This is a genomic window from Mesorhizobium sp. BE184 (assembly GCF_031457045.1).
Lineage (GTDB): Bacteria > Pseudomonadota > Alphaproteobacteria > Rhizobiales > Rhizobiaceae > Mesorhizobium.
Genome location: NZ_JAVDVU010000003.1, coordinates 508514 through 565209, shown reverse-complemented (window position 1 = coordinate 565209; position 56696 = coordinate 508514). Strand labels below are relative to the sequence as shown.

The following is a 56696-nucleotide window of genomic DNA, read 5'->3' as shown; positions in this document are numbered from 1 at the left end:
ACCTCGCCGCTCCAGGCCTCGCCATTGATCGTGCAGCTGATCTCAACCACGGCGCATCCTTTCCAGCAACCGCGGCAGCACGGCTGACAGATAGTCGGCGTGGGAGCCCGAAAGGGCAGGAATTTCGGCCTTGTCGCCGACCGCGACCAGCGGATTGCGGCCGAGACCGCCGAGCGCGACGATGACGCGCCCGTCGGCGAAGTCGCCGCGCACGACCAGTGCATAATCCCGCAACGACCGGTAGATGCTGAGCCGGATTTTTCCGGGCTCCGCTATGGCCACATGCAGCAGGAGACCGCTGGTATCGACCGCCTTCCCTGCGGGCACCGGGCGCGCGCCGCCATCGACATCGCCAAACACGGCCTCAGCCCCACAGGCCGCCAGAATGGTCGCCGCCTCATAGGCTGGCATGGCCGCCATCAGATTGCCGCCCACCGTGCCGCGCGCCCTGATCCGCACATTGCCGATCCCGCTCCATATCCGCGCCAGGTCGGGGAAGACCGCGTTCACCTGCGTATCCGAGGATACGCAGCGATGCGTGGCGCCAGCGCCGATCCTGAGTGTCTGTCCGTCGAAAGACACAGCCTTCAGCGCCTCGACCCGCGACAGGCTCGCAATGCAGCGAGGCGAAAGTCCGGCCTTCATGCGGTCGACCAGATCGAGGCCGCCGCCCATCACGGTTGCGCCTTCGCGCATCAGCGCCAGCGTCTCGTCCACCGTGGAAGGCCGCGCCAGTTCGAAGTGCGCGATGCGGAAGCCGGAATGGCTGCCGACCAGCTCCGCAGGCGATGATGGCCCTGCTGTGGTCACTTCTGAACCCCATTCGCCGACCGGGAACCCTGCAGCGCCTTGAACAGATCCGCCGCCGTCATCGGCAACGCCGTCAGCCGCGCGCCGACCGCATCGTCGATAGCGTTGGCGATTGCCGCCGCGATCGGCAGGATGCCGGCCTCGCCGATGCCCTTGGCGCCGAACGGCCCCGGCCCGCCGCCGGTCTCCAGCACGATGGCCTGCACCTCGTCCGGCAGATCGACGGTTCGCGGCACCCGATAGCGCTGGCCGGTGGCGTTGACGGCATCCGCGCCCTCGAAGCGCAGACATTCGAACAGCGCCTGTCCGTAGCCCTGGATCGCCGCGCCGATGATCTGCCCCTTGCACTTCGCCAGATCGATAGCCCGGCCCGCATCGGCCGCCACGACCAGCTTGCAAACCTTGATCGCGGCGGTGATCTCGTCGATCTCCACTTCCGCCGCCGCCCAGGCCGGCTGCCAGTAGAGCGGGTTCGACCCGAATTTGATGCCCGCCTTGCGGGCATGCGCCTGTTCGCCGCTGCCGACCACGATCGGCGCGTTACTGCCGGCCTTGAGTTGCTCCAGCACGTGTCGCGCCGCCCGCTCGACCGCACCGGCGCCGAGCACGACGCCGGTGCAGGCATTGGTGCCGTCGTCATAGGGCGTCACGTCGGTATCGGTGCCGGTGATCCGCACCTGTTCCGGCGCGATGCCCAGCACCTCGCCGACCACCCTTGCGGCAACGGCGCGCGCGCCCTGCCCCATTTCGGCGGTGCCGAATTCGACGACCGTCTCGCCATGCGGATCGTGGCTGATGCGCGCCTCGGAACGCCGTCCGTGCGCGCCGGCGCTCTTGAACCCGACCGCCAGCCCGACGCCCCTGTTGGCCGGACGTGGCGCTTTGAAAGCGATCGCCTCGGCGACGCTTTCCAGCCCGCCGATGAAATCGCAATCGATGGGCGTGTCCTCCGGCAGGTAGTCCTTGCTGCGGGCCACCAGGTTCCTGCGGCGTATAGCCAGCGGATCGAGCGCCAGCCGCCGCGCGATCATGTCGACCTGTGACTCGGAAGCCCATGTCGCCTGCGGCCTGCCATAGCCGCGGAACGAGCCGGATGGGATGGTGGTCGTGCGCAGCACCGAAACCTCGATGCGCGCGGCCTCCCATTTGTAGGGACCGGGAAAGCAATAGCCGAGCTGCGAGGCGACAAGCACGCTGGCGTCGGCATAGGCGCCGCCGTTCAACCAGGCCTTGCAATCACGCGCGATCAGCCGGCCGTCGGCCGAGACGCCGGTTCGAAGCCGCATGGTCGCCGGATGCTGGCTGAGGCTGAGCATCGCCTCGTCCATGCCGGGCGCAAGCCGGACCGGGCATCCCGCCTTGCGCGCCAGAAGCACGGCGAGAGGCTCGATCTTGCAATGGCTCTTGGCGCCGAAGCCGCCGCCGATCAGTCCGGAATAAACCCGGATCGCCTCTTCGGCCATGCCGAAGACTCGGGCGATCTCGCGCTTGATCTCGAACGGCTCCTGCGTGTTGCTCCACAGCTCGACGCTCGCGGCATCAGCCCGCGCAATCGCAACCAGCGGCTCAAGATGATAATGCGCCATGCGGGAGAATTCGAACGCGTCTTCATAGACGTGGTCGCACGCGGCAAACGCCGCCTCCAGATCGCCGAAGCTGTGTTCGAAGCGGTAGAGGACGTTGCCCTCCGGCTCCATGAAGCCGCCGACGCCCGGATTGTAGGTCTGCGTCCCCGAACGCTGTGGAAACAACAGTGGCGCATCCGCCGCCATCGCATCCTCGACGGTAGGCACCGGCTTCAACGCCTCGTACTCCACCTCGATGTTTGCCAGCGCGGCATAGGCGGTCGCTTCGTCCACGGCGATCACCGCCGCCACCGGGTCGCCGATGTGCCGGACCCTGTCGATGGCAATCAGCGGCTGGTCGCGCACGAACATGCCGTAATATGGATCAAGCCCTTCGAGGTCGCGGGCCGTGACGACCGCGATCACGCCAGGCATAGCCTCCGCGGCATCGCTGTTCAGCCTGACGATGCGCGCATGGGCGAGAGGACTGCGGAGCAGCTTGGCGTGCGCCATGCCCGGCAGCACAAGGTCCGACACGTAGTCGGCGCGGCCGGTGACCTTGCGCACCTCATGTTCAAGATAGGAAGCCGCCGCTGAAGCCAAACTGCCTCTCCGCTTCGAAAACGCGGCGCGACACCGCCGCGGACCGCAAGGCATAGTCAAATCACCCGAATGCCTGCTCGGCAACAGCCGCGCCTCAGCCTTTCGGCACGCCCAATTGCGCGGCCACCGCATTGAGCGCGCCGACCCTGCCTTCAACATTGGCGCCGGCAAAGCCGTTTTCCAGCTTGCCTACCAACGCGCGGAATTGCTCGAACTCCTCGGCTGCCGCCTTCGCCGTCAGGGGCTGATCGTCATAGGCATCGACGAAGCGCTGCGCGGCATAGGAAATCAGGAACAAAGCAGCCGCGTTTTCAGGCTCGGAGACGATCCGGGCGCGGGCGGCGCGCGCGCATGCATCATAGGCACGTACGCTGCCACCTTGCTCATCCAATGTCTTCACCAGCGTATCGAACATGATGTCCTTTCACCAACCGCCGTTGATATCGCTCCGCGTGGAAAAAAGAAGTTGCTTCTGGAAACCACACTTTCGCGCCGCTCCAGCTTTCTTCTATTGTTCTGCTGACAGGCTAGGAGGTTCCAGCCACGACATTCCAATGGAGTGGCATCATCGGGTCGAAAACCGTGATCGGGCCGGCTCCGGTGTCGATCCTGGCGGGAAACTTGATCGGCTCCGCTTCGCGTTGAAGCGTCATCCGGCCTTCATTCACCGGCAGCCGGTAGAACGCAGGACCGTGCAGCGAGACGAAGCCCTCGAGCTTGTCCAGCGCCTCCTCCTGTTCGAACACTTCGGCGAGACAGGACATCGTGTTGAGTGATGAGAAGATGCCGGCGCAGCCGCAGGCGCATTCCTTGAGCGGATCGAGATGCGGCGCCGAATCCGTGCCGAGGAAGAAGCGCGGATCGCCCGATGTCGCGGCTTCGCGGAGCGCCAGCCTGTGTGTTTCCCGCTTGGCCACCGGCAGGCAGTAGTAATGCGGCCGGATGGCGCCCGCCAGCAGTGCGTTGCGGTTGATGATCAGGTGATGCGTGGTGATGGTGGCGGCCGTGTTGCTCGCCTGCGAGCGGGCGTAGTCGATGCCTTCGCGGGTCGTCACATGCTCCATCACGATCCGCAGTTCCGGTATCCGGCGACGCAGCGGATCGAGAACGGTCTCGATGAACACGGCCTCCCGGTCGAAAATGTCGATTTTCGGATCTACCACTTCACCATGGACGCAAAGCGGCAGACCAATCTCGGCCATCCGCTCCAGCACCGGATAGACCTTGGTGATATCCCGAACGCCGCCGTGGGAATTCGTCGTCGCACCCGCCGGATAAAGCTTGACCGCGGTAATCTCGCCCTCCCGGAAACCGGCCTCGACATCGTCAGGATCGGTGCCCTCGGTGAGGTAGAGCGTCATCAGCGGGGTGAAATCGTCGCCCGCAGGCAGCGCCGCCACGATGCGTTGGCGATAGGCCTTGGCGTCCGCCGTCGTCACCACCGGCGGAACGAGATTTGGCATGATGATCGCCCGGCGGAAATGCGCCGACGTGTGTGGCAGCACCCCTTCCAGAACCGAACCGTCACGAAGATGCAGATGCCAGTCGTCGGGCTTCCTGATTGTCAGGCTTGTCATGATTTTCCTTTGAGGAATTCATAGACAATATCGGTCGCGGCGACGAAGTCCGTCAACTCCATCGCTTCGTCTGGATTGTGGGAACCATTGCGGTTGCGCACGAAAACCATCGCCGAAGGCACGCCGGCCTCCGCGAAGACCGCCGCGTCGTGGCCACCGCCGCTCGGCATGATGAAAGGCTCCTGGCCGACGCGCTTCATGGCGTCCTTCAGGCCATCGACCAGCTTGGGATCGCAGATCGCCGGTTCGACGGTCATTTCCTCGTCCATCTCGAAGCGAACCTTGCGCTCCTTTTCGATCTGCTTCATCTCGGTCTTGAGCAGCTTGCGCATGTCGTCCAGCGTCTTCTTGCTCTGGCTGCGGACATCCAGGCTGAAGCTTACCGAATCGGGAATGCGCGACATCGCGTGCTTGTCTGGATCGGTCATCACCACCCCGCTGGTCAGCACAAGGTCGTCGCCCTTGTTCAGGATGGTTGTCCAACTGTCGTCCAGCCGCACCAGCAGATCGGCCAGCGCCAGAACAGGATCGCGGCGATAGGCTTTCGGCACCGCGCCGGAATGGCCGGCCTCGCCGATGCAGCGGATCGCGCGGTGGCGGAAATTGCCGCGAATGCCGGTCACGACCGCGGCCGGAATCTTCTTGCCGACAAGCAGCGGCCCCTGCTCGATATGCAGTTCGAGATAAGCCTCGATCGCCTTCAGGTCGATCAGTGGCGTTCCGCGCTTCACTTTCGGCATCGGGATTCCGATGTCAGCCATGTGCTCGCCGAGCGAGCGACCGTCGGCCTTGTGCTTGGCCTTGATTTCCTTGGCGCCCAGCGTGCCGGTAAGCGCCTTCGAACCGATGTAGCAAGGCCCGAACCAGGCGCTTTCCTCGCCGCGCATGGCCAGAACATGGACGGGCCGTTCGAAAGTCTGCTTTTCCCTCTTGGCGCGAACCAGGCAGACGAGACCCGCGACCACACCGGCCAGGCCGTCGAAATTGCCCCCGAACGGCACGCTGTCGACATGTGAGCCGACGACGACGAAGCTTTTGGCATCCTTGTCTTCGGGCAGGCTGAAATTCGCATTCATGCCGTCGTCATACCAGACGGCGAGGCCGTTCTTGCGCGCGAACGTCTCCAGGAATTTCAGCGTCTGCGTCTCGATATCGGAAAAGGCGGGACGGCTGAAACCCTCCACATCCCTGGTTCTGTCGGCGATGGTCTCCAGCAAATACCTGGCGACGTCGATATCGCCGACTTCGTCGTCGGCCGAAAGTTTGCGTACCGCTGTCATGGAGCAGCCTCCATGAACACGACACGGTCTTCCTGCTCCTCATCGATGATCGTTCCGATCAGGTCGCGTACCGAGGAGATGCCTTCGGCGGTCAGGTACTTTTTCAGGTCGTCGATGATGGAAACCATCACCGTCGGATTGATGAAGGTCGCCGTGCCGACCTGTACGGCGCTGGCGCCGACCATCAGATATTCGATGACGTCCTCGACAGTGGAGATGCCGCCGCAGCCGATGACTGGAATGTTGGTCGCCTTGGCGCACTGATAGGCCATGCGCAGCGTGATCGGCTTGATCGACGGGCCGGAAAGACCGCCCAGCAGATTGCCGAGCTTCGGCCTGCGCGAGCGGATATCGATGGCCATCGACAGGACGGTGTTTGCCACCACCAGCGCATCGGCCCCGCCCTCTTCGGCGGCGCGCGCGACATCGGGCGTCTCGCCGGTGTTCGGCGTCAGCTTTGCCCACAGTGGCAGCTTGGTGGCCTTGCGCAGCTTGCGCATGACTTCATAGGTCGACGACGGCCTTATGGCGAACGCCTTGCCGTCCTCCTCGATATTCGGACACGAGATATTGACTTCGATCGCCTCGACGCCATCGACGCTGACTTCCGAACACAACGCAGCGAACTCGTCCGCCGTGTTGCCGGAAATGCTGACCACCAGCGGTGTCTTGTAGGCCTGGTAGAACGGCACGACGTTATCGAGGAAGTAGCGCGAGCCCTTGCTGGGGATGCCGATGGAATTCAGCATCGAGCCGCCGACTTCGCACACGCGCGGCGTCGGATTGCCGTCGCGCCAGCCCTTGGTGATCGTCTTTGTTACATGGGCGCCGAGCTTGTCGAGATCGAAGACGTCGGCAAGGTCCTCGGAGAAGGTCCCCGATGCCGGCATGATCGGGTTCTTCAGCTTGAGACCCGCAATATTGACCGATAGATCTACCATGTCATTGCTTCCTGAATGTCGAACACAGGGCCTTCACGGCATACGCGCAGCTGCACGACCTTGTCGTTTTTCTGGAAGGGTCGGACGCAGCAGTAACACATGCCCAAACCGCAAGCCATTTGCTGCTCGAGTGCAATCTGGCCGGGAACATCGTGGCGGCGGCCCAGCTGCTGCAGCAGCTTGAGCATCCTGTTCGATCCGCAAGTGTAGAAGGCGTCCACACCGTCGTCGGCGATCAGGCCCTCGATGATGGTTTCCAGATTGCTGGTGGCGGAGGTGCCCTCGGAATCGGTGACCGTGATCACCCGGGCGCCGAGATCCTTGAAATAATCTACCGACATCAAAAGCTCTGGCGAACGCGCACTGCAGATCACCGTCATGCGCTTGTTGAGACGCCGCGCTTCGAGCGCCAGCGGCGCAAGTGTCGCCAGTCCGACGCCGCGCGCCAGCAGAACAAGATGATTCCAGTTCGCCTCGATAGCGAACGGCTTGCCGAGCGGGCCGAGCACATTGAGCGTGCCCCCCTCCTCCAGGAAGCCCAAGGCCCGCGTTCCCTCGCCTGTAACCTTATAGAGGAAGTGAAGCTCTCCCAGTTCGGGATAGAAGCCGTAGATGCTCATCGGGCGGCGCAGATAGGGCGCCTCGCCACCTATATGAGGGCAGAGCAGATGAAAGAACTGCCCGGCATGGCAGCGCTCAAGAAGCTCGACTGGAGCATCGAGCACCAGCTTGCGGTACTCGCCGTTCACAGGCTCGTTGCTCTTGATGCGGAGATCCAGTTCCGAAACGCCGGCTACCTTTTGGTCGCGATTTGAATTCGCGTGCATGACATGGACGCGGGTCATTCAGACACCTCGTTTCTCATGCCCGCAAAGCGATGCAAACCTACCCCTCTCACACCTGCCGTTAGAGGCATGTTCACGCTCCCCAATACACAACTCCACATCGTCATCTCGAAATCGATCCCGAAAAATGGACAGGTCTGTTCAAAACGCCCGATGCAATCATTCCGGGAAAAGCGAACACCTCCACCCATGCCTCCTATATAGTCACTCGCAATCAAGAGCCTAAGGACCGCTCTTGTCAATAAAAATCCCAAAATTGAGATAGATTTCCAAAACTGTCCAATAATTGATATTAACGTCTGCTCCAAGCGACAATGCGCAAAGTTTTATCTATGCGGAAATGCTGGTTTTTTGCCGGTTTGGCCAATCGGACAAAATCTTGAGTCGCCGAACGATTCCGGATGCGCGATCGCGCTGCTGGCTATTCGGCTGTCTTCTGTCTCGAAATTCGATTTCCGGCAGAAAAAAGCCTGTCCGTTGAAACTCTTGCGAGAAACCGGGACGGGAAAAGGCCGGATGTTGCATCCGGCCTTTGCCCGTTTCTTTAACACGGCGCACCGATCGGCCCGGCTGCCTATCCTATGAGCAGCTTTGGCAGGAACGTCGACAACGGTGGGATGTAGCTGATGATCAGCAGCACCACGATGTTTGTCGCGACAAACGGCAGTATCCCTTTCACCACGGATTCCACGGGCCTGTTCAATGTCGTCGCCGTCACGGCAAGATCCAGGCCGATGGGCGGCATGATCATGCCGGTGCAGACGTTGAGCGTGACCACCATGCCGAAGTGAATGGGGTCGATGCCGAGCGCCACCGCCGCCGGATAAAGGGTCGGCAGGAAAATGACCATGATCGAGTTCGGGTCGAGGAACATGCCGCAGCACAGGAACAGAACGTTCACTCCGAGCATGAAGACGACCCAGTTGACGTTGTTTTCCTGGAGGAAGGAAAGCACGGCGCGATCGAGGCCTCCAAGCGTCAGGAAATACGCCAGCAGCGCTCCCATCGACAGCAGGACGAAGATGACGCCGGTGGAGATTGCGCTGTCCTTGGCGATCACGAAGACCTCACGCCAACGCAGCGACTTGAAGATCAGAACCTCGACCAGGATGGCATAGACCGCCGAGACGGCCGCCGCTTCGGTGGCGGTGAACACGCCAGCGAAAATACCCACCAGGATAATCGCCTGCATGAGCAACGCCCAGAATGCATCCCTGAACGCTTTCCAGCGCATCTTGATCTCGACCCGGTCACCGCCTTTCAGACCGAGGCGCCTGGCTTCGATGGCTACCAGCGCCATGAAGGCCAGGCCCAGCACGATGCCGACCACCAGGCCCGCGGCGAAAAGCGCCGCGATCGAGGTGCCGGTTAGCCAGCTATAGACAACGAAAGTGATCGATGGCGGGATCAGCAGCGCGCATTCCGCGCTGGAGGCTATGAGGCCAAGGCTGAACTTTTCCGAAAAGCCGGACCGGCGCAGTTCCGGATAGGCGATGCGCCCCATGGCCGCCACGGTCGCCGGCGCGGAACCCGCGGCGGCGCCGAAGACCATGCAGGTCACCACCGTGGAATGACCGATGCCGCCGCGGAAATGTCCCACCAGCACGTCGAAAAGGGTCGCCAGCTGCGCCGCCATTCGTCCCCGCGCCATGAGATCGGCGGCGAAGATGAAGAAAGGAATGGCGAGCAGCGTCACCACTTCGACACCGCCGACCAGCCGCTGCCCGACGATGAGATCGGGCATCATCGGGAACGACGCATATTTGGTCAGGATCGCCGGAATGCCCAGGACCATGAAAATTTCGGCACCAGCCGCCAAAAGAACGACGGCCAACACCACCAGCACTAAAATGATCATAAGATGAACTCAGATGTGATGGGTTGGATCGATTTCCTTGGAATATCGATCTGCTGAGGTGACGAGTTCGAGGAAGTACTGGATGGCCAGCAGGGTAAAGCCGATCGGCATAACGAAGTAGAGCCACCCTACCGAGACTTCCAGCACCGGACTGCGCTGCCCGCTGTTGGCCACGAAATTGGTGATTTCGACGCCGACCTTGACCAGGTAAAGGCTGAAAGCAAGCCCAAGCAGGTTGATGACGAGCTTTACCCATTTCTGCGGGGCCGGCGGAAGCCGGTTCAGAAGCATCGGCATCCCGATATGTCGACCGGCCTCAAGGGCCAGCGACAGCGACAGGAAGACCATCCAGACGAGGCCAAAAAGAGATATCTCGTCAATCCAGGCGAAATTCGGCGCGAGGGCCGGGAGAAACTCCCGAACCCCCACGTTGAACGTGTAGAGAAAAGTCAAGACGAACATCAGCGCGCCAAGGAGCGTCGTCTGCACCCATTGCACTGCAGCGTAAACTTTTGCCATGACTCGAACTGACCGCTATGCGCCGAGCTTCTTGTATTCCTCGTCGTATACCGCGAGCACAGCCTTACCTTCGTCACCGGCCAGGGTGAGGTAAGCCTTGCGCGCCGCGTCTGCGGTTGCATCCCGAAGCTTGTTGCGCTCCGCTTCATCGGCCGTGCGAACGTTCAGCCCGGCATCCTTGATGATCTGGAGTGACTTTTGCTGCGCCGCTTCCTTGTTCTTTTCCACTTCGGGACGAACCTCGTCGAAGGCGGTCTTGATGATTTCCCTGTGGCCTTCAGGCAGCGAGCTCCACCAGGTCGGGTTGAACAGCACGAAGTCTTCCATGGCGCCGTGTTCGGTCACCACGAGATACTTCTGCACTTCGTGGAACTTCATCGTGGTGATCGTGTCCAACGGGTTCTCTTCACCATCGACCAGACCGGTCTGCAGCGAGGTGTAGAGTTCACCGAAGTTGATCGGAACAGCGCTGGCGCCGACAGCCGCGAACTGGTCGATCAGAACCTTGGAATCCATGACGCGGAACTTCTGCCCGCTCAGCTTCACCAGATCGTCCAAAGGCTTGTTGGAGGTCAGGCTCTTGCGGCCGTTCGGCCAGATCGTCAGCGGGGCCATGCCGCGCTTTTCAAAGCTCTTGAGCAGAGCCTGTCCGAACGGACCTTCGCGCAACTTCTGGCTGAGCGCACGGTCGGTCGGATAGACGTAAGGAACGTCCAGAACCGAAACGACCGGATTGAAACCGCCAAGGAAGGCAGCCGGCTGCACAGTGCACTCGATGGCGCCGAACTGCGTGCCTTCGATCATCTGGCGGGCATTGCCGAGCTGGGATAGCGGATAGATGGTGAATTCGACTTCGCCCTTGGTGCGATCCTTCACCAGAGCGGCAACCTGCTCCAAGCCCTTGTGACGAGGCTGGGCCGGCGACTCCAAGTGAGCGATCTTGGCGGCGAATTTGGCCGAGCTTTGCGCGAAGGCGCCGCGCGCCATGACAGCGGCGGCCGAAGCCCCGCCAGCGACTTTCAGAAGTGTACGACGATTGATCAAGTCAGTTCCCCTTTGTTGTCTTAAAAGTCTATTTTTTGAGACTTTTTCAAATTGACGAGATGTTGTCAATGGTCATTAATTATTGATGAATCATCCGCAATCATTTTTTCCACAGCTCATCTGAGAGCATCGACTCACCAGCAATAGGTGCAGAGCATTGCTGAACTGCAACCCCAACGAACAGATCGCTTTTCGCGCCAGATTCACGTCGGCGGTAGAAAACTTTGAGTAAAATTATCGAAATTCACAAGTTACAGGCCTTCAAACCGGTCTCGAACCCCTGGTTACCTTGACAAGTCACCCCTGCCCATAAATAACCCAAATTTAACCAACAAAAAATGGTTTCCGGCCAAATACATGGAAACATCGATACGATTCAATGACATAGGCTCGCGCTTGCGGGCGCACCGCATCGGCAAGGGGCTGACACCCGAAATGCTGGCCGAAAAGCTCGGTATTTCCCGCGCGGCGCTTTATCGGGCGGAAAAGGGGCAGATCCGCAAGATTGAAATGCTGACGAGCGTCGCCGACGAACTCGGCGTTTCGCTGACCAGCCTGATGGGCGTCGGCGTCGAATATGTCAGCACCGCCACAGCCTTCTTCGAACGCATGCGTCAATTGGAAGAAGACTGCCAGCAGATCGTCGGCTTGTTCAGCCCGGTATCTTACCTGCTGACATCGAACGACTACGACGACATGCTGCGCGAGGTATTGCAGGAATCCGTTCCCCAGGAGCAGGACCGCGACGGGTCGGCCACCAAGGCCATCAACGCCATGCTCGAGATCCTCGTGAACCGGAAAAGCTCGTTCAGGCTGCGCCGGCCGTTGATCGCCAGCCTCATTTCCTCCGCCGATCTCGAACGCTTCCTGTTGCACGGACTGGTCGGCCGTCACGATCTGCCCCAGCGCGTGGTGGACGAACGGCGGCGCAAGGCGCGCCGTGAAACCCAGCACATCGTCGAGCTGATCCGCGACCAGCCGATCGGCATCCAGATCGGCATCGTGCGCGAACCGGTGCCGGCGACGAGCTTCCAGATCTTCCGCCAGACGAACCGTTCGGTGCTCGCCATCAGCCCTTACCGGCTGGGTGAGCAGCCCAATGTCAGGCTCGGCGTCGCGCTCATCACGTCGGCGCCGGAAGCGATGTCGCTGCATGAGGAAATCGCCGCGCGCCTCTGGGGCGAGGCGCTGAAGGGCGCCGAGGCCATCGAATATCTCGAGGCGATGATCGAGCAGTACGGCATCGCCGACACGTCGGCGCGCCGAAAGGCCTGAAGACAGCCGGGCCTGCCTCTAGCCGGCGCCGAGCAAGCTCGGTCCAAATCCGTCGACGACCGCCTTGAGATGATCGCTTTTCCGGACCGGAAACGATCAGATACCGTATTTCGCGATTGTCGCTTCCAGGTGGGCGACCGCTTCGGCGCCCTTCAGCGCCTCGCCCCAGAGGCGCGCGGCGATTTCCTCATGCAGCGACATCGCTTCCGGCGCCGACGTGATGAGCGCGACGCCGAGCCTGACATTGGGCTGTTCGCCCAGCCGGTAGGGGCTGATGGCGAGCACCGAACGGTTCGTCTGGCGGAAGATCTGGAAGCTCGTCGCCGGCACCGGTTCGCGCACGATGCCGATCTGGATGCCGATCGGCTGGTCGCGGATCAGCTCGACGATGTATTCGGCCTCGTGCCGCGCCATATGCCTGCGCTGCTTGATCGTATCCGCCGGAAGATCGTGGCGGCCGACCAGTCCGTGCAGCAGGAAAGGCTCCAGGTCGGCGGAGGAGACAAGGCTGACGATCAACGGCCGGCGCAGACGAAATGTCTTCTTTCTCGCCAGCAATATCTCGATCATCGTATCGACGGCACGAGAGGCCTCGCCGTCGAGATCAGTCCCATCCGGGATCGATTCCTTCAGGACCTGCCTCAGCATATTGTCGTATTCGTCGGAGGTCAGCAGATAGGAAATCGGGCTGAACAGGCCGATCACCTGCTGACAGCCTTCCTCCAGCTGCCGCATGCGCTCGAAAAAGGCGGTTGCGGTGCTGACATATTCAACGCCGACACCCATCAGGCTCGGAAGTGAGATGCCGAGTTCGTCGGCAACGCGCGTCAGCGTCTCGATCTTGCGGATTTCGCCTTTTTCTGCGCGGTAGAGCGCAGCACGGGAAACACCCAGCTTCTTAGCCAGCGCATCGGGCGTCAGTCCTTTTCCCAGCCGATAGGCACGCAGCCGCGCTCCAATGTCGCTGAAATGAACCGGATTTACGTCTGGATCTATCACATCGCTTCCTGCCAACGAATCTCGATTTGCCTCATCAAGATCGGCATCATAGGCGGCAAGCGTGGGCTGTAAAACTTTTTTCATATCGGCAGAATACAATCTCATGCCAGAATTATATCGCACAATCGACTAGTCTCGGCCTTTCCCATGGCATGGCCCAGTCTCGAGGGTCGTCTGCTGCGTGCAGACAACCCATAATTGCGCAAATAATCGATTCTAGCCAGTGCCGCAGCCCGATCCTTTGGATACAGGCATCCTGGCGCCGGAAATCACCCCGGTGGGAATAGGTGACGCCGCGGATCATCGCAGTCTGTCACCAACGATTCAGATGAGCCGCGCTGTATTCAAACCGCGGTGGAGTTCAGCATTTCCGCATAAACCGGCTCTTTCGAAGCGCTGTCCAGATAGGCCAGCAACCGGTCAGCGGCTTCCGCCGACAGATAGCCGCCATCGCGCCCGGCAGCGACGAGGTCCGTCACATGGATCAACCCGCTGACGTGGATCCCCATCGGGGCATAGGGCTGATAAGCGCGGTTGGGGGACCGCTGCACGATCGCGATAACCTGTTCGATCTTGACATTCTTTTCCAGCAATTGCCGCAGGCCGGGCAGGATGGATTCCCCAACATTGATCAGGTCGGTGATCAGGACAGCCGGCTTGCCATCGACATCGCCACCTTCGATCAGGTTCGGCAGGCCGTGGCCTTTCGGCTTCTTGCGGACATAGGTCAAGGGAAGATCCAGCCTGTCGGCCACCCAGGCAGCCAGTGGAATCCCCGCGGTTTCATCGCCGATGATGACGCGAACCGGCTCCCCGCCAGGCGCCTTTATGTCTTCGATCATGCTGTCGACGATCAAGCGGCGCAGCGGTGGCTCCGAAAAGACGCGGCGGTTGTCGATGAACAGCGGCGACGGCTGCGCGTGCGGCAGCGTCACCGGACTGTCGAAGCGCACATGCACGGCCTTTATCTCCCAAAGGCCGCGTGCAATTGCCGACCGATCCTTCTGCGCCATCGTCTGACCTCACGGATTCAAATTCTGTTCAAGCGCCCTATGCGCCGGCATTCACACATGCCTGTCGGAAGATCAGGGCGAGACCGCGGCCGGGCTGTTCCAGCCAAGCTCGGCTGGGGCCGCTGAAGACGACAGATTGGGAAGGTTTTCGAACACCCTGGCGACCGCTTCCTCGGCCTGGATATCGGATGTGTTGATAGTCAACACATCCATGTCCTTGGCCAGCTTCAGCATGATCTCCTGCTGCGTCACGATTTCCTCGAACTGCTGATCGTCGGTGACCTCGAAATCGCGGGCGTCGAGCCGCTTGCGGATTACCTTCGGGTCGGCATGCAGAAGGAAGGTCCGCGTCGGCTTGATCATCAGGCGGCTGGTCGCGTAGAACCACTCCGTCTCGGTTTCGCCCGCCAGGATCAGCCGGGCCAGACCCGACAGCACATATCTGTCGGAAATGACGACCTTGCCCTCCGCCATGGCCGGCCCGATGACCTGTGCCGACATCTGCACCCGGTCCGCCTGCACGATCATGGAAATCGCCGAATAGGCGTAGTCTTCACGATTGCGCCCTTCCACATGGTCGCGGAAAGGTTTGTACTCCCGAATGAAGGGACTGGGTTGCTTGATCATCTGGGTCACCTGACCCCGTTGCTCCAACCCTTGCCGAACAAGGTCGACGACTGTCGACTTGCCCGTTCCATCCACGCCGCAAAACACCAGGAAACTTCCCGGCCCCGGATGGTCGATAAGCTTCAAAGACGGCATAGGCTGTCTATCCTGTCAGCGTTTTCAGGCCAGCGGCTGGCGATCAAGCGGCGCTTGCCTGCTTCTGGCCCGGCTTTTCGATTTCACGGGCGTAAAGACGCAGCTCATCCGCGATCTGGTCCGCTGTCATGTGCTTGCCTGCCAGTTCGCGCTTCTTCGATTCGAAGCTCATGCCGCGATAGACATTGGAAAACTCACGGCAGGCCGCACCGGTGATGAGGAAAGTCGCCGATACTTCGCCGCCTTCGCCGAACACCTGATGCGGCTGATCGTGCCACAGCATGTGCTGGGAGCCGGCGACGATGCGCACCTTGGCCGCGCACATCAGTTCCACCTGCTTGACGATTTCCACGGCTTTATCGCCGGCCTTGTCGGCGTCGTAGAACTTGTGCTGGACGTGTGGCACCGTTTCGCCGGCCGTCGAATTGGGACCGTCTTCTTCGGCGATGACGAAATTGGCGACGCGCAGTGCGCCCGAAAGCAGCGTCGAGCAGAACGGCCACCGGTGCTCGTGTGGCGATTCATCGGAAAGTTCACTGTCCCACCAGATATGGGTGCGGACGTTGAACTGATGCTTCGGCGAGCGGTACAGCGACAGCTTGCTGAAGCCGTGCTGATGCTTGTAGGACATGCCGCGCGGATGCTGGTCGGCTTGGATGAAGTCCGCGCTGTCCTCGCAGAGGCGGACCCGGTCGGCCTGCGTGCTGGTCAGTTCGCGTGAAAGCTCGAGGATCGCGTCGAAATCGGCCAGCTTGGCCGGCGGCCCGCTGCGCTCCCACAAATCCTCCAACGCCTCGATGAACTTCAAGAACCTGTTATCCTGGTTCAGCGTCGTACCCATGACTCCATCCCTTCGTATGTTCGAGGAGTTCAATTGACCATTTCATGCATCGATGCAGGGGCGCTGCGGGCCTCCGCCTGATCGATCAGCGCCAGAATGTTCTTCTCAACCTCGTCCGGATGCGCGGTTCCGTCAACGACGTGGTAATTGGGAATGAGATCGTCGCCCCAGGGGCGATCCAGAAAAGCCTGCCGGGTCTTTATGACAAGATCGAGGTCGATCTCCTGCTTCTTGATCTCCGTCCTTGTCTTGACACGCGCAATGACCGTTTCCGGCGGCACGTCGATAAAAACGACCAGATCCGGGATCAAGGAGTAGCGGTTGATGCTCCTGAGCCACTCGACGTCGGTGAAGCCGCTGGCAAGGAAGCTGGTGAATGTCGACACGATGTGGCGATCGGTCAGCACCAGATTGCCTTTCGCCAGCTCCGGTTCGACCTCAAGCCGGTGGTGGCGCAAACGGTCCGTCGCGGAAAGCAGAGCCAGTTCGGCAAGCAGCAGTTCGGACTGGTCTCCGAGCAGGTTCTTGAAATTCTGCACCAGTTCCATCTCGCGGAACCAGTCGGTCGGCTGCTTGGTCTTGTAGATGTTGCGCGTTGCGGCAAGCTTCGTGGTTATGCGCTCGAGCTGCGTCGTCTTGCCGGCGCCATCCAGGCCGCACAACGCCACCAGCAGACCACGCTTGTTGAAAGGCTTCGTCATACCGAACTCTGCGACTTCTGTTGCGCGCTCTTGAGCTTGGAACGCAGCATCCTGAGGATGACAACGTCCTCGCCAGGCCATGGCAGATGGACGTTCAGATAATCGGCAAGACCCGTAACGTCTTCCATCAGGCCGATGGCTGCCTCGATCTGGTCGTCGCGGGAGACGGCATCCGTCAGCGTCGATGCGGCAACACCGCAGATCGTTTCGACGAAATGATGGCACTCGCCGCAATAGGCGATGACCTCGTCGGGGCTCATCGGGTTGGCCCTGTCCAGCGCGAAACCCTTGACCCGGACAGGATCGTCTTCGGCGAAATGGCTGCGCATCACCTCGAACGGCCCCTTGTCGACATAGTAGAGGCCGCGGCGGGCGATGACGGAGCGGATGCCGATCTGAAGGCCGAAGCGGGCCTGCAGGGCCGCAAGTTCATACTCGTCTTCATCGAGGGCTCCCTCGATGTTGGAACGAATGGTCTTGTAGTTGGACATCGTCAGCCACAGCGCGCGCGCCTGGGCCTGGACGAACTCGGGAGCCGGAAGCTGGTTTCTTCCGCTGTTTTCCACGCTGCCTGACTTGCTTGAACCGGTCTTCATGATGTTTCCGTCATCTCGTCTGGCATCTTCGGCGATCAGCTGTGGCGCGGTGCATAGGAACGTGCGCAGGCGCCGACCTTCTCCAGCGCCTCCAGGGCAGCGCGGACGCGCTGACCGGCGGCATCCGCGCCGATCTTCTCGCGCTTTGCAAAGGATGCTGTCAGTTGGTCGAGATCGGCTTTGCCATCGAGTTCCGGCCAAAGCGCAACCGCGTCCGCCGGGACCGGCACCATATGCGTCCGGTTTTCCACCAGATAATGCTGTTGCCCGACACGGAAAGGCGTGAAGGCCTTGCGCGCCCGCGCCATCTGGACGCGCTCTTCCGCGGCAACGTCCGCCTTGAGGCCGAAATCGTCGCAGAGCGTCTCGACCTCGCGCACATACTCGGCGATGGAGCGGTTGCCGAGCGACTTCAACCCCCAGCAGCGCTGGAAAACCTCTGAATCACGACCGAACCGCCGCGCCAGCTTGGAAAAGCGGTACTTGCGGCTGGTGAAGGCCTCGCCATGCTTCGCAAGATGGCTGTCCGTCGCGAACTGGTAGCAATCGCGGTAGGTCTCGAAAGCGGCTTCGTCCTCGCCCGCATCGAGTTGCGCCCTGCCCTCACGCTTGGTGCGGGCCGTGTGCAATTCGCACCACAGGGCGAACAAGCCACGAAAGCGTTCCTTGTCGAACTTTGCCTGGATCGGCGCGAAATCGCCGCCATTGTACAGCGCCCTGGCGATGCACATCCGGTAATAGGTGTTGAGCCGTTCCAGCTTGATGTTGACGATCTTGTTGTTCGGCTTGCCTTCAAGCTGGTTGATTGTGTCGGCAAGATTGGAAAGATACTGCTTCGACATCAGTTCGATATCGACCGTCCGGCCGTCGATTTCCCCCACCGGCATGTGGTAGTCGAACGTTGTGTCGGGAATGCCATTGGCTTCGCGCTGGTCGGCATCGAAAATCAGATAGAGGTCATAGTCCGACCTTTTCGTGCCGAAACCCTCTATCTGCGATCCACCGTCGCAGACAATATTACTCTGGTCGAAAATCAGAACCTTGAGATCAATCGTCTTGTCTTGCGATAATTGTAGATTCATTTCGCCGCCGTATTGACAGTTTTCCTCTACATCCGCCCACGAATTCTTCAAGGGAACTTGATAGCTTGAAAGGACTTATAGCGATATTTTTGCTGTCTTTCTGGCGCTCTGTAAAAAACTTGTAGGGCTAAATCGAGGATTGGAGCAGTAAACGCGTGGGTAGATCGGTTGTCAAATGGAATCTCACGATTGAGACACCTGACCCCACCGCAACTCAAGTGCGTTGCGGCCGGAGGACCAGCCGCGAATATCGTCACGGATAAAGCCGCTGCTTCGTCCAGCCGCCGCCGGGCTGCCTGGTGAAGACGACGCGGTCGTGCAGGCGGAACGAGCGGTCATGCCAGAATTCGATGGTCTGCGGGATAAGGCGGAAACCGGACCAGTATTTCGGCCGCGGAATTTCACCGATGGCGTATCTGGCCGTGTATTCGGCTACTGCCTTTTCCAAAGCGAACCGGCTTTCCAGCGGCCGCGACTGCTTCGACGCCCAGGCGCCGATGCGGCTGCCGCGCGGACGGGTGGCGTAATACGCGTCGGCATCGGCATCGGGAATGACTTCGACCGGGCCACGCAGGCGGATCTGACGGCGCAGGCTTTTCCAGTGGAAGCACATGGCCGCCTTCTTCGCGCCCAGGATTTCACGCCCCTTGGCGCTCTCGAAATTGGTGTGGAACAGAAACCCGTTCTCGTCGCCGCTCTTGAGCAGGACCATGCGCACGTTCGGCAGACCGTCCTCGTCGACGGTCGCCACCGCAACCGCCTCCGGGTCATTCACTTCGCTTTTGGTCGCATCGGCAAGCCATTTGGCGAAGAGCTTCAGCGGCTCCTCTTCGGTGGTGAAGTCGCCGGCTGCCAACTCTTTGTCGCTCATGTCTGACGCTCGCGTTTTTCCAATGTCGGCGGAAGATGAGCCGATTTTTATCAGAAGCGCAAGCACATCCCGATTTTTGCCCTTCATCCCATAAAACCCTGGAACGTCGCATTTTTGGGAAACGTGTTCGCTTATCGAGATGCTTCGCCGGCGTTGACCGGCAGGCGCGTTCGGTGTTAGTTCGATTCCGTCCAACTAGGCTATTCAATCCCAAGTCGGAGCATTCGTTAAGTGAAACTGCCGGCGTTCGACTATGCGTGTCCCACGACGCTGGCAGAAACGATTTCGCTTCTCGCTTCCTCCAATGGCGAGGCACGACTTCTGGCCGGCGGCCAGAGCCTGATGCCGATGATGGCCTTCCGCATCGCCAGCCCTTCCCTCGTCATCGACATGCGCAAGCTGCCCGGTCTCAACCGGATCGAAATTGATGCGAATGGTGTGCGGCTGGGCGCCATGGTCCGCTATTGCGACATCCTCGGTGACGAACGCCTGCGCACCGCGCACCCGCTGCTCGTCGCCGCGATAGAACATGTCGCTCACTATCAGATCCGCAATCGCGGCACCGTCGGCGGCAGCATCGCCCATGCCGATCCGGCCGCCGAAACGCCGGGAATCCTGGTGACCTGCGATGCGGAGATTACCGTTCTCGGTGAATCCGGCACGCGCGTCATCGCCGCCGACGATTTCTTCATTGCCCCTCTGACGACAGCGCTGGAGCCGGGCGAAATGATCACGCAGATCCGCCTGCCCGCATGGCCGGCCGCGCGCCGGTGGGGTTTCCAGGAATTTTCGCGGCGGCGCGGCGACTTTGCCATGGCTGGCGCGGCGGTTTTCCTCGACCGCGACGACGGCGGCCTGATCGCCAATGCCCATGTCGGCGTCATCGGCATCGGCGACCGGGCGGTACGGCTGCCTGAGGTGGAAGCAATCCTGAACGGCGCTTCGGCTGTAGACGATGCAATGATCGCGGAAATCGAAAAGACGACGGCCGCATCCGTCGAACCCTTTGATGACATCCATTCGAGCGCGGCTTACCGCCGTTCGCTCGCCGGCACCATGGTCAAGCGCGCCCTGAAGAGTGCGGCGGCGTGAACGGACGACAGGCGCAATGAAGGTACAGTTTTCAGTCAACGGAAAGTCCGTCGAAGTCGAGGCGGAGGCCCGGCTGACACTGGCCGATTGCCTTCGCCACAAGCTTGGCCTGACCGGCACCCATGTCGGCTGCGAGCATGGCGTCTGCGGTGCCTGCACCATCATCGTCGACGGCGCTGCGGTGCGCTCCTGCCTCATGCTCGCGGTCCAGGCTGACGGCGCCGACATCACCACCGTCGAGGGCCTTTCCCACGAGGATCGGCTGACGCCGCTGCAGACGGCATTTCGACGAAACCATGGGTTGCAATGCGGTTACTGCACACCGGGCATGCTCACCACGTCTCATGCCCTGCTGACCAATGAACCCGACTGCGATGCCGACCGGGTGCGCGAGGTCCTGTCCGGCAACATCTGCCGCTGCACCGGCTACGTCTCCATCGTCGAGGCGGTTCTGGAAGCGCGCGCCGCCTACCGGACGGACGCCGAAGAGGATCGCGCATGACCGTCGCCAACGCACTGGTCGGCTCTCCGATCGAGCGGGTCGAGGACCTGCGTTTCCTGCGCGGGCGCGGCCAATATGTTGGCGACCTCAACTTTGACGACACGCTCCACGCCGCCGTCTTCCGCAGCCCGGTCGCGCACGGAAAGCTGATCTCGGTGGACACGTCCGCCGCGCTCGCCATCCCCGGCGTGCATGCGGTGTTCACCGCCGCAGACCTTGGCGATGTCATTCCCTACATTCCCATGCGCCTGCATCCGCTGCCCGAACTCGAACCATTCTGGCAACCGGTGGTGGCATATGACAAGGTCCGCTATGTCGGCGAGCCCATCGCGCTCGTCGTCGCCGATAGTGCCGCCATCGCCGAAGACGGTGTCGATGCGATCGAAGTCGAGATCGAGCCTCTGCCGGCGGTGATGACGAAACCACAGGCGGAAAGCGGCGAAACGCTGCTCTTCGACAAGAAGGGCACCAACGAGGTGCTCGGATACAGGGGCTATCGCGGCGACGTCTCAATCTTCGACACCGCCCCTTACACCCGCAAGGAGCGTTTCACCGTCCAGCGCCATACCGCCGTGCCGATGGAGCCGCGCGGCCTGCTGGCCGAATGGGATGCCGAGCGCCAGCATTTGACCATGTGGGGGGCGGCCAAGGTGCCGTTCTTCAACCGGCGCATTCTCTCCAGGCTGATCGGCCTTGCCGAAGACCAGATCCTGCTGGTGGAAAACGACGTCGGCGGCGGCTTCGGGCCGCGCGGCGAGTTCTATCCCGAGGATTTCCTCCTGCCCTTCGCCGCCCGCCACCTCAACAAGAGGATCAAGTGGATCGAGGACCGGCGCGAAAACCTCATGGCCATGAACCATGCGCGCGAATGCGATTGCGAGGTCGAGATCGCCTGCGACCTGGAGGGCAAAATCCTCGGCTTGCGCGGCCGTGGCGTGGTCGATATCGGCGCCTACATGCGCACCAACGGCGCTGTCGGCGCCCGCAACATCGCGCAGTTCATCTCCGGTCCGTACCGGGTGCCGAACATGAACTACGAAGTCGGCATGATCGTCACTAACAAGACGCCGGTCGGCACCTATCGCGGGCCGGGGCGCTTCGAAGCCGATTTCTTCCGCGAGCGGATGCTCGACATGATCGCCGAGGATCTCGGCATCGACCGCGTGGAAATCCGCCGCCGCAATCTCGTCACCCATGCCGAGATGCCCTATCGCATGGCCAGCATCACGCCCTTCGACGCCGACGACGAACTGGACAGCGGCGATTATTCAGAAACGCTGGATCGCTGCCTTGCCGAAATCGGCTGGGACGAGAAAGCCGCGCTGAACGGCAAGGAAATCGACGGCCGCTACCATGGCCTCGGCATCGCCTGTTTCGTCGAGGCCGGCGGCGCCGGTCCCAAGGAATTCGCCCGCGTCACGCTGGAGAAGACCGGCGACTACACCGTCTATGTCGGCTCGGCCGCTGTCGGCCAGGGCATCGAGACGGTTTTCGCCCAGATCGCCGGCGACGCGCTGGAAGTACCGATGAGCCGGATCACCGGCGTCCACCACGGATCGACCCGCAACGTCAGCGACGGCTTCGGCGCCTATCATTCGCGCTCCACCGTCATGGGCGGTTCGGCCATCCTGGATGCGGTAGCGAAGCTGAAGGACATGATCCGCGCCGAGGCAGGCAGGCGGCTGAATTGCAGCGCCGACGCCGTCGAGATCGTCGAGGGAGCCACCGCCATCGGCCCGGGCGGCCGCTCGATTGCGCTGGCCGAACTGGCCGCTGAAACCGGTCTCTCCGTCGAGGGCAGTTTCATCAACAAGCGGTTGTCCTGGGCCTATGGCGCGCACGCCACCCACGTCGCGGTGGATGCCGAGACCGGCCATGTCGAGGTGCTGGACTATATCGCCGTCGAGGATGTCGGCCGCATCATCAACCCGTTGACGATGGCCGGCCAGATCGTCGGCTCGATCATGCAGGGGCTGGGCGGCACCTTTCTTGAACATTTCAAGTATGATGAGAACGGCCAGTTGCTGACCGGCTCGCTGGCCGACTACATGCTGCCCACGGCAAGCGACTTCCCCAAGGTCCGCGGCATCCCCATGGGCAATCACCCCTCGCCGATGAACCCGGTCGGCGCCAAGGGCGGCGGCGAAGGTGGCATCTTCTCGGTCGCCGGCGTCATCGGCAACGCCGTCGCGGCGGCGCTGAAATCGTTCAATGTGCAGCCGCGCGATCTTCCGTTGTCGCCGCCGCAGATATGGGAACTGCTGCAGGCGGCGCGCCAATCGCCTTCATCGTCCCAATGAGATAGCGTCTCCCGAAGAGAGCCCAAGGAACCCCGCCATGCAGGAAAATCTTCCCGGTTTCGCCAACAAGCAGCCGATCATCGGCGTCCTGCATCTGCGCCCGCTGCCCGGCTCGCCCAATTACGACGGCAACGCGCAACTGATCAAGGAACAGGCGCTGGCCGACGCCGACACGCTGGTAAAGGGCGGCGTCGATGCCGTGATGATCGAGAATTTCGGCGATACCCCCTACTTCCCGGATCGCGTGCCGCGCGAAACCATCGCCTGGATGAGCCGCATTGGCGGCCTGGTGCGCGATAGCATCGACCTGCCGATGGGCGTGTGCGTCCTGCGCAACGACGCCCGCGCCGGCCTCGCCATCGCGCACAGCATCGAGGCGCAATTCATCCGCGTCTGCGTGCTCGGTTCGCCGCGCGTCACCGACCACGGCGTCATCGAGGGCGCCGCCTCGAAGCTGATCCGCGACCGCGCCCGCATGGGCGCCAAGGTCAAGATTTTCGCCGATGTCGACATCAAGCATTCCTACCCACTGTCGTCGGTATACTCGATCAAGGCCGACGCCATGGACCTGGTGGCGCGCTCGCATGCCGACGCGCTGATCGTCACCGGCCCGGCAACAGGCGTGGCGATCGCCGATTCCGACCTCGCCGAACTGACCGGCGCGACCAGCGCTCCGGTCTTCGTCGGCAGCGGCATCACGGAAAAGAACATCAAGACGCTGGCCGAGGTCGCCGGCGGCTTCATCGTCGGCACGTCGTTGAAGGAACCGAAGCAGGCCGGCGGCCGCGTCAGCCTGGAAAAGGTCCGCGCCATCGTTGGTCAGTTGCGCGGCTGAATCCGCAGGCTTGCTGTGAAATTGCCTGCCTGAATCAGGCGGGCTTGCGCGCCATGATCTTGTTGAGCGTCAGGATCCGTTCCTTCGCCTGACCGCGGTCGATTGTCGCCTGATCGCGGTCGATCTTGCGTTTCCGCTCCCAGAACAGCTCCGCCCAGCCTTCGTAAAGTGTCTTCAACTCGCCTTCATGGAAAATCCCGACGAGGAAATCCTTGAGGTCTTCCGGCGGCGGCTCGGAGTCTGTCAGCACCGCGACCAGGTTGAAACCGCCCGGTTTCGTGAAATCCTGCATGTTGCGCAGGATCGGAGCCCATTCCTCGCGCTTGACGAGCATGAGGATGCCATGGGCGAGCACCGCATCGAACTGCTGGTCGAACACATAATCCCTTATGTCCATTTCCAGCGCGGTGACCTGCAGCCGGCGCACCTCCGCCCGATGCTGGACCTTGCGGATGCCCTTGGCCGAAATGTCGACCATCACCACATCGTGACCATGTTCGGCGAGGTAAATGCCGTGCCGGCCATCGGCGCATCCGAGGTCGAGGATCTTCGAACCTGGAGCGAGGTGCTGGTTTAGAATCTCGACTTCCGCCGTCACTTTGCCGAATGTGCTCGTTTCCAGATTTTCGAAGCTGGTTTCCCACCAGGGCTGAGCATTCATTCCGATACCCCCGTACGGCGCTTGCGTGAGTCAGGTCACAGGCATTTTTATTTAAGTGAACTTGAATGAATAGAGCAACTACGGTCCGACGCGTCCAGTGCGTCAGGACGTAGCAGTATTCGACTTTAGTGCAGTCCTCAAATCGTTTTAGTGAAGCCGCTGATCAGAGGTTTTCAGCCACCGCGCCGATATGCCGGCCAAGCTGATCGTCGAAGGCCGCCTTCCAGGCGTCGAAGGAACCGTCGGCTCCCGCCTGTGGGAACAGGGTGGCGCGGGAGGAACTGATGAGACCGCCTTCAAGCTTGCGCGGTCCGGGCACCAGCGCGCCGGTGATCCGGGCGATGTCGCCCTGCTGGTAGCCGTAGCCCGGCAACAGGAACAGCGCCCGCGGCAGCAGCGAGCGGATATGCATGGCTTCTTCGGGATAGGTGGCACCGACCACGACGCCGAACGACGACCAGCCCGTCTCGCCGATAGCCTCCTCGGTCAGCGGCCGCAGCGCATCGGCGATGGTGCCATAGACGGTGCGGTTTCCAACCTTCAGATCCTGGAACGCGCCGGCGCCGGGATTGCTGGTGCGCAAAACCACGAACACGCCCTTGCCGTGCTTTTTGCCGAGTTCGAGATATGGCTCGATCGTGTCGATGCCCATATAGGGATTCACCGTCAGCGCATCGACGGGATTGGGGCTGTCCGGTGCCAGATACGCCTCCGCATAGGCATCCGCGGTGGCGGCGATGTCGCCGCGCTTGGCGTCGAGCAGGACCGGCGTTCCCCGCTCATGCGCGTAGGCGACCATACGTTCCAGCAGTGCGATGCCGGCGGATCCGAGCCGCTCATACATAGCGCTCTGCGGCTTGTAGGAAACCACCTTGTCGGCGGTACGGTCGATGACCGCCATGAGGAATTCCTCGATGCCCTCGATCGTCTCGGTCGAGCCGGGCTTCATGTCGCCGCGCCGGAAAGCGGCCGGGATCATGGCCAGATGCGGATCGAGCCCGAGGCAGAAGCAGTGATCGAGTTTTCTGGCTCTTTCGATGATAACGTCGCCGTAGTGGAAGCCGGTGGTCTGTACAATGTTCGAGGGAACAATGTTCATGATCTTTCGTCTCTCCGTGCTGCTACCGCCGCGCACCGTCAGGGCGTGCGCTTCGTCAATCGATGCTCCAGGGCAGATGGCAATTTTTCACGATTTACAGTCCTTGCCGATACACCAGACTCAAGGACTTCGCTGTTGGCGAACCGCCTAAGCGTTTTTGGCAGGACAGTCAACCTTTCCGTGCGGCAGGGTTGTGAGCTTGCATGACAAGGTGGTCCGTTATCCCATCCGCAATGCGACGAGGCCGGCGACGATGGAGAGCGCGGCAGCCCCGCGCCAGCCGGTCATCTTTTCACCCAGTGCAAAAACGGAAATCAGCATCGCAAACAGGATCGACGTCTCGCGCAGCGACGCTACCGATGCGATCGGCGCCCTGGTCATCGCCCACATCACGATCCAGTAGGCCGCGCCACCGAGCGCGCCGGTGAGCAGGCCGGCCTTCCAGTCACGCGCCATCGCCGGCAACGAGGCCCGACCGCGCAGGATCAGGCAAAGCCCCAACGACCACAGCCCGTCGCAGATGAACAGCCACACCGCGTAGCTCGACGCCGTCTCGGCGGCGCGCGCGCCGCTGCCGTCCGACAGCGTGTAGCTGGCAATGAAGACGGATGTCGCCAGCGCGAAGCCGACCGCGTGCCGATTGAGTTTTTCAAGCCGCGCACCGCCGCGCAACGACAGCGCCAGCGTTCCCAGCGAAAGCAGAAGGATGCCGAGAATCGCCAGCGGCGCCGGCACTTCCGATACGACGAATATGCCGCCCAGAGCCGCCAGCAGCGGCGCCGTGCCGCGCGCCAGCGGATAGGTCTGCGACATGTCGCCGGCCTTGTAGGCGGCGATCAGGCACAATTTATAGCCCATGTGGAAAATCACTGACGCCAGGATCCATGGCCAGACCTCGGCTTTCGGAAACGCTATGAAAGGCGCCACCAGCAAGGCCATGATGCCCATGCCGACGGTCATCAGCGTCACCGAGAGGAACCGGTCGAGATGAACTTTGACCAAGGCGTTCCACGTCGCATGCATGGCGGCAGCCAGAAGCACGGCGAGGAAAACGGATGGCGTCATGGTCGGCTCGAACCCGCCCCGGCGGCGGACGCGGCAGGGAGCGCTTTTTAATCGGCTTAGTTTCTGATCAAGCGGGTACCTGTTTATGGTTGCGCCCGCAATGCCCAGAAGACACCGATGCTTTTGGGCCAGAAACACGGAAAGCGGTGGAAACCCGGCGCAGGCGCCGCTTCACTGGGGTAGACTGGCGCGATGACTTTCCGCACACCGTCCGCCGCATCCGATCCACGCCGATTCATCGAGCTCAACCTGCCGCTGCGGCCGGTGCCCGGGCTTGAATCCATCCGGCTTCATACCGCGCATCCCGGCAGCGGCCTGCGGCGGCTGCTTGGTGTGGACAGTGGCGCTCCGCCCTACTGGGCCTATCCGTGGGCGGGCGGCAGCGTGCTGGCCCGCTTCTTCCTCGACCGTCCGCAAACGGTGTCCGGACGGCGTGTGCTCGATCTCGGCGCCGGCGGCGGCATTGTCGGCATCGCCGCGCTCAAGGCCGGCGCGGCGAGCGTCCTGGCGGCCGAGACGGACGCGCTGGGGTTAACGGCATTGCAGCTCAATGCGGCCGCCAACGGCGTCTTGATCGAGACGGTCGCAACCGACCTGCTCGACGCTTCGCCGCCGGCGGTCGATCTCGTCGCCGTCGGCGATCTGTTCTACGAAAAGCGCCTCGCCCGGCGCGTTGCCGCGTTTCTCGACCGCTGCGCCGGCGCCGGCATCGAGGTGTTCGTCGGCGACCCCGGCCGGGCCCATCTGCCCCGGGAACGGCTTCTATGGCTGGCCGACTATGCAGTCCTGGATTTCGGCGAAGCGGCGGTGTCACAACCGAGCAGCGTCTATGCCTTCACGCGCACCTAGCCGGCTCGCAGTCTTTTCATCGATCCGTCAGTGCAGTACCAGAACGTCATTGGAGGCAAAGCTGATCGTCGTCTTCTCGCCGGCTTGCGGCGGCGGCGAGGACGGATTGTTGAACGTATCCAGCGAGACGCGGCTGCCGCCGACGCCGACCCGCACCCGGATGACCGAGCCGAGAAACTGAACGTCGTGGATCTCGCCGGTCAGGCTGGCGTCGTGGCCGGGGCGCGGCCCCAGCGTGATCGCCTCCGGACGCAGCGCCAGCGATATCGTTTCTCCGGACTTCGAGCCGTTGAGCTTGCCCTTGAGTCCGATCTCCTGCGCATCGACTCGCACCTTGCCGGTCGCCGCATCGCTGACGGTGCCTTCCAACACATTGAGCGTGCCGACGAAATTGGCGACGAACTTGGTCGCCGGGCGATTGTAGATCTCGAACGGTGTGCCGACCTGCTCGGCCTTCCCGCCATACATCACCGCGATGCGGTCGGAGATCGACAGCGCCTCTTCCTGGTCGTGCGTGACGAAGATGGTGGTGATGCCGAGTTCCCGCTGGATCATGCGGATTTCGTCGCGCAGCGACACGCGCACCTTGGCGTCGAGCGCCGACAGCGGCTCGTCGAGGAGCAGAAGCTTCGGCTTCGGCGCAAGCGCCCGCGCCAAAGCCACGCGCTGCTGCTGGCCGCCGGAAAGCTGGTACGGATAGCGATCGCCAAACTGGGCCAGCGGCAGCTTGATGAGTTCCAGCATCTCGGCCACGCGCTTGTCCGCATCGGCCCGGGCCATGCCGGCGATCTTCAACCCGAAGCCGACATTCTGTGCGACAGTCAGGTTCGGAAACAGCGCATAGGCCTGGAACACCATGCCGACATTGCGCTGGTTCGGCTTTAGCCGGGTGATGTCCTTGCCGGCGACGACGATCTTGCCTTCCGTCGGGTCCTCAAAGCCTGCCACCATGCGCAGCACCGTCGTCTTGCCGCAGCCGGAAGGGCCGAGGAAGGAGACGAACTCGCCGCGCTCTATATCGAGATTGAAATCGTCGACCACGGTGACAGCGCCAAAGGACTTCCGGACATTCTGGATGGAGAGAAACGTGTCTGGCATGAGCTGCGCTCTCTTCTCAATTGGGGCGGTTCGAGGATTTCGGCGCGAAGCGCGACAGGACCTGGATGACGGACATGCAGCCCCAGGTGATGACGAAGGCGATGATGGCGAGCGCCGCCGGTTCATAGGCGCGGTTTGCGCCGATGTTCTGCAGATACGGACCGAAGGCCGGCCGGTTCAGCAGGCTCGCCATGGTGAATTCGCCAAGGACGATGGCGAAGGTGAGGAATGCGCCCGACAGCACCGCGATCAGCACATTGGGCAGGATCACCTTGCCGATGATCGTCGTCCAGCCGGCGCCAAGGATCTGCGCCGCTTCCGTCAGCGTTTTGACGTCTATGGTCCGCAGGCCGGTATCGACGGCGCGGTACATATAGGGCAGCGCCAGCGTCGCATAGCCGATCACCAGCAGCGCGTTGGTGCCCGTGTTGCTGGCCAGGAACGGCAGCGGCGAGTTCGAGCCGTACATGCGGATATAGCCGAAGACGATGACGATGGCGGGAATGACCAGCGGTAAGAGCGTAATAAATTCCACGATCGGCCGCAGATGCGGCAGGCGAAGCCTGATCCAGTAAGCGGTTGGAACGACGATGAGGACGCCGAGGATGATGGTGAAGACCGCCGCGACGACCGAATAGCCGAACGTCGCCTGGAAACGCGGATCGCCAAGCACGATGGCATAGGCGTCGAACGAATAGGCGCCGCGCCGCATCCGCATCGAGAACTCGACGGTGGCGATCAGCGGGATGAAGAAATAGGCGGCGCCGAGGATGAACGTGACCCAGGCCCAGAAGCGTCCCGTTTTCATTTCAGCCACCGCTCGGACCGGGTCCGGAACCAGATGTAGAAGATGTTGGCGAGGCCGGTGATGAAGATCATGCCGAAAGCGATCGCGTAGCCGAGATGGGCGTTGTGCAGCACGTCGCCGCGTATCTGCGCATAAAGCAGGATCGGCACGATGTTGAGCGACGAGCCGGTCAGCGCATAGGCGGTGGCGATGGCGCCGAACGCATTGGCGAACAACAGGATCACCGTGCCAAGGAAGCTCGGCCAGATCACCGGAATGACCACCATGCGCCAGTATTGCGCCTGCGTGGCGCCCAGCGTCGCTGCGGCCTCGCCCCACTCCTTCTTCAAGCCGTCAATGGCCGGCACGATGATGACCACCATCAGCGGTATCTGGAAATAGACATAGGTGAGAGTCAGGCCCCAGAAGGACAGGATGTTGAAGCCATAGGCATAGATGTTGATGCCGAACACGGTGTTGAGCAGCACTGTGGCGAGGCCGAGCCGGCCGAGCGTCGCCAGGAAGGCGAAGGCCAGCGGCACGCCGGCGAAGTTCGAGGCGACGCCGGAAAAGGTCAGGGTCGCCGAGCGGATCCAGTTCGGCAGTCCGCCGCGCACGATGGCGATGGCGATCGCCAGGCCGGCGAAAGCGCCGATCAGCGATGACGCCAGGCTGACCTTGATGGAAATCCAGTAGGCGGCGACGATGGAGGGCTGCGACAGCGCCGCCAGGTTCTCCAGCGTGAACTCGCCGGCTTCATTCTGGAACGCGCCCAGGATGAGATAGGCGGTCGGCAGGATGAGGAACATAAGGCTGAAGATGACAAACGGCGCAATGCCCAGCCAATGGGTCGGCAGCCGCATGCTCCCCGCCTTAACCGGCGGCGCGCTGTTGCCGGCAATGGCCGGATCGGAAACACCGATATCTGTCATCAGACGCCCATCATGAGAAAGACCGGGCGGCATTGCCGCCGCCCGGTCGGATCAGCCTTTTACTGGACGTTGGCGCCGACAGCCGTATCCCAATTCTTGGTGATCGTTTCCTTGGCTGCGCCCTGCTCCTCGAGCGAGGGGAACACCGCCTTTTCGTAGGAGGCCGCCGGCGGCAGCTTGTCGAGCAGATCCTGCGGGATCTTGCCGCTCTTGGCCAGGTCGTTGAAGCGGATCGGGTGGCAATAGCCCTTCAGCCAGCCGATCTGGCCCTCGTCGGAATAGAGATATTCCATCCACAGCTTGGCTGCGTTCGGGTGCGGCGCGTAGGCGCTGATCGCCTGCACGTAGACGCCGGCAACGACGCCTGTCGTCGGGATGACGATCTCCGTCGGCGGGTTGCCGTTCAGCGTGTCGCGGCCCGACAGATTGTTATAATCCCAGTTGATCAGGATCGGCGTCTGGCCCTGCGCCAGCGTCGCCGGCTTGCCGATGACCGGCACGAAATTGCCGGCGGCGTTCAGCGCCTTGAAGAACTCGAGACCGGCGGTGCCGGCGGCTTCACCGGCTGCCGCGCCCTTAGACAGGCCGGCGGCATAGACCGCCTGGATCGCCTGGTTGGATGCGCGCGGATCGCCTGCCAGCGCAACGGCGTTGGCGTATTCCGGCTTCAGCAGATCGGCCCAGTCGGCCGGCGGGTTCGGCACGAGGTCCTTGTTCACCATGAAGGACAGCACGCCGTAATAGTCGCCATACCAGAAGCCTTCCGCATCCTTGGCGCTGTCGGGGATCGAGTCCCAGGTCGACACCTTGTAGGGCTGGATCAGGCCGTCCTTCTTGGCCGAAGGGCCGAAGGACAGGCCGACGTCGATGACGTCCGGCGCCTGCGGACCCTTGTTGTCCTTGTTGGCCTTGATTGCCTCGATCTCGTCGCCGGAGCCGGCATCGGGGTTGAGTTCGTTGACGGTGATCTCCGGATACTTCTTCTTGAAGCCGTCGATGACGGCGCCGTAACCGCACCAGTCATGCGGCAGCGCGATGGTGGTGAGCTGCCCCTCCTTCTTCGCCGCGGCAACCAGTTCGTCCATGGATTGCGCCGAGGAAATAGCTGATGTCGCCATGAGAGCGACAGCGGTGAGGGAAAGTATCTTTCCCGTGAATTTGAACATCTTGTTCTCTCCGTTGAACTGACGCCGTGGGACGCCTCCGGCCCAATGCGGTATCCCTGTTTTATGACAGTCCGATGAAGCGCGGACTGCGCTCCGCGCCTCGAAGGCAGGAAGTAAACTCCTTTTGCCGCAACCCCGCAATCAGCCGGTGCGGATCATTTTCCGGCTAAGCGTTTTTGGTGTCCTCTCCTCTCATTTTCGTTCCCCTTGCTTGTTGTTTTTATCGCAAGTCGGCAGGCATGCTCGCAACTGGACCGGCTGCCTCCTATGCCGTCCCCGACATCGCATCTTCCAATAGCGACAGCGCCGCTTTCTTGGTGAGCTTCACAGGATTGCCGCCGGCGGTCGGGTCGACCACCGCCATGTCGGCGATCAGCGCCTTGCGCTTCCTGTCCATATCCAGGCCCTTGATGAGGCCCGGCAGCGCATGCGGCACCTTGAGGTCCTTGCGCAGCTTGATCACCGCCTTGGCGAAACCGTCGAACCCGCCCTTGATGCCGCAATAGGCGGCAAGCCGATCGATTTTGCCCTCGACCGCATCGCGGTTGAAGGCCAGCACATAGGGCATGAACACGGCATTGGTCATGCCGTGGTGCGTGTCGTATAGCGCACCCACGGGATGCGACAGCGAATGGATGGCGCCCAGGCCCTTCTGGAAAGCGGCCGCACCCATGGCGGCTGCGCTCATCATGTGCGCGCGGGCGACAAGATCCCTGCCGTTGGCGAAAGCCTTGGGAAGGTTCTCGAACACCAGCCTGATGCCTTCGACGGCAATGCCGTCGGCCATCGGATGATAGCCGGGCGCACAATAGGCTTCGAGACAATGCGCGAAGGCGTCCATGCCGGTGCCGGCGGTGATGAAGGCCGGCATGCCGGTGGTCAATTCCGGGTCGGCGATGACGATTGCCGGCAAAAGCTTCGGATGGAAGATCACCTTCTTGGTGTGCGTGGCCTCGTTGGTGATGACCCCGGCGCGGCCGACCTCCGAGCCTGTGCCGGCGGTGGTCGGCACGGCGATGATCGGCGCGATGGCGTCGGCATTGGCGCGCGTCCACCAGTCGCCGACGTCCTCGAAATCCCAGACCGGCCGCGTCTGCCCGGCCTGGAAGGCGATCAGCTTGCCGAGGTCGAGCGCCGACCCGCCGCCGAAGGCGACGACGCCGTCATGCTTGCCCTTCTTGAAAGCCGCGATGCCGGCGGTGAGGTTCGATTCCACCGGGTTCGGCTTGACCTCGGAGAAGACGCCATAAGGAACCTTGGCATCGTCGAGGATTTTCAACGTCGAGGCGACCACCGGCAGCTTCGCCAGGCCCGGATCGGTGACGAAAAGCGGCCGCTTGATACCCGTCGTGGCAAGCACGTCCGGCAATTCCTTGATCCGGCCGGCGCCGAAGCGAACGGTGGTCGGGTAGTTCCACTTGGAGACGAGGGTGGTCATTTCTGATTGCCTATGGAGGTGTTAATTGACGAAAGTGTTGGCGACGCGGCGGGAGACCCGCATGTACGGTATCCAGACCGCCGCCAGGACGATGCTGCGGACGAGTTCCCGCATTGTATCGGCGTCGAGCAAGGCCTGTCCCGCCGCCGCCAGAACGTCGCCGAAGAAAATCTGCGCGGCGGCTATGTCCAAAATGATGAAGGCGAGCCCGACTGCCGCCCACACGATGAACCAGCGCGGGAAAGACGCGCTTTTCTTGAACAAGAGCACAAGCAGCACGATGGGCATGACCAGCAGGACAATCGCATTGCCGATGAATTCGACAACGATGAAAGCGATCTGGCCACGGGTCAATTGATTCATCGACTGCAGCATTTCGCCATAGCTGGCCAGATGAAAAATGCCCCGCAGCGGGGTGGCCACGAGGCCGAGGACCGGCAGGATCAGCCAACCGCCAATGCCCGAAGGACCGTCCGCGCTGGTCTGCACCGAAGCCTGCATGTGCGCGCCCCCTTGATCCTGCGCTAGATCACTTCCCGCAGATGATAGCTCTTCGGCCTCGTCAGATTGTCATAGCCGATGGCCGACAGCGCCGCACCCTTGCCGGTATCCTTGACCCCCGTCCACACCAGCGCCGGATCGAGGTAGTCGCAGCGATTCATGAACACGGTGCCGGTCTCGACGCGGTCGCCAATGGCAATCGCGTGCTCGGTTTCGCGCGTCCAGATCGAGGCGGTCAGCCCATAGGGGCTGTCGTTCATCAGCGCGATGGCCTCCTCGTCGTTGCGCACCTTCATGATGCCGACGATGGGGCCGAAACTTTCCTCGCGCATGACGCTCATCTGGTGATCGACATTGGTCAGCACCTCGGCCGGCAGGTAGGGCGAGCCGGCGCTGTCGCGCTCGTCGCTTGTGTTCAGGTGCGCGGCCGCCCCCTTGCGCAGCGCTTCAGCCTTCTGCTCGCGGATCAGGTCGGCGAAGCGCGCCTGCGCCATCGGCCCCATCGTCGTGTCCTGCTCGAGCGGATTGCCGAGGCGGTAGCCCTTCGTCTCCTCGATGAAACCGCCGACAAAATCGTCATAAACCTTCTCGTGCACATAGACGCGCTCGATGCCGCAGCAGCATTGCCCGGAATTGAAAAACGCGCCCTCGACCAGGTTGGGGATGGCGTGGTCGAGCTTGGCGTCGGCCAGCACATAGGCCGGGTCCTTGCCGCCAAGTTCGAGACCGAGCGTCATGAACGTGCCCGCCGCCGCCTTTTCGATGGCGCGGCCGCCGGCCACCGAGCCGGTGAAATTGACATGGTCGATCTTGCCTGAGCCGAGAAGTCTCTCTGTCTGCGCATGGTTGAGCACGAGATTCTGGAAGACGTGCTTCGGCAGGCCGGCCATCTCGAACGCCGTGGCGAAACGTTCACCGACCAGCAGCGTCTGCGCCGCGTGCTTGAGGATGACGGTCGAACCGGCGATCAGCGCCGGCACGATGGTGTTGACGGCAGTGAGATAAGGATAATTCCATGGCGCAATGACCATGACGACGCCGAGCGGCTCCTTCTTCACGTAGCGGCGGAAGCCGTCTTTCGGATTGGAGGCCATCACCGGCTTCAGCGCCTGTTCGGCGATCTCGACCATGTATTGCGTGCGTTCCTTGACGCCGCCGAACTCGCCGCCATAGCGCACCGGCCGGCCCATCTGCCAGGCAAGCTCCGGCACGATCTCGTCGCTCATGCCAACCAGCGCTTCCAGCATTTTCAGCATATAGGCTGCACGCTCCGCGACCGGCGTCTTCGCCCAGTCCGCCTGCGCCGCCCGCGCCCGCTCGACTGCGGCATTCACCGCCTGATCGGTGGCGACAGGCCGTTCCGCGTAGACCGAGCCGTCGATGGGCGATTTGAGCTTGATGGTTTCCAAAATTTCGAACTCCACTTCACTTTACAGCGGCGCAGATGGCTGCATCCGCTTCTAATATCGCTCGAATCCCCGATGCAGTTCCCAATCCGTAATGCGCCGGTCGTATTCGAACTGCTCCCAGCGCGCGGTATGGACATAATGTTCCACCACATCGTCGCCGAACGCCTGCTTGAACATCTTCGATTTGGCGAAGGCGTCGGTGGCGTCGCGCAGCGTCTTCGGGATTTCAGGAAGCTTGGCAGCCTGATACGCGTCGCCGACGAACGGCTTCTGCAATTCCAGCTTTTCGTCGATGCCGGCCAGCCCCGCCGCGATGAGCGCGGCAAAAGCGAGATAGGGGTTCAGATCGGCGCCGCCGATGCGGCATTCCATGCGGATGCCTTTCGTCCCCTCGCCGCACAGGCGGAAACCGGCGGTGCGGTTGTCCTCGCTCCACATGATCTTGGTCGGCGCGAAGGTGCCGGCCTGGAAGCGCTTGTAGGAGTTGATGTAGGGCGCCAGCAGCAGCGTGAACTCCCTGGCGTATTTGAGCTGGCCAGCCGCCCATTGCTGGCCGAGCGCCGACAGCGTCCAGTCGGCTTTCTTGTCGAAGAATAGCGGCGTCTTGCCGTCGGCGCTCCACAGCGAATTGTGGATATGGCTGGAGCTGCCGGCCAGGCCGTAATTATACTTGGCCATGAAGGAAATGGCCTTGCCCTCTGATGCGGCGATCTCCTTGGCGCCGTTCTTCAGGATCACATGCCGGTCGGCCATTTCCAGCGCCTCGGCATAGCGGACGTTGATCTCTTCCTGGCCAGGGCCCCATTCGCCCTTGGAATTTTCGACGGGAATGCCGGCAGCCTCCATCTCGTTGCGCAGGCGGCGCATCACGCCTTCCTCGTTCGAAGTCAGATGGATGACGTAATCCTGGATATGCGGGGAAGCGGTATCAAGGCCCTGCCAGTGCTTGCCGCGCGCCGAGGCATAGGTCTCGTCGAACAGGTAGAATTCGAGTTCGGAGGCGAAATAGCCGAGGTAGCCACGCTCCCGCAGCCGCGCCACCTGGCGTTTCAGGATGGCGCGCGGCGAATGCGGCAGGTCGCCATGCGTATGATGATCGAGCACGTCGCACAGCACCAGCGCCGTCTTCTCCAGCCAGGGCACACGCCGCAGAGTGGCGAGGTCCGGCTTCATGACGAAATCGCCATAGCCCTTCGACCAGCTCGCCGCCTTGTAGCCGGGCACCGGCTCCATATCGATGTCGTTGGCAAGCAGGTAGTTGCAGCCATGCGTCTCATCATGGGCGGATTCGACGAAATACCGCGCCAGGAAGCGCTTGCCGATAAGCCGGCCCTGCAGATCGACGGCGCAGGCCAGCACGGTATCGATTTCCCCGGACTCCACCGCCTTCTTCAGTTGTTCGAACGAGAAATTCACGGCCATTCTTTGTGCCCCGGCTTTGTTACTGACAAAAGAGGAACATGGCCGGCCGCGCGCCGGCCATGTTCTGCTGGCTGACCTCAGCGGCCGGTTTCGCCCACCGCCTGCTCGGCGGCCTTGATGGCAACCTGGCGCGCGGCGACGATCTCACCGATCGGCGGCCCCTGGAAACGGCGCTTTTCAAAGCCGAACCAGATAATCGCCGTAAGGATGAAGAAGCCGACGGTGATGTAGAGAGCCCAGTCGTTCGGCGGCTGGATTCCGATGATGAAGATCAGGACCATCGAGATCAACGATAGCACCGCGAACAGGGTGAAGACGCCGCGACCCATGTTCCACGGACCCATCTTGTCCCATTTTGGCGTGCCCCATGCCATCAGGCCCAGCACGATAGGCACTGTAAATGACAGGAACAGGAAGATGACCGTGCAAGAAACCACGATCGTATAGGCCGAGGTTCCCGCCACCGATACCAGCGACGAACCCCAGACGAACAGCACTGAAAGCACAGCCGCCGTCCAGATCGCCGCCACAGGCGTACGGTATTTCGGGCTGACCTTGGCCAGCGCGTTCGATGCTGGAAGACCGCCATCACGCGAGAAGGCGAAGATCATGCGCGAAGCCGACGTCACGGTGGCCAGGCCGCACAAAAGCTGCGCCAGGAACACGACGATGTAGACGAACTCCTTGATGCCCGGATTGACCTGCTGGTCGAATGCCCAGAAGAACACGTTCCAGCCCTGCTTCGCAGCCTCGTCCATGTTCGGGATCATCAGCACGAAGGACGCCAGGAAGAGATAGCCGAACAAGGCTGACCAGATCACCGACATGACCATCGCGCGCGGCACCGAACTCGCCGCCTTCAAGGTCTCCTCGGACGTATGGGCAGAGGCATCGTAGCCGGTGATGGTGTAGATCGGCAACAGCAGGCCAAGCGCGAACACCCACCAGTTCGACACCGCCGGCCAGACGTTGCCGCCCGGCTCGCCGGAATAGTTGGTGAAGGTGAACAGGCGGCCGATGTCCCAGCTTTCGGCAGAGACCAGGCAGACCACCGCGATCAGGATCGCACCGAAAAAGATCAGATAGCCCGAGAAATCGGTCAGCTTGGCGGTCAGCTTGATGCCGAGATGATTGATCAGCGCCTGACCGCCAGTGATGATGATCAGGAAGATCGTCTGCGTGGTGATGGTGTTCTCGATACCGAGCGATGCCCCGAACGCGCCGACGAAAAACGTCCAGGTGCCGACATTGATCGCGCCCAGCACGGTGATCAGGCCGAGCAGGTTGAGCCACGCCGTGACCCAGCCCGTGCCGCGGTTGCCGAGGATCGAACCCCAGTGGTAGAGACCGCCGGCCGTGGGATAGGCGGAGCTGATCTGCGACATGGCCACGGCAAAGGTCAGCGAGACGAAGCAGCCGACCAGCCAGCCGATTCCGATGCCGATACCGCCGGCGCCGGAGGTGGCCTGCGCCAGCGAGTTGATGCCGCCCGAAAGAATGCAGATGATCGAAAAAGAGACCGCGAAATTCGAAAAGCGGCTCAGCCGCCGCTCCAGTTCCTGGGCATATCCCATGCTATGGAGGACCTTGATGTCCTCGCTCTTGTCGACTTCAGTATAGCCCGGTGCTGCCATTTTGATGTCCCCTGTTGGATTCTATCCGGTCGGTTTAACCGGCAGTATTGCTGTACCTGATCTGGGGTATCCTGCTTTCCGGTGTCAGCCTGGCGAAAATCCCTGCCAGCGCCGTCACCCATTTGATTTGCCCGGCTTCGTTCCGGATCTCGTCGTTGCGGATTTCGATCATCGCGCAGGGCAGCCCGTGCGGACGCGCGTGCTTTTCCAGCGTGAAATAAACCCGGTCTGCCGGCGAATAGGGTTCGTTGACACCGACAGTTATGCCCGGCAACGCCTCGAGCGCCGCGATCAAGGGCGCGGCCAAACGCGCGTCCTCGTCATGGATGATGCCGATATGCCATGGCCGATGGACGCCCTTGTAGACCGGCGTGAACGAATGCACCGAGACCAGCCAAGAGGCGAGCCCGGCGTCATCGCGGTCTTCGAGAACCGCGTCGATTGCATCGTGAAAAGGCGTCCAGCAGCGCGCGATCCGCGCCTTTCGCTCCGCGGCTGAAAGGCCCTTGTTGCCTGGAACGGGCGTCGTCTCGCTGACTTCGCTCATCAGGTCCGGCGCATCGAGCGGGCGGTTGCAGTCCAGCACCAGCCGGGAGATACGGGTTTCGATCAGCGCTGTATCGAGGCGGCTGGAAATGCCGTGCGCCACCGCCAGCGCGCCCGGATCCCAGGCGATGTGTTCCGACAGTTCGGTTTTCGAAAGGCCCAGTGCGCCATATTCGGGCGGCACGAAATTCGAGGCATGGTCGCAGGTCAGCACGAGCGGGCTCGTTCCGGCGGGGTTCGTCACCCGCACGGACTCCGATGCGACAAGGCTGGCCCGCCGTGCTGTCTCCATCGTTTTGCCGTCCCCGTAAGCGCGTATCGTATGGTACGTATTTTCTCGCATTGCGCTTGCGTGGATGATTTCATACAGATTGTTGGACATTGTCAAACGCCATTTCGTGCCAACGCACAGCGTTGACCGTGTACGGGCGGAGAAAGCAGCAGAATGACAACGAGCATTGCCGAAACGATCGCCGACAGGCTGGACACCATGCCGGCCGGCGAGCGCCGCGCCGCGCACACGCTGATCGCCGGCTATCCGGTGGTCGGCCTCAAGACGGTCGCCGAATTTTCGCAGGCCGCCGGTGTCTCGTCCCCCACCATCCTGCGCTTCGTGGCGCGTCTCGGCTTCCAGAACTATCCGGAATTCCAGGCCGCCTTGCAGGATGAGCTCGCCGCCCAGCTCCAGTCGCCAGCGTCGCGCACGCATGGCAACCCGGCAACGCAGGACCGCACGTCGCCCATGCTGGAGGCGACGATAGAGAATCTGCGGCAGACATTCATGCACCTGTCGCAGAAACAATTGGCCGCCATCGTCCAGACCCTGTGCGATCCGCGCGGCAAGATGTTTCTGGTCGGTGGCCGTTTTACCGATCCGCTGGCCCGCTACATGGCCGCCCACCTTGCCATCGTGCGGCCCAATGTCTTTCATCTCGCCGGGCAGGAAAGCCTGTGGCGAGACCGGCTGATCGACATGGGCAAGCGCGACGTCCTGGTGGTCTTCGACATACGCCGCTACCAGGACAGCCTGCTGCGCTTTGCCGAGAAGGCGCACCACCGGGGCGTGCAGGTCGTCCTCTTCACCGACCAGTGGCTGTCGCCAATCGCCCGCCTTGCCCGCCACGTCGTTGCCGGCCGCACCGCCGTCCCTTCGCCGTGGGACTCCTCCGCCTCACTGATGATCGTCGCCGAGACGCTGATCGGCGCCGTCACCGCGAGGCTGGAGGACAGCAGCGCGCGCCGCATCGACGAGATGGAGAACCTGCGCTGAGGGATCGCTATCGGACAGAGGATGTTGATATCTGAATATCGACAGCCCGAACCTTACGCAGATTTAATGTGCGTAAACGCGGGAGAATTGCCATAAAGGCCTGGTAACGACGTTGCTTCGTGCATGTCTAAGGTACGTTGCTGCGTCCTTCCGGGTCGGAGGAACCGGTAGGGTCAGGACGCACGTTTTCCTCACCGGAGCGCCGATGGCCACCTGGAAACAGATTGTACTCTCGCTGGCGATCCTGATCGTCGCCGCGGCGGCGTGGGTCGGGTTCTTTCCCGGCTCGCACGACGTGCTTGCCCGCTGGGGCATAGAATGGGCGCAAGCCTCGACGCCGAAGACCGCCGCGAGCGGCGAGGACACCGGCAATCAGCGCGGCAATCGCGGCGGCGGCGCACAGACGCCCGTCGTTACCGCGCAGGTCTCGACCGCCACCATCAACGACAAGCTCCAGGCCATCGGCACCGGCCGCGCCAAGGCGACCGTGACCGTCAACCCCTATGCCTCCGGCCGGCTGACCGAATTCCTCGTCCAGTCCGGCGCCCATGTCCAGGCTGGACAAGTCATTGCCAGGCTGGATTCCGAAACCGAGGAAATTGCGCTGGAGCGCGCCAAGGCGGCGCGCGACGACGCCAAGGCCAAGGTCGATCGCACGCGGTCGCTGCGCTCTTCCAATGCGGCGACTTCGGTGCAGTTGACCGATGCCGAGCTGGCGCTGCGCAACAACGAACTCAGCGTCCATGACGCGCAGGTCGCCTTCGACCGCCGTTCGGTGACCTCGCCGATTTCGGGCGTTGTCGGCATCCTGCCCATCGAGGCCGGCAACTACGTGACCAACCAGAGCGCCATCGCCACCATCGACGACCGCTCCAGCATCCTCGTCGATTTCTGGGTGCCGGAGCGCTTTGCCGCCGCCATCAAGATCGGCGCCATGATAAAAGCTTCGTCGCTGGCCAACCCCGGAAACGCCTTCGAAGGGGCCGTTTCTGCCATCGACAACCGCATCGACGAGAAAAGCCGCACGCTGTGGGTGCAGGCGACCATCGACAATCCGGCGGATTCGCTACGCGCCGGCATGTCCTTCCAGGTCACCATGCAATTCCCCGGCGACACCTATCCGACGGTCAGCCCGCTGGCCATCCAGTGGGGTTCGGACGGCGCTTTCATCTGGACCGTCGAGGCCGGCAAGGCCAAGCGCGTGCCCGTCCGCATCATCCAGCGCAACACCGAAACGGTGCTGATCGACGCGCCCGTCGAAACCGGCGCGGTCGTCGTCACCGAGGGCGTCCAGAGCGTGCGCGAAGGCGGCGAGGTGCGCGTCGCCCGCGACGACCGGCGCCCGGCCAGCACCACCGGCTCGTGAGCTGAGCCCGGCGATGACCGAAACCGTCAACACCAGCGACAACAGCTTCACCGCGCTATTCATCCGCAGGCCGGTGCTTGCCTTCGTTCTCAACACGCTGATCGCCGTCGCCGGCCTTGCCGCCTTCTATGGCGTCGAGATCCGCGAACTGCCCGATGTCGACCGCGCCGTCATCACCGTTTCGACCAATTTCGAAGGGGCCGCCGCCGAAACCATCGACCGCGAGCTGACCGGCACCATTGAGGGCGCGGTTGCCCGCGTCTCCGGCGTCAAGTCGATTTCCTCTTCCTCGTCATTCGGCTCCAGCCGCGTCACCATCGAGTTCAACGACGGTATCGACCTCAACGTCGCCGCCTCGGACGTGCGCGATGCGGTCAGCCGCGTCGCCAACCAGATTCCGGACGACGCGGACGCACCGCGCATCGTCAAGGCGGACGCCAATTCCGACGCCGTGATGCGCCTGGCCGTAACCTCCGATTCCATGGCCGTCGAAGATATGTCCATCCTGGTCGAGGATCAGATCGAGGATGAGCTTGCCGCCGTTCCCGGCGTCGCCGACGTCCAGGTCTATGGCGACCGCGACAAGATCTTCCTCATCGACGTCGACCAGGGCAAGCTGGCCAGCCTGGGCTATACGGTCGCCGACCTGCGCACCGCGCTGGCCTCCGTCGCCTTCGACACGCCGGCCGGTTCGATCACCACGACCAACCAGAACCTCATCGTCCGCACCACCGCCGATGTCACTACGCCGGAGGAGTTCGAGGCCATCGTCATCGGCGGCACGACCCGCATCGGCGACGTCGCCACCGTGACGCTGGGCGGCGACATCAACCAGTCGACATTGCGCTCCGACGGCAAGGTCGGCATCGGCATCGGCATCGTGCGCGCCGCCGAATCCAACACGCTCGACATTTCGGAAGGTGTGAAGGCCGCCGTCGCCAACATTCAGAAGACGCTGCCCAAGGGCATGTCGATCAAGATCACCAGCGACGACGCCGTCTTCGTCAACGGCGCCGTGCACGAGGTCGAGATCGCGCTGTCGCTGTCAGTCTCCATCGTTCTGATCGTCATCTTCCTCTTCCTGCTGGACTGGCGCGCCACGCTCATCCCCGCCTTTTCCATGCCGGTCGCCATGATCGGCACCATCGCGGCGATCTATCTCGCCGGCTTCTCCATCAACATCCTCACCTTGCTGGCGCTGGTGCTCGCCACGGGTCTGGTGGTCGACGACGCCATCGTGGTGCTGGAAAACATCGTGCGAAGGCGCAACGAGGGCATGGGGCCCCGCGCGGCCGCCGTGCTCGGTACCCAGGAAGTCTTCTTCGCCGTCATCGCCACCACCGCGACGCTGGTGGCGGTGTTTGTGCCGATCTCGTTCCTGCCCGGCCAGACCGGCGGCCTGTTTCGTGAATTCGGCTTCGTGCTGGCCATGTCTGTCATCCTCTCTTGCGTGGTCGCGCTGACGCTCTGCCCCATGCTCGCCTCGCGCATGCTGTCGCAGGCCTCCCTGCACCATGAAGAGCGTGGCGGAATTGTCGGCAAGGTCGGCGGCGGTCTCGTTTCCGCCTATCGCCGCATCCTGCACATCTGCCTCGATGCACCCGTCATCGTGCTTTTGATCGCCGTGCTCTTCGCCGGTGTCGCCTTTAGCCTATTCGGCACCATCCGGCAGGAACTGACGCCGACGGAAGACCGCGCCACGGTGTTGCTCCGCATCAGCGCGCCGCAAGGCGTCAGCCTCGATTACACGACCTCGCAGATGCGCCGCATCGAGGAACTGATCCAGCCGCTGCGCGATTCCGGCGAGATCGAAAGCACGTTCGAGAGCGCCGGCTTCGGCGGCAACTACAATTCCGGCTTCATGGTGATGACGCTGGCGCCGTGGGACCAGCGCAGCCGCAGCCAGCAGCAGATCACCCAGCAGATAACCCAACTCGTTCGCCAGGTGCCAAGCGTGCGCGTCTTCCCGGCGCAGCCGAACAGTCTCGGCATTCGCGGCGCCGGCAACGGCCTGCAGTTCGCGCTGGTCGGCGACCGGGCGGCGCTCTCCACCGCCGCCGGCAAGATCATCGACGAAATGCAGAAGGACCCCCGCTTCCAGCAGCCGCGCCTGTCGGTCGACCCGACGCAGCCGCAGCTTGCCGTGGCGATCGACCGCGCCCGCGCCTCCGATCTCGGCATCGACATTACCGGTCTCGCCAACACGCTTCAGGCGATGCTCGACGGCAACAAGGTCGGCGACGTCTATATCGGCGACCGCAGCTTCGATGTGAAGCTGGTCTCGACCACCAACCCGATCAACGACCCGACCGACCTGGAAAACATCTTCCTCAAGACCGCGGACGGCCGCTATGTGCCGATGTCGACCATCGCGACGCTGACCGAGCGCGCCGTGCCCCCCTCGCTGACGCGCGAGCAGCAGCAGCCCTCGGTGGCGATCACCTCGACGCTGAGCGGCGACTTCGCGCTGGGCGACGCTTTGACGGAAGCGCAGCGCATCGCCACGCCGCTGTTGCCGGCGGGCTCGCGGCTGGTGCCGCTCGCGGAGGCCGCGACGCTCGGTGAAACCAACAGCGGCATGATCACCATCTTCGGCTTCGCGCTGGTCATCATCCTGCTGGTATTGGCGGCGCAGTTCGAAAGCTTCGTTTCCGCCGTCATCATCATGGCAACGGTGCCGCTGGGCCTCGCCTGCGCCATCTTCGCGCTGATCCTCACCGGCACCAGCCTCAACGCCTACAGCCAGATCGGCCTCGTGCTGCTTGTCGGCGTCATGGCCAAGAACGGCATCCTGATCGTCGAATTCGCCAACCAGCTGCGCGACCGCGGGCTCGGCGTGCGCGAATCGATCGAGCAGGCAGCCAACATCCGCCTGCGACCGGTGATGATGACGATGATCTGCACCGTGCTCGGCGGCCTGCCGCTGGTGATGGCGAGCGGCGCCGGCGCCGAGGCCCGCATAGCGCTCGGCTGGGTCATCGTCGGCGGTCTCGGCCTGGCGACGGTTTCTACCCTGTTCCTGACGCCGGTCGCCTATCTGCTGCTCGGCCGCTTCGTCACGCCGAAGACGCATGAGGAAAGCCGCCTCAAGCGCGAACTGGAAGAAGCGGCCTATGCCAATGTCGAACCGGCGGAATAGCCGGCGCGACTGAAGCCCGCATTTTTACCATCCGACGAGATAAGCGGCCCCGCCGTCTACCTTTCCATAAACGCCCCCCCGCACCGGGTGACATCGGCGCCGTCACGCTCTATGTGTGCCGCCGATGATAGAGGACGGCTGAGGCCGTCGGTGCGGGAGACGGCCGGGTGGAAGCGATCCGACTTGATGCATTGCTGGCCAGCGTCGGCGCCGAGGTCGGCGTATCGCCCTGGCGCGTCGTCACGCAGACCATGATCGACCAGTTCGCCGATGCGACCGACGACCACCAGTTCATCCATTGCGATCCGGCACGCGCTGCGAAAGAAACGCCGTTCGGCGGCACCATCGCCCATGGTTTTCTCACCCTTTCGCTGCTCTCGGCCATGACGTTCGAAACGCTGCCGCCGCTCGAGAACGGCAAGATGGGCGTCAACCAGGGCTTCGACCAGATCCGCTTCCTGGCTCCGGTCAAGACCGGCGCACGCATCCGCGCCCGCTTCGTCCTTGCCGAGGTGAAGGCGCGGCCGTCCGGCTGGGTGCAGGCGACGCACGACGTGACGATCGAGATCGAAGGCAGCAAGAAGCCGGCGCTCACCGCCCGCTGGCTGACCCTGACCTTCGTCGAACCGGAAACGGCGGAACCCGCTGCATCCTGATACGGCAAGCGCCGAGCTTCCGGCCACCTGCTGCACGAGCTTCCCCTGCGACATCTTGTCGTCGGAAGTACGGCGTATATATTCTGACCGCAGAGAACGAGAAAGGCAGCCGCATTGGCGCTGACCGTACAAAAACGCCGCGAACAGCATAAGGCGGCCCTGCGATCCGACCTTTTGGCCGCGGCCCACAAGCTCGTCCAGGAAGAAGGTTACGAGGGGCTGACCATCCGCAAACTGGCGCAGCGCGTCGGCTATGCGCCGATGTCGGTCTATTCCTATTTCACCGACAAGCAGGACATCCTCTTCGCGCTCGCCGAAGATGCTTTCGAAACATTGGCGCGGCGCATCGAGGAGCATCAATCCGACGATCCGATGGAATCGCTGCGCGCCGTGATGACCGAATACGCCGCCTTCGGCCTCGGTAATCCCAACGAGTACCGCACCGTCTTCATGACCGAGAAGCTGAAGGCGCCGGAAGGCCGCAGCTTCCAGGAGATGGAGAACGGCAACCCGGCCATGAATGTGCTGATCGACCGCGTCGAGGCCTGCGTCGCAGCCGGCAAGCTCAAGGGCGATCCGCGCGCCATCGCCACCATGCTGTGGGCGGTGGGCCACGGCACCATATCGCTGCTGATCACCTTTCCGTTCTATCCCTTCGGCGATCCGCAAGCCTTCGTGCGCCGCATGTGCGACTTCACCATCGCCGGCCTGGCCGACAAGGAAGTCGAACCCCTGAGCGACCAGCCCGCAAACTGCTGAATTGCGCCGCGAAAGCCGATTGAGGACGGGTGCCTCCTTCGAGGCTCGCCCATAGAATATCGTACCCACTCAGGCCCCGTGACAGCGGTCTCGTTCATATCGATCGAGCCCTTGGAGACACGTGATCAGAAAAATTCTTCGTACATGTACATTTTCTGACTTGAACTTCTCCATCGGCAGGCGTACATGAACGCCATACCGTACATGTACGGAAAGAATTTGCCCCGGAGAAAGACCATGAAGAAGACCGTTCTTGCCATTGCTGCCCTGGCTGCCTTCGCTGGCGCCGCCTTTGCCGGCGAGCCTGTCCAGACCACGCAGCCCACCGCCTGCATCCAGACCAATGCGAATGTGAAACTGGATTGCGTCTCGACCGGCTCGGTCGAAGCCAGGCATTCCGCCGTGAACCCCGGCTCAGCCGAAGCCAAGACCCCTCGCCTCGGCATCGAGGTGAACCCCTGGATCATGCCGAGCAGCTTCTGATCGGCTTAAACTGCCGCTTTAAAGCGCGCAGCGCGGACCTTGAAATACCAAAGGCGGTGAGGGAAACCTCGCCGACTTTGGTCATTGGGCGCTATTTCTTCCGCCTTTTCATACCGGCAACATTCTTCGGCGTGCCGGATTTGAAGGGTGCGCCGGGAATGGCCGTCGCCGTGATCGAAACCGGATCGCTGGCCGGGAACGTGTCCTCCAGCCCCTCGTCCAATTCCGCGAGCATATCCGGATGACGGCGTTCGTCCTCGAGTGATTTCACCGCCGATGTCTTGCCCGGCTTGCCGGATTTCGGTGAGGCAGCCATGTCGTGTCTCCGTGGCGAACGGCCTGCCGCGCAGCCTTTCAGGCTGCCGCGTCCCGCATCGCCTCCTGCAGGAAAGTAAAGACATAGTCGCTGAAGGAACGCCAGCATTCGACGCGGAATGCATCCTGCGCCGTCCGCAAAAGCACGATCTCGGCTTTGCCCAGGACCGTTCGCGAGCAGGCCCCCACCGGAAAAGCAGCAAGCGACAGATCCTGCGGGCAGCCGGCGTTCAGCGTCGCTCCCGCCGCCGGCCCGGCCACGGCCACCGCCACATTGCGGTGCGAGATGCCGACCGCCGAATGCAGCGCCGAAACCTTGGCGCAATCGGCGAGTGGGTCTTTGCCGGCCTCGTCGATCACCAGCCATTCATCTGGTCCCAGCCACAACGCCGTGCGTTTGCCCTTGGCCGCTGAGGTCTTGGGTGTCTGTGGCAAAGTCAGGCCCAACGCCTTCGACAAGGCCGCGCGCGATGCATCGGACCCGCGCAACGAGATGCGTTCGGCGGGCGGCAACACGGTGACAGAGACACCGGTCGCCGAAGCCTCCTGACCAGCAAGGGCCGGACGGCGTTCGGCGCCGTCAGCCTTCACTACTGCCTGCTTTTTCACGGGCGCCCTAACCATTCAACCGCCCTCCCGTCTCGTCGAAGAACACCGTGCCTGACACTTCCACCTCGATAACGCCGTCCGGCATCGGCACATGCAGCGTTTCGCCCATCCTGTCCCGTCCGCCTGCGAGCAGCGCCAGCGCGATCGAGCGGCCGCAATTCTCCGACCAGTAGCTTGAGGTCACATGCCCGATCATCGTCATCGGGATCGGCTGTTTCGGATCGGCGACGATCTGCGCCCCCTCCTCCAGCACAATTTTCGGGTCCTTTGTCCTCAGCCCGACAAGCTGCTTGCGGCCCTTGGCCACGAGGTCAGGCCGCTTCAGGCCGCGAATGCCGACGAAATCGGTTTTCTTCTTGCCAACCGCCCAGTCGAGGCCGGCGTCGCTCGGCGTCACCGTGCCGTCCGTATCCTGGCCGACGATGATGTAGCCCTTTTCGGCGCGCAGCACATGCATGGTCTCCGTGCCGTAGGCGCAGGCGCCGTGCTTCTGGCCCTCGGCCCACAGCGCTTCCCATACGGCCTCGCCATAATCCGCGGGGACGTTGACCTCGAAGCCGCGTTCGCCCGAGAACGACATGCGGAACAGCCGCGTCGGCACGCCGCAAATCTTTCCCTCGCGCACCGACATATGCGGCATCGCCTCGTCCGCCATGTCGATGCCCTCGACCAGCGGCGCGATGATCTCCCGGCTCTTTGGACCCTGCACGGCGATCACCGCCCATTGCTCGGTGGTCGAGGTCAGCCAGACGTTCAGATGCGGGAATTCCGTCTGGAGATAGTCTTCCATGTGGTTCATGACGCGCGGCGCGCCGCCGGTCGTCGTCGTCACATGGAAGCGGTCGGCGCTGAGCCGTCCGACCACGCCGTCATCATAGATGAAGCCGTCCTCGCGCAGCATGATGCCATAGCGGCAGCGGCCTGGCTCCAGCTTCTCCCATGGGTTGGTGTAGAGCAGTTCCATGAATTTCGCGGCGTCCGGCCCGACAACTTCGATCTTGCCGAGCGTCGAGGCGTCGAACAGGCCGGCGGATTTGCGCACCGTCACGCATTCACGATCGACGGCCTTGTGCATATCCTCGCCGGCTTGCGGAAAATACCAGGCGCGTTTCCACTGGCCGACATCCTCGAACACCGCGCCGTTCCGCTCGGACCAGGGGTGGATGGCAGTACGCCGCGTCGGCTCGAACAGCGGCCCGCGCGCATGGTTGACGATGGCGCCGAACGTCACCGGCGTGTAGGGCGCGCGGAAGGTCGTCAGCCCGACTTCCGGGATTGTCTTGCCGAGTTCGTCGGCGGCGATGGCAAGGCCATGCATGTTCGACGTCTTGCCCTGGTCGGTCGCCATGCCGTTGGTGGTGAAGCGCTTGACGTGCTCGATCGAGCGCATGCCCTCATGCACGGCCTGGCGGATATCCTTGGCGGTGACATCGTTCTGGAAATCGACGAAGGCCTTGACGGTGGTGCCGGGTCCGGCGCCGGGCGCCGCGCCAACCATGCCGCGCGACCAGCCTTCGCTGGCTTCGACTTTGGGTTTGGCCGGCTTTTCCGACTTCCCGGCGGCCGCACCGCCCCTCGCCTCGCGCGCCGCTTTGGTTCCGGCGGCATAAGCTTCATCAATCGATGCGGCGAGCCCGTCCGTACCGTTGCAGGCGCCGACAGAGACGCAGTCCTGCGCATAGGTGCCGGGCAGGAAGCGCTTCACCTCGTCGTTGAACACAACCTTGCCACGTGACTGCGAGAACAGGTGAACCGACGGTGTCCAGCCCGCCGACATCAAAAGCGCATCGACCGCAATGGTGCGTTCGCCGCCGCCCGTGCGCCGCTGCACGGTCATGGATGAGATGCGCAGCCTGCCGCCGGTCCGCACCACCGCGCGGCCGTCGTGGATTTCAATGCCGGCGGCGCGAGCCCGGTCGACCAGCTCGCCGGCCGGGTTGTCGCGCAGATCGACGATGGCCGCGATAGCGATGCCGGCGGCTTTCAGGTCCAGAGCCGCCGCATAGGCGGAATCATTGGCGGTAAAAATCCCGACATTTTTGCCGACGGCAACGCCGTAGTGGTTGAGATAGGTCCGCGCCGCCGAGGCCAGCATGACGCCCGGCCGGTCATTGTCGGCGAAAACCATGTGCCGCTCGATCGAGCCGGTGGCAAGGATCACCTTTTTCGCACGAACCTGCCAGAGCCGTTCGCGCGGCAGGTCACGACCGGGAGCCGCGAGGTGGTCGCTGACACGCTCGGTCAGGCCGATGAAATTCTGCGCATAGTAGCCGAATGCCGTGGTGCGCGAGAGCACCCGCACGTTCGGCATCGTCTTGAGATGCGCGACCACACCCTGTGCCCAGCTCCAGCCGTCCTGCCCTTCGATCCTGGCGCCGCTCTCGAACCGCAGCGCACCACCCAGTTCAGCCTGCTCATCGGCAATGACGACACGCACACCGCTCTCAGCCGCCGCCAGCGCCGCAGCCAGTCCGGCCGCGCCGCCGCCCAGCACCAGCACGTCGCAATGGGCGAAGCGCGAGGAATAATGGTCCGGGTCCGGCTGGTCCGGCGCAACGCCGAGGCCCGCAGCGGCGCGGATCTTCGGTTCGTACAGATTTTTCCACGCCGCCTTCGGCCACATGAAGGTCTTGTAGTAGAAGCCGGCGGAAAAGAATGGCGAGGCCATATCGTTCACCGCGCCGACATCGAAGGAAAGCGACGGCCAGCGGTTTTGCGAATGCGCCGTCAGTCCCGCATAGAGTTCCTGCACAGTCGCCCGGACATTCGGCGTCGTGCGCGCGGCATCGCGCACGATCTGCACCAGCGCATTGGGTTCTTCCGCGCCGGCCGAAAGAATGCCGCGCGGGCGGTGATACTTGAACGACCGGCCGGTAAGATGCACGCCGTTGGCCAACAGCGCCGAAGCCAGCGTGTCGCCCTCGACGCCAGCAAAGGACTGGCCGTCGAATGTGAAGCTCGCCGCCTTGGCATGGCTGAAGCGGCCCGCGCCGGGGATGCGGTAGGAAGCGGTCATTATTTCCCCACCTTCGGCAATCTCGCCGGTTTCTTCTCTCCGGCCTTGTAGGTCATGACGAACCGGTCGGTGACGGTATCGCGCACGGCGTTGAAGAAGCGCGCGCAGCCATGGATATGCCGCCAGCGCTCATAAATGATGCCCTTGGGGTTCGAGCGGATGAAGAAGAACGCCTCGAAATCCTCGTCGCTTGTCGCGGTCATCTCCGACGAACGCACGACATGTGCTTCGCCGGCGTTGCGGAACTCGAGTTCCGGGCGCTCTTCCTCGCAATAGGGACAGCGGATCAGGAGCATGAATCAACTCTTCCCGTCTGGTTCGATATAAAGGCCAAACGCTTTCGTGTTCCTGAGACCAACGCGTTCCATCCTTCGCTGCCAGCCTTGTGAATAATAGCCACCGATTTCCTTCTCGGGCTCCGCAGAATAGTCTTTGCGGAATCCCTCGGTGTTATGAATGGGATACTTCAGTGCCAGTGTTCCCGCCCATGGACCAATTCCCAAAACCACTAGTAGGAAGAATGCAGCGAACATGAAGACCCCTACTAGATGGTAGGCGAATTCAGAGCCGGTGTACTGATGCACCTGCGCGGCGAGCACGGTGAGCAGCGCTGCGCAGGCACCCATCATAAAAAATCGTCTGTTCGTTCTCTTCGTCACCGGACTTGCTCAGTGCGCCACAGCCGCCGCGGCGGCCTCGTCGATCAGCCGGCCGGTGCGGAAGCGTTCCAGCGTGAACGGTGCGTTGATCGGGTGCGGCTCGTCGCGCGCGATCGTGTGGGCGAAGACATGACCCGAACCCGGCGTCGCCTTGAAGCCGCCCGTGCCCCAGCCGCAATTGACGTAGAGCCCCTTCACCGGCGTCTTGGCCAGGATCGGCGAGCGGTCCGGCGTCACGTCGACGATGCCGCCCCACGAACGCAGCATCTTCATGCGCGTGAACATCGGGAACATCTCGCAGATGGCGTCCAGCGTGTGGTTGAGGATGTGCAGCCCGCCGGTCTGCGAATAGGAGATGTACTGGTCGGTGCCCGCCCCGATCACCAGTTCGCCCTTGTCGGACTGCGAGATATAGGCATGCACCGTGTTCGACATCACCACGCAGGGAAACACCGGCTTGACCGGTTCCGACACCAAGGCCTGCAAAGGATAGCTTTCCAGCGGCATCCTCACGCCGGCCATCTGCATGACGACGGATGAATGACCCGCGGCCACGACGCCGACCTTCTTCGCTCCGATGAAGCCCCGGGAGGTCTCCACGCCCATAACGGAGCCATTGGCGGCGCGCTTGATGCCGGTCACCTCGCAATTCTGGATGATGTCGACGCCGCACGCATTCGCCCCGCGCGCATACCCCCAGGCGACCGCGTCATGCCGGGCCGTGCCGCCGCGCCGCTGCAGCGCCGCCCCCATCACCGGATAGCGCGCATCTTTCGATATGTTGAGCGGGGGGCAGAATGCCTGGGCCTCTTCCGGCGTCAGCCATTCATTGTCGATGCCGTTGAGCCGGTTGGCGTGGATATGCCGCTTGAACACCTGGATGTCATGAATGTTGTGCGCCAGCATCATCACGCCGCGCGGCGAATACATGACATTGTAGTTCAGATCCTGCGACAGCCCGTCCCACAGCTTCACCGCATGATCGTAGATGCCGGCGGATTCATCATACAGGTAGTTGGAGCGGATGATGGTGGTGTTGCGGCCGGTGTTGCCCCCGCCGAGCCAACCCTTTTCCAGCACGGCGACATTGGTGATGCCGTGCTCCTTGGCCAGGTAATAGGCGGTCGCCAGACCATGGCCGCCCGCGCCGACGATGATGACGTCATAGTCCTTCTTCGGCTCGGGCGAAGACCATTGCTGTTCCCAGCCCTTGTGGCCGCGCAAGGCTTCGCGGGCGATGGCGAATACCGAATATTTCTTCACGTCCGGGGCCTCGGGCCTGAGTTCTCGGGGATGGCGGCGGGTCTCGCGCCCTTTCGCCGCCCTTCCTGCTGCGAGGTCTATCACTAGCGAAACAGCCGGGCCACCCTTGCGCTGTTTGCGACGACAGGTGCCGCTTTGCGTCAGAGTGGCAAACGTCTCGCGTCCATCGGCTCAGCCGGTATCGGGTGGCTGCGACCAAGGCGTATCGCCGGCAATATCGGCCGGTCGCAATCGACAAGAAGACCACACCATGCTCGCTCTCGCAAACAAAGTCGCCATCGTCACCGGCGCATCATCCGGTATCGGGCGCGCCACGGCAAAGCTCTTCGCCGAGGAGGGCGCTAAAATCGTCATCGCCACGCGCCGCAGCGCCGAACTCAATGCGCTAGCTTCCGAAATCGAGGCCGATGGCGGTGAGGCTGTGGCGCTGGCGGGGGACGTCAACGACGAAGCATATGCCAAAGCGATGGTGGAGCTGGCGCTCGACCGTTTCGGCGGCTTGGACGTTGCCTTCAACAATGTCGGCGCCGTTGGTGTCATGGGCCCGATTCCGGACATGGCGCGGCAGTCCTGGCAGCAGACCCTCGACACCAACCTGACCAGCGCGTTTCTCGGAGCCAAATACCAGATACCGGCAATGCTGACGCGCGGCGGCGGTTCGCTGATCTTCACGTCCAGCTTTGTCGGCATCACCACCGGTATGCCGGGTATGGCTGCTTACGCTGCGGCCAAGGCGGGACTGGTCGGCCTGACCCAGGTGCTGGCTGCGGAGTACGGGGGCCAAGGCCTGCGTGTCAATGCGCTGCTGCCTGGCGGGACCGATACAGATGCCGCGACCTTCAAGACACCGGAAGAGCGCGCCTTTGTCGAAAGCCTTCATGCGCTCAAGCGCATCGCGCAGCCGCAAGAGATTGCACGCTCCGCTCTTTACCTCGCTTCCGATGCGTCGAGTTTCACCACTGGCACGGCGTTGTTTGCCGATGGCGGCGTTTCGATCAACAGAACGTAGTCGTTGAAGCTTTCATCTTGCTTTTGACTGCGCTTTTGGACGAATCCTGTTGTGACGGATCGCAAAACGGGATCGGAAAGGCATGTTGCTGGTCAAAACCTCTGTCGCGCCGAGCAGGATCGACGGCGTCGGTGTTTTCGCCGCCGAACCGATAGGGAAAGGCACACCTATCTGGCGTCTCGATCCGGACTTCGACCGACTGATCCCCCTAGAGAAATACCGGAGCGCCCCACCTCATCTCAAGGAACTGCTCGACATCTATGCCTACCCCAGCCCGGACCAGCCGGGGTTCATGGTCTATGAGGTCGACAACGGCCGCTTCATGAACCATTCATCCAGGCCGAATACCGATTTCTCGCAATATGGCGGCGCCACCGCCATTCGAGACATCGCCGCCGGCGAGGAGATCACTTGCGATTACGGCGAGTTCTTCGAGGACTTCGAAAACCACCATTCCGTAAAGGCCGATGGCTGATTTCGACCGGCAGTACAGTCAAATTGCCGGCGGTCCCTCAAAGCCTGTGGACACAATCTCCTGATTCTGCTATCAGCCGCGGCAATTCGCGGTGGATACCGCTGCGGAGGCATGTGTCTATTGCCACTTGCCTGTTGAACAAAACCGAATGACAGGATTGCCCGTGCAGGTACTCGTCCGCGACAACAATGTTGATCAGGCGCTCCGCGCGCTCAAGAAAAAGATGCAGCGCGAAGGCATCTTCCGTGAAATGAAGATGCGTGGCCACTACGAGAAGCCCTCGGAAAAGCGCGCCCGCGAAAAGGCCGAGGCTGTTCGCCGCGCCCGCAAGCTGGCCCGTAAGCGCGCCCAGCGTGAAGGCTTGCTGCCGATGACGCCGCGCCCGGCTCCCGCGGCTGCCGGCGCCGCCCGCCCGCCGCGCTGATCACGTCAATTTTTCGTCCTTTTCGAAGGATACCCAAGGTGGCGCGATGCAGAATCGCCGCCACCTTTTTGTTTGATGGGAATGACGGACGCGAGTCGGTAAGAGGGCCCGGCAGACGCGCAGCCGATATGAGGACAAGGCAGCGATGAACGTTTTGACTGGAGACCACCGTCCCGCATGGCGCGGCCTTGCGCTGACGGCCGCCCTGTTGTCGGGTCTCGCGCTGGCCGGTTGCCAGACCGCGCCGACGGCCGGCTTGGCCAATATCGACAAGGCGCAGGGGTCGACCGAAAACATTTCCTCCCTCTCGGCCGTCATCCAGCGCAATCCGCGCGACCCCGAGGCCTATAATGTCCGCGGCTCCGCCTATGGACGCAGCGGCCAGTACCAGGCGGCGTTGAAGGATTTCGATACCGCCGTCCAGCTCAACCCCAGCTTCTACCAGGCTTATTCGAACCGGGCCCTGATCTACCGCTTCATGGGCGATCAGCAGAAGGCTCTGGCCGACTACAACCGTTCGATCCAGATCAACGCCAGCTACGACGCAGCCTATATCGGCCGCGGCAATCTCTATCGCAAGGCTGGTCGCGTGCAGGACGCCTTCAACGACTTCCAGAAGGCAATCCAGCTCGATACCACCGATGCCCGCGCCTACCACAACCGCGGCCTGATCTATCAACAGCAGGGTCAGCACAAATTCGCCATCGAGGATTTCTCGACCGCCATCTCGCTGGCGCCCGATGCTTCCGAGCCGTACAACGGGCGTGGCCTGTCCTATCTCGCCACGAACGACGAGGACAATGCGTTCTCCGACTTCAACATGGCCATCAAGCTCGACGGCAAGAATGCCGAGGCCTGGGCCAACCAGGCGCTGATCTACGAGCGGCGCGGCGACAAGCCGAAAGCGGCCAAGGCCTACCGTGAAGCCGTCCGGCTGAACCCGAGCTATCAGCCCGCCAAGGATGGCTTGGCGCGCGTCTCCAACTCCTAGCTCGTGAACTCATAAAATCTGGTCGAAACGATGTGGGCCGTCCGGCCCAAATCGCCGAAATGTGGCGTGGCGCATCGGCCACGCCAGGCACCGATCTTTAACGATGCCTTTATCCCGCCAAGGTTTGCGCGGAACGGTCCTCCGATTGCACCGTTGTTGAAACTGCATTGCAAGAAAGGACCTTTGAAATGAAGAAACTCGCTCTGTCCGCCACTCTCGCCGCCCTGGCCTTCGCCACCGCTCCGGCGCACGCAGGCCGTGTCGAGCTCGGTGTCCTCGATTGCACCATCGAAGGTGGCATCGGCTATGTCATCGCCTCCCACAAGGGCGTGGACTGCATTTTCCGCCGCTCCAATGGCGGTCCGTCGGAACGCTACACCGGCCTCATTTCCAAGCTCGGCGTCGATGTCGGCAAGACCCATCAGGGACAACTGACATGGGCTGTGTTTGCCCCGTCGCGTCACTATGATGAAGGCAATCTCGCCGGCAGCTACTACGGTGTGAATGCCGAAGCGTCCATCGTCACCGGCGGCGGCGCCAACCTGCTGCTCGGCGGTTTCCACAATTCGTACAACCTTGAGCCCCTGAGCGTGCAGGCCCAGACAGGCCTCAATCTGGCGGTCGCGGTGACGTCGGTCGACCTGATCCACTCGCTGAAATAAGCGCTTCCAAAAAAGGCCCGCCCCTCTCGAAGAGGCGGGCCTTTTTCCTTGTCAAACGGGTCCACCGGGCGGCGCATTGCTTCGGCGTAAAATTCCTCTAGCGTTTGCAACCGTCAGGGAGGGCGACATCCACATGCGCGCAGCATTTCTAGCCATCGGCCTTTGCGCCGTATTGGCCCTCGATTCTGCGCAAGCCCAGGATGGCGGGCTGGAACTGGGCGTACTCGACTGCGCCATAGGCGGCGGCACCGGATTTATCTTCGGCTCCAGCAAGGACCTTTCCTGCAACTTCACGCCGGCAAACACGACCTTCGCGCCGGAGGCCTATTTCGGCGCCGTCAACAAATACGGACTGGATATCGGCCAGACGAAACAGACTGTCATGCAATGGATCGTGTTGGCGCCGATTGAAAATATCTATGCGCCCGGTGCATTGGCTGGAGACTATGTCGGCGCCAGCGCCGAAATCACCGCCGCGGTCGGCGCTGGAGCGAACCTTCTGGTCGGCGGCTTCAATCAGGCCTTCACCTTGCAGCCGCTCAGCGTCCAGACTCAGACCGGCTTCAATCTCGCGATCGGCGTCAGCCAGTTTCAGCTCCGCAGCACGTCCAACTGAACGGCTTTACTGCTGGTCGATGATCTTTCGGTCCGACGGGTCGTTGCCGGAATTGCGAACAGGCTCCGGATTGCCCTTGAAGATGCCGTTGCGCAGAACGTCGAATAATCCGGGACGGTCGTAGTTCGGCTCGCCATAGGCCTTTTGGCCGGCGATCGTCTTGTCGCCGAGGTGAATGGCTTCTTCCCCGGCGGCGAACGACGTGCCGGTAAGCGCGAGAAGCGCGGCGGCCGCAAGGACAAATTTTCGCATTGTGATCTCCTGATCCGAAACCGTTCCGGTTCTTGTGACCCGAGAACGTGGCAAACACATGCCCATCGCACCACGACGACGGCCGATTGTTCCGCCAACCTCAAACAGAAATGGAGCACGGACGTCTCCCGGCCAGTGCCGCGCCTGCTTGTCTCGCTGAACACTCAGAGCCCGGATGCCTTAGACGGTGAAGGTCTTCAGCCTTTCAGCGACA

General features: G+C 62.4%; 58 protein-coding genes (2 of these 58 running past the window's edge). 18 read left to right on the top strand and 40 right to left on the bottom strand.

Annotation, left to right across the window (positions count from 1 at the left end; all coding sequences use genetic code 11):
- The 11 genes from J2X35_RS16520 to J2X35_RS16470 all read right to left on the bottom strand — a co-directional run.
- Nucleotides 1-50 carry the 5' end (the start) of a 2Fe-2S iron-sulfur cluster-binding protein gene (locus J2X35_RS16520; RefSeq protein ID WP_310187451.1) on the bottom strand. 427 nt of this gene lie to the left of the window's left edge, so only the first 50 of its 477 coding nucleotides appear in the window; its start codon is at nt 48-50; its stop codon lies off the left edge, out of view.
- Nucleotides 43-810 (bottom strand): FAD binding domain-containing protein, encoded by a 768-nt coding sequence (locus J2X35_RS16515; RefSeq protein WP_310187449.1) that lies wholly within the window; start codon nt 808-810, stop codon nt 43-45. Before J2X35_RS16515 ends, J2X35_RS16520 begins: the two co-directional genes overlap by 8 nt.
- Nucleotides 807-2978, bottom strand: a complete 2172-nt coding sequence (locus J2X35_RS16510) for a xanthine dehydrogenase family protein molybdopterin-binding subunit (protein ID WP_310187448.1) — start codon at nt 2976-2978, stop codon at nt 807-809. Before J2X35_RS16510 ends, J2X35_RS16515 begins: the two co-directional genes overlap by 4 nt.
- Nucleotides 2979-3072: 94 nt before the next feature.
- Nucleotides 3073-3393 carry a hypothetical protein gene (locus J2X35_RS16505; RefSeq protein WP_056111495.1) on the bottom strand — a complete coding sequence of 107 codons (321 nt, stop codon included), beginning with the start codon at nt 3391-3393 and terminating at the stop codon, nt 3073-3075.
- A gap of 112 nt (nt 3394-3505) precedes the next feature.
- Nucleotides 3506-4555 (bottom strand): dihydroorotase, encoded by a 1050-nt coding sequence (gene pyrC, locus J2X35_RS16500; RefSeq protein WP_056111499.1) that lies wholly within the window; start codon nt 4553-4555, stop codon nt 3506-3508.
- Nucleotides 4552-5835: a Zn-dependent hydrolase gene (locus J2X35_RS16495; RefSeq protein ID WP_056111502.1), complete on the bottom strand. Its 1284-nt coding sequence runs from the start codon at nt 5833-5835 to the stop codon at nt 4552-4554. Before J2X35_RS16495 ends, pyrC begins: the two co-directional genes overlap by 4 nt.
- Nucleotides 5832-6776, bottom strand: a complete 945-nt coding sequence (locus tag J2X35_RS16490; protein ID WP_056111506.1) for a dihydroorotate dehydrogenase — start codon at nt 6774-6776, stop codon at nt 5832-5834. The genes J2X35_RS16495 and J2X35_RS16490 overlap by 4 nt, the downstream gene beginning before the upstream one ends.
- A complete protein-coding gene (locus J2X35_RS16485; protein ID WP_244478756.1) occupies nt 6770-7621 on the bottom strand; it encodes a dihydroorotate dehydrogenase electron transfer subunit in 852 nt (283 codons plus the stop codon). The genes J2X35_RS16490 and J2X35_RS16485 overlap by 7 nt, the downstream gene beginning before the upstream one ends.
- 574 nt (nt 7622-8195) lie before the next feature.
- Nucleotides 8196-9479, bottom strand: coding sequence for a TRAP transporter large permease (locus tag J2X35_RS16480; protein ID WP_310187445.1), 1284 nt, complete (start codon nt 9477-9479; stop codon nt 8196-8198).
- 9 nt (nt 9480-9488) lie between these two features.
- Nucleotides 9489-9998, bottom strand: a complete 510-nt coding sequence (locus J2X35_RS16475) for a TRAP transporter small permease (RefSeq protein WP_056111511.1) — start codon at nt 9996-9998, stop codon at nt 9489-9491.
- A 15-nt stretch (nt 9999-10013) separates the two neighbouring features.
- A complete protein-coding gene (locus J2X35_RS16470) occupies nt 10014-11042 on the bottom strand; it encodes a TRAP transporter substrate-binding protein (RefSeq protein ID WP_244478757.1) in 1029 nt (342 codons plus the stop codon).
- 357 nt (nt 11043-11399) lie between these two features.
- On the opposite strand from J2X35_RS16470, the gene J2X35_RS16465 reads away from it, so the two are divergent.
- Nucleotides 11400-12317 carry a helix-turn-helix transcriptional regulator gene (locus J2X35_RS16465; RefSeq protein ID WP_310187444.1) on the top strand — a complete coding sequence of 306 codons (918 nt, stop codon included), beginning with the start codon at nt 11400-11402 and terminating at the stop codon, nt 12315-12317.
- Between the two features lie 96 nt (nt 12318-12413).
- On the opposite strand, the gene J2X35_RS16460 is transcribed toward J2X35_RS16465, so the two are convergent.
- The 8 genes from J2X35_RS16460 to pdxH form a co-directional block, all read right to left on the bottom strand.
- Entirely contained in the window at nt 12414-13316 is a 903-nt protein-coding gene (locus J2X35_RS16460; RefSeq protein WP_310187443.1) for a helix-turn-helix transcriptional regulator, read from the bottom strand.
- A gap of 344 nt (nt 13317-13660) precedes the next feature.
- Nucleotides 13661-14329: a phosphoribosyltransferase family protein gene (locus J2X35_RS16455; protein WP_310187442.1), complete on the bottom strand. Its 669-nt coding sequence runs from the start codon at nt 14327-14329 to the stop codon at nt 13661-13663.
- A gap of 72 nt (nt 14330-14401) precedes the next feature.
- Nucleotides 14402-15091 carry a hypothetical protein gene (locus J2X35_RS16450; protein WP_056206798.1) on the bottom strand — a complete coding sequence of 230 codons (690 nt, stop codon included), beginning with the start codon at nt 15089-15091 and terminating at the stop codon, nt 14402-14404.
- 43 nt (nt 15092-15134) lie between these two features.
- Entirely contained in the window at nt 15135-15932 is a 798-nt protein-coding gene (locus tag J2X35_RS16445) for a hypothetical protein (RefSeq protein ID WP_056111526.1), read from the bottom strand.
- Between the two features lie 29 nt (nt 15933-15961).
- Entirely contained in the window at nt 15962-16633 is a 672-nt protein-coding gene (tmk, locus tag J2X35_RS16440) for a dTMP kinase (protein ID WP_310187440.1), read from the bottom strand.
- The gene (locus J2X35_RS16435; RefSeq protein WP_310187438.1) at nt 16630-17229 is read right to left on the bottom strand and encodes a hypothetical protein; all 600 of its coding nucleotides are present in this window, start codon (nt 17227-17229) and stop codon (nt 16630-16632) included. Before J2X35_RS16435 ends, tmk begins: the two co-directional genes overlap by 4 nt.
- A gap of 35 nt (nt 17230-17264) precedes the next feature.
- The gene (locus J2X35_RS16430; RefSeq protein ID WP_310187437.1) at nt 17265-18311 is read right to left on the bottom strand and encodes a hypothetical protein; all 1047 of its coding nucleotides are present in this window, start codon (nt 18309-18311) and stop codon (nt 17265-17267) included.
- A gap of 253 nt (nt 18312-18564) precedes the next feature.
- Entirely contained in the window at nt 18565-19182 is a 618-nt protein-coding gene (gene pdxH / locus J2X35_RS16425) for a pyridoxamine 5'-phosphate oxidase (protein WP_310187434.1), read from the bottom strand.
- Between the two features lie 231 nt (nt 19183-19413).
- Between pdxH and J2X35_RS16420 the strand changes: the two genes are divergently transcribed.
- From J2X35_RS16420 to J2X35_RS16405, 4 genes are read left to right on the top strand one after another with little or no spacing between them, the layout of a single operon-like run.
- Entirely contained in the window at nt 19414-20274 is an 861-nt protein-coding gene (locus J2X35_RS16420; protein WP_310187431.1) for a xanthine dehydrogenase family protein subunit M, read from the top strand.
- Between the two features lie 16 nt (nt 20275-20290).
- Nucleotides 20291-20776: a 2Fe-2S iron-sulfur cluster-binding protein gene (locus tag J2X35_RS16415; RefSeq protein WP_310187428.1), complete on the top strand. Its 486-nt coding sequence runs from the start codon at nt 20291-20293 to the stop codon at nt 20774-20776.
- A complete protein-coding gene (locus tag J2X35_RS16410; protein ID WP_310187426.1) occupies nt 20773-23076 on the top strand; it encodes a xanthine dehydrogenase family protein molybdopterin-binding subunit in 2304 nt (767 codons plus the stop codon). The genes J2X35_RS16415 and J2X35_RS16410 overlap by 4 nt, the downstream gene beginning before the upstream one ends.
- Nucleotides 23077-23113: 37 nt before the next feature.
- A complete protein-coding gene (locus J2X35_RS16405; protein ID WP_310187423.1) occupies nt 23114-23911 on the top strand; it encodes a BtpA/SgcQ family protein in 798 nt (265 codons plus the stop codon).
- Nucleotides 23912-23945: 34 nt separating this feature from the next.
- Here the strand turns inward: J2X35_RS16405 and J2X35_RS16400 are convergent, their stop codons facing one another.
- From J2X35_RS16400 to J2X35_RS16390, 3 genes are all read right to left on the bottom strand, one after another.
- Nucleotides 23946-24572, bottom strand: coding sequence for a methyltransferase domain-containing protein (locus J2X35_RS16400; RefSeq protein WP_056111548.1), 627 nt, complete (start codon nt 24570-24572; stop codon nt 23946-23948).
- Nucleotides 24573-24735: 163 nt separating this feature from the next.
- Nucleotides 24736-25671, bottom strand: a complete 936-nt coding sequence (gene pyrF, locus J2X35_RS16395) for an orotidine-5'-phosphate decarboxylase (protein ID WP_310187419.1) — start codon at nt 25669-25671, stop codon at nt 24736-24738.
- A 219-nt stretch (nt 25672-25890) separates the two neighbouring features.
- The gene (locus J2X35_RS16390) at nt 25891-26736 is read right to left on the bottom strand and encodes an EamA family transporter (RefSeq protein WP_310187416.1); all 846 of its coding nucleotides are present in this window, start codon (nt 26734-26736) and stop codon (nt 25891-25893) included.
- A gap of 192 nt (nt 26737-26928) precedes the next feature.
- Here J2X35_RS16390 and J2X35_RS16385 point away from each other — a divergent pair, with 192 nt between their 5' ends.
- Entirely contained in the window at nt 26929-27585 is a 657-nt protein-coding gene (locus J2X35_RS16385; RefSeq protein WP_310187415.1) for a 50S ribosomal protein L11 methyltransferase, read from the top strand.
- 27 nt (nt 27586-27612) lie between these two features.
- Here J2X35_RS16385 and J2X35_RS16380 read toward each other — a convergent pair whose 3' ends face one another.
- The 10 genes from J2X35_RS16380 to J2X35_RS16335 all read right to left on the bottom strand — a co-directional run bounded on the left by J2X35_RS16380 (nt 27613) and on the right by J2X35_RS16335 (nt 38810).
- Nucleotides 27613-28683 carry an ABC transporter ATP-binding protein gene (locus tag J2X35_RS16380; protein WP_310187414.1) on the bottom strand — a complete coding sequence of 357 codons (1071 nt, stop codon included), beginning with the start codon at nt 28681-28683 and terminating at the stop codon, nt 27613-27615.
- Nucleotides 28684-28699: 16 nt separating this feature from the next.
- Nucleotides 28700-29491 (bottom strand): ABC transporter permease, encoded by a 792-nt coding sequence (locus J2X35_RS16375; protein WP_056111561.1) that lies wholly within the window; start codon nt 29489-29491, stop codon nt 28700-28702.
- The gene (locus J2X35_RS16370; RefSeq protein ID WP_056111563.1) at nt 29488-30402 is read right to left on the bottom strand and encodes an ABC transporter permease subunit; all 915 of its coding nucleotides are present in this window, start codon (nt 30400-30402) and stop codon (nt 29488-29490) included. The genes J2X35_RS16375 and J2X35_RS16370 overlap by 4 nt, the downstream gene beginning before the upstream one ends.
- 59 nt (nt 30403-30461) lie before the next feature.
- Entirely contained in the window at nt 30462-31568 is a 1107-nt protein-coding gene (locus J2X35_RS16365; RefSeq protein ID WP_056111566.1) for an ABC transporter substrate-binding protein, read from the bottom strand.
- Nucleotides 31569-31833: 265 nt separating this feature from the next.
- Nucleotides 31834-33006 (bottom strand): iron-containing alcohol dehydrogenase, encoded by a 1173-nt coding sequence (locus tag J2X35_RS16360; protein ID WP_056111569.1) that lies wholly within the window; start codon nt 33004-33006, stop codon nt 31834-31836.
- Nucleotides 33007-33027: 21 nt separating this feature from the next.
- On the bottom strand, nt 33028-33507 hold the full coding sequence (locus J2X35_RS16355) for a DUF2569 domain-containing protein (protein WP_310187412.1): 480 nt from the start codon (nt 33505-33507) through the stop codon (nt 33028-33030).
- A 23-nt stretch (nt 33508-33530) separates the two neighbouring features.
- Nucleotides 33531-34919 carry an aldehyde dehydrogenase family protein gene (locus tag J2X35_RS16350; RefSeq protein ID WP_310188712.1) on the bottom strand — a complete coding sequence of 463 codons (1389 nt, stop codon included), beginning with the start codon at nt 34917-34919 and terminating at the stop codon, nt 33531-33533.
- Nucleotides 34920-34967: 48 nt separating this feature from the next.
- A complete protein-coding gene (locus J2X35_RS16345) occupies nt 34968-36338 on the bottom strand; it encodes a glutamine synthetase family protein (protein WP_310187409.1) in 1371 nt (456 codons plus the stop codon).
- 77 nt (nt 36339-36415) lie between these two features.
- Nucleotides 36416-37972 (bottom strand): amino acid permease, encoded by a 1557-nt coding sequence (locus J2X35_RS16340; RefSeq protein WP_310187407.1) that lies wholly within the window; start codon nt 37970-37972, stop codon nt 36416-36418.
- Between the two features lie 34 nt (nt 37973-38006).
- Nucleotides 38007-38810 (bottom strand): N-formylglutamate amidohydrolase, encoded by an 804-nt coding sequence (locus J2X35_RS16335; RefSeq protein ID WP_310187406.1) that lies wholly within the window; start codon nt 38808-38810, stop codon nt 38007-38009.
- 153 nt (nt 38811-38963) lie between these two features.
- Here J2X35_RS16335 and J2X35_RS16330 point away from each other — a divergent pair, with 153 nt between their 5' ends.
- The 6 genes from J2X35_RS16330 (at nt 38964) to J2X35_RS16305 (ending at nt 46191) form a co-directional block, all read left to right on the top strand.
- Complete coding sequence (locus J2X35_RS16330) at nt 38964-39788, top strand: MurR/RpiR family transcriptional regulator (RefSeq protein ID WP_056111580.1); 825 nt, start codon at nt 38964-38966, stop codon at nt 39786-39788.
- Nucleotides 39789-39993: 205 nt separating this feature from the next.
- Nucleotides 39994-41154 (top strand): efflux RND transporter periplasmic adaptor subunit, encoded by a 1161-nt coding sequence (locus J2X35_RS16325; RefSeq protein ID WP_310187403.1) that lies wholly within the window; start codon nt 39994-39996, stop codon nt 41152-41154.
- Between the two features lie 13 nt (nt 41155-41167).
- On the top strand, nt 41168-44293 hold the full coding sequence (locus J2X35_RS16320) for an efflux RND transporter permease subunit (RefSeq protein WP_310187400.1): 3126 nt from the start codon (nt 41168-41170) through the stop codon (nt 44291-44293).
- A 167-nt stretch (nt 44294-44460) separates the two neighbouring features.
- A complete protein-coding gene (locus J2X35_RS16315) occupies nt 44461-44949 on the top strand; it encodes a MaoC family dehydratase (protein ID WP_056111588.1) in 489 nt (162 codons plus the stop codon).
- A 114-nt stretch (nt 44950-45063) separates the two neighbouring features.
- Complete coding sequence (locus J2X35_RS16310) at nt 45064-45708, top strand: TetR/AcrR family transcriptional regulator (protein WP_310187395.1); 645 nt, start codon at nt 45064-45066, stop codon at nt 45706-45708.
- Between the two features lie 237 nt (nt 45709-45945).
- Entirely contained in the window at nt 45946-46191 is a 246-nt protein-coding gene (locus tag J2X35_RS16305; protein ID WP_310187393.1) for a DUF680 domain-containing protein, read from the top strand.
- Nucleotides 46192-46282: 91 nt separating this feature from the next.
- Here J2X35_RS16305 and J2X35_RS16300 read toward each other — a convergent pair whose 3' ends face one another.
- From J2X35_RS16300 to J2X35_RS16275, 6 genes are read right to left on the bottom strand one after another with little or no spacing between them, the layout of a single operon-like run.
- A complete protein-coding gene (locus J2X35_RS16300; protein ID WP_310187390.1) occupies nt 46283-46507 on the bottom strand; it encodes a hypothetical protein in 225 nt (74 codons plus the stop codon).
- 38 nt (nt 46508-46545) lie between these two features.
- Nucleotides 46546-47130, bottom strand: coding sequence for a sarcosine oxidase subunit gamma (locus J2X35_RS16295; protein ID WP_310187386.1), 585 nt, complete (start codon nt 47128-47130; stop codon nt 46546-46548).
- Nucleotides 47123-50131, bottom strand: a complete 3009-nt coding sequence (locus tag J2X35_RS16290) for a sarcosine oxidase subunit alpha (protein WP_310187384.1) — start codon at nt 50129-50131, stop codon at nt 47123-47125. Before J2X35_RS16290 ends, J2X35_RS16295 begins: the two co-directional genes overlap by 8 nt.
- On the bottom strand, nt 50131-50427 hold the full coding sequence (locus J2X35_RS16285; RefSeq protein ID WP_056111604.1) for a sarcosine oxidase subunit delta: 297 nt from the start codon (nt 50425-50427) through the stop codon (nt 50131-50133). Before J2X35_RS16285 ends, J2X35_RS16290 begins: the two co-directional genes overlap by 1 nt.
- Before the next feature lie 3 nt (nt 50428-50430).
- Nucleotides 50431-50790: a hypothetical protein gene (locus J2X35_RS16280; protein WP_310187381.1), complete on the bottom strand. Its 360-nt coding sequence runs from the start codon at nt 50788-50790 to the stop codon at nt 50431-50433.
- 9 nt (nt 50791-50799) lie between these two features.
- Nucleotides 50800-52053, bottom strand: a complete 1254-nt coding sequence (locus J2X35_RS16275; RefSeq protein WP_310187378.1) for a sarcosine oxidase subunit beta — start codon at nt 52051-52053, stop codon at nt 50800-50802.
- A 250-nt stretch (nt 52054-52303) separates the two neighbouring features.
- Between J2X35_RS16275 and J2X35_RS16270 the strand changes: the two genes are divergently transcribed.
- The 6 genes from J2X35_RS16270 (at nt 52304) to J2X35_RS16245 (ending at nt 56230) form a co-directional block, all read left to right on the top strand.
- The gene (locus tag J2X35_RS16270; RefSeq protein WP_310187374.1) at nt 52304-53062 is read left to right on the top strand and encodes an SDR family oxidoreductase; all 759 of its coding nucleotides are present in this window, start codon (nt 52304-52306) and stop codon (nt 53060-53062) included.
- Nucleotides 53063-53144: 82 nt separating this feature from the next.
- Nucleotides 53145-53537 carry an SET domain-containing protein-lysine N-methyltransferase gene (locus J2X35_RS16265; protein WP_310187372.1) on the top strand — a complete coding sequence of 131 codons (393 nt, stop codon included), beginning with the start codon at nt 53145-53147 and terminating at the stop codon, nt 53535-53537.
- A gap of 163 nt (nt 53538-53700) precedes the next feature.
- Nucleotides 53701-53961: a 30S ribosomal protein S21 gene (gene rpsU, locus J2X35_RS16260; protein WP_056115928.1), complete on the top strand. Its 261-nt coding sequence runs from the start codon at nt 53701-53703 to the stop codon at nt 53959-53961.
- Nucleotides 53962-54106: 145 nt separating this feature from the next.
- On the top strand, nt 54107-54952 hold the full coding sequence (locus tag J2X35_RS16255) for a tetratricopeptide repeat protein (protein WP_056111615.1): 846 nt from the start codon (nt 54107-54109) through the stop codon (nt 54950-54952).
- Nucleotides 54953-55140: 188 nt separating this feature from the next.
- On the top strand, nt 55141-55614 hold the full coding sequence (locus J2X35_RS16250; protein WP_310187367.1) for a DUF992 domain-containing protein: 474 nt from the start codon (nt 55141-55143) through the stop codon (nt 55612-55614).
- Nucleotides 55615-55747: 133 nt separating this feature from the next.
- The gene (locus J2X35_RS16245) at nt 55748-56230 is read left to right on the top strand and encodes a DUF992 domain-containing protein (RefSeq protein WP_310187364.1); all 483 of its coding nucleotides are present in this window, start codon (nt 55748-55750) and stop codon (nt 56228-56230) included.
- 6 nt (nt 56231-56236) lie between these two features.
- On the opposite strand, the gene J2X35_RS16240 is transcribed toward J2X35_RS16245, so the two are convergent.
- Complete coding sequence (locus J2X35_RS16240; protein WP_310187362.1) at nt 56237-56482, bottom strand: hypothetical protein; 246 nt, start codon at nt 56480-56482, stop codon at nt 56237-56239.
- A 180-nt stretch (nt 56483-56662) separates the two neighbouring features.
- Nucleotides 56663-56696 carry the 3' portion of a bifunctional phosphopantothenoylcysteine decarboxylase/phosphopantothenate--cysteine ligase CoaBC gene (coaBC, locus tag J2X35_RS16235; protein WP_310187359.1) on the bottom strand. Its footprint extends 1199 nt past the window's final position, so the window shows 34 of its 1233 coding nt (coding positions 1200-1233); the start codon falls outside the window, past its right edge; the stop codon is at nt 56663-56665.

Bases quoted from the DNA above. Each gene is read 5' to 3' on its own strand.
- J2X35_RS16490 (WP_056111506.1), bottom strand. From the start codon at position 6,776: ATGGTAGATCTATCGGTCAATATTGCGGGTCTCAAGCTGAAGAACCCG.
- J2X35_RS16465 (WP_310187444.1), top strand. From the start codon at position 11,400: ATGGAAACATCGATACGATTCAATGACATAGGCTCGCGCTTGCGGGCG.
- J2X35_RS16385 (WP_310187415.1), top strand. From the start codon at position 26,929: ATGACTTTCCGCACACCGTCCGCCGCATCCGATCCACGCCGATTCATC.
- J2X35_RS16340 (WP_310187407.1), bottom strand. From the start codon at position 37,972: ATGGCAGCACCGGGCTATACTGAAGTCGACAAGAGCGAGGACATCAAG.
- J2X35_RS16285 (WP_056111604.1), bottom strand. From the start codon at position 50,427: ATGCTCCTGATCCGCTGTCCCTATTGCGAGGAAGAGCGCCCGGAACTC.
- J2X35_RS16250 (WP_310187367.1), top strand. From the start codon at position 55,141: ATGAAGAAACTCGCTCTGTCCGCCACTCTCGCCGCCCTGGCCTTCGCC.
- J2X35_RS16290 (WP_310187384.1), bottom strand. From the start codon at position 50,131: ATGACCGCTTCCTACCGCATCCCCGGCGCGGGCCGCTTCAGCCATGCC.
- J2X35_RS16505 (WP_056111495.1), bottom strand. From the start codon at position 3,393: ATGTTCGATACGCTGGTGAAGACATTGGATGAGCAAGGTGGCAGCGTA.
- J2X35_RS16485 (WP_244478756.1), bottom strand. From the start codon at position 7,621: ATGACCCGCGTCCATGTCATGCACGCGAATTCAAATCGCGACCAAAAG.
- J2X35_RS16325 (WP_310187403.1), top strand. From the start codon at position 39,994: ATGGCCACCTGGAAACAGATTGTACTCTCGCTGGCGATCCTGATCGTC.
- J2X35_RS16400 (WP_056111548.1), bottom strand. From the start codon at position 24,572: ATGAATGCTCAGCCCTGGTGGGAAACCAGCTTCGAAAATCTGGAAACG.
- J2X35_RS16330 (WP_056111580.1), top strand. From the start codon at position 38,964: ATGACAACGAGCATTGCCGAAACGATCGCCGACAGGCTGGACACCATG.
- J2X35_RS16390 (WP_310187416.1), bottom strand. From the start codon at position 26,736: ATGACGCCATCCGTTTTCCTCGCCGTGCTTCTGGCTGCCGCCATGCAT.
- J2X35_RS16365 (WP_056111566.1), bottom strand. From the start codon at position 31,568: ATGTTCAAATTCACGGGAAAGATACTTTCCCTCACCGCTGTCGCTCTC.
- J2X35_RS16295 (WP_310187386.1), bottom strand. From the start codon at position 47,130: ATGGTTAGGGCGCCCGTGAAAAAGCAGGCAGTAGTGAAGGCTGACGGC.
- J2X35_RS16320 (WP_310187400.1), top strand. From the start codon at position 41,168: ATGACCGAAACCGTCAACACCAGCGACAACAGCTTCACCGCGCTATTC.
- pyrF (WP_310187419.1), bottom strand. From the start codon at position 25,671: ATGAACATTGTTCCCTCGAACATTGTACAGACCACCGGCTTCCACTAC.
- J2X35_RS16435 (WP_310187438.1), bottom strand. From the start codon at position 17,229: ATGAAGACCGGTTCAAGCAAGTCAGGCAGCGTGGAAAACAGCGGAAGA.
- J2X35_RS16430 (WP_310187437.1), bottom strand. From the start codon at position 18,311: ATGAATCTACAATTATCGCAAGACAAGACGATTGATCTCAAGGTTCTG.
- J2X35_RS16355 (WP_310187412.1), bottom strand. From the start codon at position 33,507: ATGCAGGCTTCGGTGCAGACCAGCGCGGACGGTCCTTCGGGCATTGGC.
- J2X35_RS16445 (WP_056111526.1), bottom strand. From the start codon at position 15,932: ATGGGTACGACGCTGAACCAGGATAACAGGTTCTTGAAGTTCATCGAG.
- J2X35_RS16360 (WP_056111569.1), bottom strand. From the start codon at position 33,006: ATGACCACCCTCGTCTCCAAGTGGAACTACCCGACCACCGTTCGCTTC.
- J2X35_RS16405 (WP_310187423.1), top strand. From the start codon at position 23,114: ATGCAGGAAAATCTTCCCGGTTTCGCCAACAAGCAGCCGATCATCGGC.
- J2X35_RS16370 (WP_056111563.1), bottom strand. From the start codon at position 30,402: ATGACAGATATCGGTGTTTCCGATCCGGCCATTGCCGGCAACAGCGCG.
- J2X35_RS16450 (WP_056206798.1), bottom strand. From the start codon at position 15,091: ATGCCGTCTTTGAAGCTTATCGACCATCCGGGGCCGGGAAGTTTCCTG.
- J2X35_RS16495 (WP_056111502.1), bottom strand. From the start codon at position 5,835: ATGACAGCGGTACGCAAACTTTCGGCCGACGACGAAGTCGGCGATATC.
- J2X35_RS16305 (WP_310187393.1), top strand. From the start codon at position 45,946: ATGAAGAAGACCGTTCTTGCCATTGCTGCCCTGGCTGCCTTCGCTGGC.
- J2X35_RS16300 (WP_310187390.1), bottom strand. From the start codon at position 46,507: ATGGCTGCCTCACCGAAATCCGGCAAGCCGGGCAAGACATCGGCGGTG.
- J2X35_RS16240 (WP_310187362.1), bottom strand. From the start codon at position 56,482: ATGCGAAAATTTGTCCTTGCGGCCGCCGCGCTTCTCGCGCTTACCGGC.
- J2X35_RS16345 (WP_310187409.1), bottom strand. From the start codon at position 36,338: ATGGCCGTGAATTTCTCGTTCGAACAACTGAAGAAGGCGGTGGAGTCC.
- J2X35_RS16480 (WP_310187445.1), bottom strand. From the start codon at position 9,479: ATGATCATTTTAGTGCTGGTGGTGTTGGCCGTCGTTCTTTTGGCGGCT.
- J2X35_RS16265 (WP_310187372.1), top strand. From the start codon at position 53,145: ATGTTGCTGGTCAAAACCTCTGTCGCGCCGAGCAGGATCGACGGCGTC.
- J2X35_RS16255 (WP_056111615.1), top strand. From the start codon at position 54,107: ATGAACGTTTTGACTGGAGACCACCGTCCCGCATGGCGCGGCCTTGCG.
- J2X35_RS16245 (WP_310187364.1), top strand. From the start codon at position 55,748: ATGCGCGCAGCATTTCTAGCCATCGGCCTTTGCGCCGTATTGGCCCTC.
- J2X35_RS16415 (WP_310187428.1), top strand. From the start codon at position 20,291: ATGAAGGTACAGTTTTCAGTCAACGGAAAGTCCGTCGAAGTCGAGGCG.
- J2X35_RS16410 (WP_310187426.1), top strand. From the start codon at position 20,773: ATGACCGTCGCCAACGCACTGGTCGGCTCTCCGATCGAGCGGGTCGAG.
- J2X35_RS16270 (WP_310187374.1), top strand. From the start codon at position 52,304: ATGCTCGCTCTCGCAAACAAAGTCGCCATCGTCACCGGCGCATCATCC.
- J2X35_RS16455 (WP_310187442.1), bottom strand. From the start codon at position 14,329: ATGGCGCAGAAGGATCGGTCGGCAATTGCACGCGGCCTTTGGGAGATA.
- tmk (WP_310187440.1), bottom strand. From the start codon at position 16,633: ATGACGAAGCCTTTCAACAAGCGTGGTCTGCTGGTGGCGTTGTGCGGC.
- J2X35_RS16375 (WP_056111561.1), bottom strand. From the start codon at position 29,491: ATGAAAACGGGACGCTTCTGGGCCTGGGTCACGTTCATCCTCGGCGCC.
- J2X35_RS16380 (WP_310187414.1), bottom strand. From the start codon at position 28,683: ATGCCAGACACGTTTCTCTCCATCCAGAATGTCCGGAAGTCCTTTGGC.
- J2X35_RS16475 (WP_056111511.1), bottom strand. From the start codon at position 9,998: ATGGCAAAAGTTTACGCTGCAGTGCAATGGGTGCAGACGACGCTCCTT.
- J2X35_RS16335 (WP_310187406.1), bottom strand. From the start codon at position 38,810: ATGGAGACAGCACGGCGGGCCAGCCTTGTCGCATCGGAGTCCGTGCGG.
- pdxH (WP_310187434.1), bottom strand. From the start codon at position 19,182: ATGAGCGACAAAGAGTTGGCAGCCGGCGACTTCACCACCGAAGAGGAG.
- pyrC (WP_056111499.1), bottom strand. From the start codon at position 4,555: ATGACAAGCCTGACAATCAGGAAGCCCGACGACTGGCATCTGCATCTT.